The sequence below is a fragment of the Microcoleus sp. B6-A1 genome, assembly GCF_036705085.1.
In the GTDB taxonomy this organism is placed as follows: domain Bacteria; phylum Cyanobacteriota; class Cyanobacteriia; order Cyanobacteriales; family Microcoleaceae; genus Microcoleus.
The window spans coordinates 1-57671 of the sequence record NZ_JAUBTU010000026.1 but is presented as its reverse complement, the minus strand read 5'-3'; the positions used below and the strand labels follow the sequence as shown (position 1 = coordinate 57671).

At 45.7% G+C, this 57671-nt stretch carries 52 protein-coding genes and 1 other RNA gene; 35 read left to right on the top strand and 18 right to left on the bottom strand.

Features of this window, described 5'->3' with window-relative positions:
- Positions 1 to 184: 184 nt before the first annotated feature.
- Positions 185 to 1756 carry a CHAT domain-containing protein gene (locus QUB11_RS12025; protein ID WP_445300767.1) on the bottom strand — a complete coding sequence of 524 codons (1572 nt, stop codon included), beginning with the start codon at positions 1754 to 1756 and terminating at the stop codon, positions 185 to 187.
- Positions 1757 to 1954: 198 nt separating this feature from the next.
- On the opposite strand from QUB11_RS12025, the gene QUB11_RS12020 reads away from it, so the two are divergent.
- The 6 genes from QUB11_RS12020 (at position 1955) to QUB11_RS11995 (ending at position 7315) form a co-directional block, all read left to right on the top strand.
- Positions 1955 to 2137, top strand: coding sequence for a hypothetical protein (locus QUB11_RS12020; protein WP_333203170.1), 183 nt, complete (start codon positions 1955 to 1957; stop codon positions 2135 to 2137).
- 457 nt (positions 2138 to 2594) lie between these two features.
- The gene (locus tag QUB11_RS12015) at positions 2595 to 4547 is read left to right on the top strand and encodes an FAD-dependent oxidoreductase (RefSeq protein ID WP_333203207.1); all 1953 of its coding nucleotides are present in this window, start codon (positions 2595 to 2597) and stop codon (positions 4545 to 4547) included.
- Between the two features lie 306 nt (positions 4548 to 4853).
- Entirely contained in the window at positions 4854 to 5540 is a 687-nt protein-coding gene (locus tag QUB11_RS12010) for a methyltransferase domain-containing protein (protein ID WP_333203168.1), read from the top strand.
- On the top strand, positions 5540 to 6610 hold the full coding sequence (locus tag QUB11_RS12005) for an aromatic ring-hydroxylating dioxygenase subunit alpha (protein WP_333203166.1): 1071 nt from the start codon (positions 5540 to 5542) through the stop codon (positions 6608 to 6610). The genes QUB11_RS12010 and QUB11_RS12005 overlap by 1 nt, the downstream gene beginning before the upstream one ends.
- Positions 6611 to 6663: 53 nt before the next feature.
- Positions 6664 to 7008 carry a type II toxin-antitoxin system RelE/ParE family toxin gene (locus QUB11_RS12000; protein ID WP_333203164.1) on the top strand — a complete coding sequence of 115 codons (345 nt, stop codon included), beginning with the start codon at positions 6664 to 6666 and terminating at the stop codon, positions 7006 to 7008.
- Positions 6980 to 7315 (top strand): transcriptional regulator, encoded by a 336-nt coding sequence (locus QUB11_RS11995; RefSeq protein WP_333203162.1) that lies wholly within the window; start codon positions 6980 to 6982, stop codon positions 7313 to 7315. The genes QUB11_RS12000 and QUB11_RS11995 overlap by 29 nt, the downstream gene beginning before the upstream one ends.
- Positions 7316 to 7390: 75 nt before the next feature.
- On the opposite strand, the gene QUB11_RS11990 is transcribed toward QUB11_RS11995, so the two are convergent.
- Complete coding sequence (locus tag QUB11_RS11990; protein WP_333203160.1) at positions 7391 to 7864, bottom strand: hypothetical protein; 474 nt, start codon at positions 7862 to 7864, stop codon at positions 7391 to 7393.
- Positions 7865 to 8018: 154 nt separating this feature from the next.
- On the opposite strand from QUB11_RS11990, the gene QUB11_RS11985 reads away from it, so the two are divergent.
- Both QUB11_RS11985 and QUB11_RS11980 read left to right on the top strand, forming a co-directional pair.
- Entirely contained in the window at positions 8019 to 8366 is a 348-nt protein-coding gene (locus tag QUB11_RS11985; RefSeq protein WP_333203158.1) for a type II toxin-antitoxin system RelE/ParE family toxin, read from the top strand.
- Complete coding sequence (locus QUB11_RS11980; RefSeq protein ID WP_333203156.1) at positions 8335 to 8721, top strand: transcriptional regulator; 387 nt, start codon at positions 8335 to 8337, stop codon at positions 8719 to 8721. Before QUB11_RS11985 ends, QUB11_RS11980 begins: the two co-directional genes overlap by 32 nt.
- A 234-nt stretch (positions 8722 to 8955) precedes the next feature.
- On the opposite strand, the gene coaBC is transcribed toward QUB11_RS11980, so the two are convergent.
- From coaBC to QUB11_RS11955, 5 genes are all read right to left on the bottom strand, one after another.
- Positions 8956 to 10155, bottom strand: a complete 1200-nt coding sequence (gene coaBC / locus QUB11_RS11975) for a bifunctional phosphopantothenoylcysteine decarboxylase/phosphopantothenate--cysteine ligase CoaBC (RefSeq protein ID WP_333203154.1) — start codon at positions 10153 to 10155, stop codon at positions 8956 to 8958.
- 255 nt (positions 10156 to 10410) lie between these two features.
- On the bottom strand, positions 10411 to 10623 hold the full coding sequence (gene isiD / locus QUB11_RS11970) for a protein IsiD (RefSeq protein WP_006632739.1): 213 nt from the start codon (positions 10621 to 10623) through the stop codon (positions 10411 to 10413).
- A gap of 45 nt (positions 10624 to 10668) precedes the next feature.
- A complete protein-coding gene (locus tag QUB11_RS11965) occupies positions 10669 to 11292 on the bottom strand; it encodes an alpha/beta hydrolase (RefSeq protein ID WP_333203152.1) in 624 nt (207 codons plus the stop codon).
- Positions 11293 to 11918: 626 nt separating this feature from the next.
- Positions 11919 to 14009, bottom strand: a complete 2091-nt coding sequence (locus tag QUB11_RS11960) for a CHASE domain-containing protein (RefSeq protein WP_333203150.1) — start codon at positions 14007 to 14009, stop codon at positions 11919 to 11921.
- A gap of 378 nt (positions 14010 to 14387) precedes the next feature.
- Entirely contained in the window at positions 14388 to 16298 is a 1911-nt protein-coding gene (locus QUB11_RS11955; protein ID WP_333203147.1) for an ATP-binding protein, read from the bottom strand.
- 410 nt (positions 16299 to 16708) lie between these two features.
- On the opposite strand from QUB11_RS11955, the gene QUB11_RS11950 reads away from it, so the two are divergent.
- Together QUB11_RS11950 and QUB11_RS11945 are read left to right on the top strand one after the other, a co-directional pair.
- Positions 16709 to 16906 carry a hypothetical protein gene (locus QUB11_RS11950; RefSeq protein ID WP_006632734.1) on the top strand — a complete coding sequence of 66 codons (198 nt, stop codon included), beginning with the start codon at positions 16709 to 16711 and terminating at the stop codon, positions 16904 to 16906.
- Between the two features lie 349 nt (positions 16907 to 17255).
- Entirely contained in the window at positions 17256 to 18101 is an 846-nt protein-coding gene (locus QUB11_RS11945; protein ID WP_333203145.1) for a cyanophycinase, read from the top strand.
- Positions 18102 to 18262: 161 nt separating this feature from the next.
- On the opposite strand, the gene QUB11_RS11940 is transcribed toward QUB11_RS11945, so the two are convergent.
- A complete protein-coding gene (locus QUB11_RS11940) occupies positions 18263 to 18511 on the bottom strand; it encodes a hypothetical protein (RefSeq protein WP_333145102.1) in 249 nt (82 codons plus the stop codon).
- An 842-nt stretch (positions 18512 to 19353) separates the two neighbouring features.
- On the opposite strand from QUB11_RS11940, the gene QUB11_RS11935 reads away from it, so the two are divergent.
- The 3 genes from QUB11_RS11935 to QUB11_RS11925 all read left to right on the top strand — a co-directional run bounded on the left by QUB11_RS11935 (position 19354) and on the right by QUB11_RS11925 (position 22186).
- Positions 19354 to 21006: an alpha-amylase family glycosyl hydrolase gene (locus QUB11_RS11935; protein ID WP_333203143.1), complete on the top strand. Its 1653-nt coding sequence runs from the start codon at positions 19354 to 19356 to the stop codon at positions 21004 to 21006.
- Positions 21007 to 21283: 277 nt separating this feature from the next.
- Positions 21284 to 21661 carry a BON domain-containing protein gene (locus tag QUB11_RS11930; protein WP_333203141.1) on the top strand — a complete coding sequence of 126 codons (378 nt, stop codon included), beginning with the start codon at positions 21284 to 21286 and terminating at the stop codon, positions 21659 to 21661.
- A gap of 108 nt (positions 21662 to 21769) precedes the next feature.
- On the top strand, positions 21770 to 22186 hold the full coding sequence (locus QUB11_RS11925; RefSeq protein ID WP_333203139.1) for a DUF2294 domain-containing protein: 417 nt from the start codon (positions 21770 to 21772) through the stop codon (positions 22184 to 22186).
- Here the strand turns inward: QUB11_RS11925 and QUB11_RS11920 are convergent.
- Together QUB11_RS11920 and QUB11_RS11915 are read right to left on the bottom strand one after the other, a co-directional pair.
- Entirely contained in the window at positions 22155 to 22586 is a 432-nt protein-coding gene (locus QUB11_RS11920) for a response regulator (protein WP_333203137.1), read from the bottom strand. The genes QUB11_RS11925 and QUB11_RS11920 overlap by 32 nt on opposite strands.
- A 1-nt stretch (position 22587) precedes the next feature.
- Positions 22588 to 22788, bottom strand: a complete 201-nt coding sequence (locus QUB11_RS11915; protein WP_333203135.1) for a hypothetical protein — start codon at positions 22786 to 22788, stop codon at positions 22588 to 22590.
- A gap of 369 nt (positions 22789 to 23157) precedes the next feature.
- Between QUB11_RS11915 and QUB11_RS11910 the strand changes: the two genes are divergently transcribed.
- Positions 23158 to 23961, top strand: a complete 804-nt coding sequence (locus QUB11_RS11910) for a DUF2267 domain-containing protein (protein ID WP_333203133.1) — start codon at positions 23158 to 23160, stop codon at positions 23959 to 23961.
- 401 nt (positions 23962 to 24362) lie between these two features.
- Complete coding sequence (locus QUB11_RS11905) at positions 24363 to 26996, top strand: EAL domain-containing protein (protein WP_333390641.1); 2634 nt, start codon at positions 24363 to 24365, stop codon at positions 26994 to 26996.
- Between the two features lie 36 nt (positions 26997 to 27032).
- Here QUB11_RS11905 and QUB11_RS11900 read toward each other — a convergent pair whose 3' ends face one another.
- Positions 27033 to 28685, bottom strand: coding sequence for an alpha-amylase family glycosyl hydrolase (locus QUB11_RS11900; RefSeq protein ID WP_333390638.1), 1653 nt, complete (start codon positions 28683 to 28685; stop codon positions 27033 to 27035).
- Positions 28686 to 29170: 485 nt separating this feature from the next.
- Positions 29171 to 29890, bottom strand: a complete 720-nt coding sequence (locus tag QUB11_RS11895; RefSeq protein ID WP_333057024.1) for a response regulator transcription factor — start codon at positions 29888 to 29890, stop codon at positions 29171 to 29173.
- A 398-nt stretch (positions 29891 to 30288) separates the two neighbouring features.
- Here QUB11_RS11895 and QUB11_RS11890 point away from each other — a divergent pair, with 398 nt between their 5' ends.
- The gene (locus QUB11_RS11890; protein WP_333390636.1) at positions 30289 to 32157 is read left to right on the top strand and encodes a PAS domain-containing sensor histidine kinase; all 1869 of its coding nucleotides are present in this window, start codon (positions 30289 to 30291) and stop codon (positions 32155 to 32157) included.
- A 251-nt stretch (positions 32158 to 32408) separates the two neighbouring features.
- Here QUB11_RS11890 and QUB11_RS11885 read toward each other — a convergent pair whose 3' ends face one another.
- Positions 32409 to 32936 (bottom strand): orange carotenoid protein N-terminal domain-containing protein, encoded by a 528-nt coding sequence (locus QUB11_RS11885; protein ID WP_333390633.1) that lies wholly within the window; start codon positions 32934 to 32936, stop codon positions 32409 to 32411.
- Positions 32937 to 33264: 328 nt separating this feature from the next.
- Here QUB11_RS11885 and QUB11_RS11880 point away from each other — a divergent pair, with 328 nt between their 5' ends.
- Positions 33265 to 33633 (top strand): hypothetical protein, encoded by a 369-nt coding sequence (locus tag QUB11_RS11880; RefSeq protein ID WP_333390631.1) that lies wholly within the window; start codon positions 33265 to 33267, stop codon positions 33631 to 33633.
- Between the two features lie 190 nt (positions 33634 to 33823).
- Here QUB11_RS11880 and QUB11_RS11875 read toward each other — a convergent pair whose 3' ends face one another.
- Both QUB11_RS11875 and QUB11_RS11870 read right to left on the bottom strand, forming a co-directional pair.
- Positions 33824 to 34987 (bottom strand): glycerate kinase, encoded by a 1164-nt coding sequence (locus QUB11_RS11875; protein ID WP_333390628.1) that lies wholly within the window; start codon positions 34985 to 34987, stop codon positions 33824 to 33826.
- Between the two features lie 96 nt (positions 34988 to 35083).
- Positions 35084 to 35416 (bottom strand): DUF565 domain-containing protein, encoded by a 333-nt coding sequence (locus QUB11_RS11870; RefSeq protein ID WP_333390625.1) that lies wholly within the window; start codon positions 35414 to 35416, stop codon positions 35084 to 35086.
- A 362-nt stretch (positions 35417 to 35778) separates the two neighbouring features.
- Between QUB11_RS11870 and QUB11_RS11865 the strand changes: the two genes are divergently transcribed.
- From QUB11_RS11865 to nuoK, 13 genes are all read left to right on the top strand, one after another.
- Entirely contained in the window at positions 35779 to 36357 is a 579-nt protein-coding gene (locus QUB11_RS11865) for a hypothetical protein (protein ID WP_333390622.1), read from the top strand.
- A gap of 413 nt (positions 36358 to 36770) precedes the next feature.
- Positions 36771 to 38777 carry a glycosyltransferase family 39 protein gene (locus QUB11_RS11860; protein ID WP_333390647.1) on the top strand — a complete coding sequence of 669 codons (2007 nt, stop codon included), beginning with the start codon at positions 36771 to 36773 and terminating at the stop codon, positions 38775 to 38777.
- Between the two features lie 43 nt (positions 38778 to 38820).
- The gene (locus QUB11_RS11855) at positions 38821 to 39348 is read left to right on the top strand and encodes a GNAT family N-acetyltransferase (protein ID WP_333203118.1); all 528 of its coding nucleotides are present in this window, start codon (positions 38821 to 38823) and stop codon (positions 39346 to 39348) included.
- A gap of 137 nt (positions 39349 to 39485) precedes the next feature.
- A complete protein-coding gene (locus QUB11_RS11850; protein WP_333390619.1) occupies positions 39486 to 39728 on the top strand; it encodes a hypothetical protein in 243 nt (80 codons plus the stop codon).
- Positions 39715 to 40167, top strand: coding sequence for an HNH endonuclease signature motif containing protein (locus QUB11_RS11845; protein ID WP_333390616.1), 453 nt, complete (start codon positions 39715 to 39717; stop codon positions 40165 to 40167). The genes QUB11_RS11850 and QUB11_RS11845 overlap by 14 nt, the downstream gene beginning before the upstream one ends.
- Positions 40168 to 40209: 42 nt before the next feature.
- Positions 40210 to 41874: an AAA family ATPase gene (locus tag QUB11_RS11840; protein WP_333390614.1), complete on the top strand. Its 1665-nt coding sequence runs from the start codon at positions 40210 to 40212 to the stop codon at positions 41872 to 41874.
- A gap of 14 nt (positions 41875 to 41888) precedes the next feature.
- Complete coding sequence (locus tag QUB11_RS11835; protein ID WP_333390611.1) at positions 41889 to 42125, top strand: type II toxin-antitoxin system Phd/YefM family antitoxin; 237 nt, start codon at positions 41889 to 41891, stop codon at positions 42123 to 42125.
- A 60-nt stretch (positions 42126 to 42185) separates the two neighbouring features.
- Entirely contained in the window at positions 42186 to 43961 is a 1776-nt protein-coding gene (locus QUB11_RS11830) for a protein kinase domain-containing protein (protein ID WP_333390607.1), read from the top strand.
- A gap of 239 nt (positions 43962 to 44200) precedes the next feature.
- Positions 44201 to 44597, top strand: a transfer-messenger RNA (tmRNA) gene (ssrA, locus tag QUB11_RS11825).
- Between the two features lie 636 nt (positions 44598 to 45233).
- On the top strand, positions 45234 to 46352 hold the full coding sequence (gene nuoH / locus QUB11_RS11820; RefSeq protein WP_333225610.1) for an NADH-quinone oxidoreductase subunit NuoH: 1119 nt from the start codon (positions 45234 to 45236) through the stop codon (positions 46350 to 46352).
- Between the two features lie 103 nt (positions 46353 to 46455).
- Positions 46456 to 47031 carry an NAD(P)H-quinone oxidoreductase subunit I gene (ndhI, locus tag QUB11_RS11815; RefSeq protein WP_333042046.1) on the top strand — a complete coding sequence of 192 codons (576 nt, stop codon included), beginning with the start codon at positions 46456 to 46458 and terminating at the stop codon, positions 47029 to 47031.
- A gap of 116 nt (positions 47032 to 47147) precedes the next feature.
- The gene (locus QUB11_RS11810) at positions 47148 to 47771 is read left to right on the top strand and encodes an NADH-quinone oxidoreductase subunit J (RefSeq protein WP_333070831.1); all 624 of its coding nucleotides are present in this window, start codon (positions 47148 to 47150) and stop codon (positions 47769 to 47771) included.
- 193 nt (positions 47772 to 47964) lie between these two features.
- Complete coding sequence (gene nuoK, locus QUB11_RS11805; RefSeq protein ID WP_228042566.1) at positions 47965 to 48270, top strand: NADH-quinone oxidoreductase subunit NuoK; 306 nt, start codon at positions 47965 to 47967, stop codon at positions 48268 to 48270.
- A 105-nt stretch (positions 48271 to 48375) separates the two neighbouring features.
- Here the strand turns inward: nuoK and folB are convergent, their stop codons facing one another.
- The 3 genes from folB to QUB11_RS11790 form a co-directional block, all read right to left on the bottom strand.
- Positions 48376 to 48732 carry a dihydroneopterin aldolase gene (folB, locus tag QUB11_RS11800; protein ID WP_333390605.1) on the bottom strand — a complete coding sequence of 119 codons (357 nt, stop codon included), beginning with the start codon at positions 48730 to 48732 and terminating at the stop codon, positions 48376 to 48378.
- A 155-nt stretch (positions 48733 to 48887) separates the two neighbouring features.
- Positions 48888 to 50255: a serine/threonine-protein kinase gene (locus QUB11_RS11795; protein WP_333390602.1), complete on the bottom strand. Its 1368-nt coding sequence runs from the start codon at positions 50253 to 50255 to the stop codon at positions 48888 to 48890.
- Positions 50256 to 50737: 482 nt separating this feature from the next.
- A complete protein-coding gene (locus QUB11_RS11790) occupies positions 50738 to 52021 on the bottom strand; it encodes a glutamate-5-semialdehyde dehydrogenase (protein WP_333203103.1) in 1284 nt (427 codons plus the stop codon).
- Between the two features lie 618 nt (positions 52022 to 52639).
- Here QUB11_RS11790 and QUB11_RS11785 point away from each other — a divergent pair.
- The 5 genes from QUB11_RS11785 (at position 52640) to QUB11_RS11765 (ending at position 57637) form a co-directional block, all read left to right on the top strand.
- Positions 52640 to 52891 (top strand): hypothetical protein, encoded by a 252-nt coding sequence (locus tag QUB11_RS11785; protein ID WP_333256935.1) that lies wholly within the window; start codon positions 52640 to 52642, stop codon positions 52889 to 52891.
- Positions 52892 to 53409: 518 nt separating this feature from the next.
- Positions 53410 to 54255 (top strand): SMP-30/gluconolactonase/LRE family protein, encoded by an 846-nt coding sequence (locus tag QUB11_RS11780; protein ID WP_333203099.1) that lies wholly within the window; start codon positions 53410 to 53412, stop codon positions 54253 to 54255.
- 159 nt (positions 54256 to 54414) lie between these two features.
- Entirely contained in the window at positions 54415 to 56142 is a 1728-nt protein-coding gene (locus QUB11_RS11775; protein WP_333203097.1) for a hypothetical protein, read from the top strand.
- A gap of 166 nt (positions 56143 to 56308) precedes the next feature.
- Positions 56309 to 56905 (top strand): Uma2 family endonuclease, encoded by a 597-nt coding sequence (locus QUB11_RS11770; RefSeq protein ID WP_333203095.1) that lies wholly within the window; start codon positions 56309 to 56311, stop codon positions 56903 to 56905.
- Positions 56906 to 57190: 285 nt separating this feature from the next.
- Positions 57191 to 57637 carry a DUF1565 domain-containing protein gene (locus QUB11_RS11765; RefSeq protein WP_333203093.1) on the top strand — a complete coding sequence of 149 codons (447 nt, stop codon included), beginning with the start codon at positions 57191 to 57193 and terminating at the stop codon, positions 57635 to 57637.
- Positions 57638 to 57671: the final 34 nt, after the last annotated feature.

Sequence of the window (57671 nt, the reverse complement as noted above, 5' to 3'; positions counted from 1 at the left end):
ATAGGCGATAAGTCCAGGCGCATCTAAGTCGGGACTTATATCAATTCCGGTTGCATCGGAATTAATATCACCCGAAATCAGGATACGGCGAGTGCCTAAGTCCCTACAATAAATCTGGCGTAGGGAAACGGCACTGCCGTGTCCTCGCTGATCATTCCGGCGCAGCCGCCGGAATTGATATAACTTACCAAGGACTGCCGATAATGCTGAATGCTGCCCAATAATACGGATGGGATAAATCTTTGCTGTCGAGTTTGGGGATGGACGGGGGCAAGGGAGTGTCGCCTCGCGCACTTCGCAGTTGACCGCCTTCGATCGTCACTTTGCCTTCGATCGCGGCAATTTGTGCTTGCCTGAGAGCTTCAGCTTTAATGATTGGAGGGTCGTTTGGCCTGCGGATTTTTAACTGCTGGTAAAACTCTGTCATCAAGGCGAGAGTCCCCGCATCGCTGACGTACCACAGGCTGGCGAGGGCTGATTTTGCTCCTGATTGCAGCGCTAAGCCGGCAAATCCGAGTTCTGCTTCTTTGTCTCCCAAGGCGGTTCTACAGGCGCTTAATACTAACAGTTCAAGAGGCGGATTGTTCCATTTTAAATCTCTCATTTGATCGAGGCCGAGTTGGGTGTCCCAAAATTGAATGTAGGAGTTATTTGGGGTTCCGGGGCGGAATTCGGCGTGGGTGGCGAGGTGGATGATTCCGTATTTTTGTTGCAGTCGCTGGGATTGCAAGTTTACTATGGTGAAGTCTTGGTTGAGAAAGGATTGACCGGGCCACTGTCGGGCGATCGCGCCTAGTTCTAAGGGCACTGCTGGCAGCGGTTCTTTGTTCGCCGTTTCTGCGAAATCAGATGCTCCCATTGCTAGGACTTGCACGTTTCTGATGTCGGTGTAATTGCTGTCTGTGAGTTTGAAGGCGGGGATGCGGGCGAGGCTGTATTTTTGGATCAGAAATTGCTTTCCGTCGTGCATTGCTGCTAAGGGTACGGTTCGCAAACCTTGGCCGACACAGAACAGCAAGGTTTCAATTTTTGCTGTTTGCAAATCAGTTTCTAGGGGTGCAACTATCCATTTGTAGAGTTGTTGGGCTGGTTCTAGATAGGTGGTGGTGTTTAGTTTTACGGGGTTGGTGATTTCGCTACCTAATTCTTGGACTACTGAGAGCAGTTTCTCTTGTTTGGCTTCCGGGACACTGCGGAGAATGGGCGGGCGATCGGGTAATATTAAGATTAATTCTAGTTGGTCGGTGCGGGGGATAGCGTAAATTAAAGCTGGTTTTTTCTTGGTTTGAACTGCTAGACGGGAGAGAGTTTTTGATATTGCTTCGGCCGTTTTCGCACGGGTTTCAAAGTCTTGTTCAAAGTATGTTTGATAGTCTTCTTCCCAGCTTTCTTCGATTCTGGTTACGGCTTCGGTGAGGTTTCCCCGATCGAGCAAATTTCTCATTTCTTGCCCGTTAAGCCCGCCCTGGTCTGTGTTTTGGGCAATTGTAGCGAGGTTCGCGGTACTCCAGCAGAAAAATATTGCTGTCAAACAGTAAAAAATAGCTTTTTTAATTTTTTTCTGAGTCGTGTGTTTTTGGCGTTGCTGCTGAGATTGGTAGTGCATGATTTTGGGGCGGTTAATGGCGCCGTTGGTGGCAGCAGTTGGCAAAAGTTTGGATGTGGCTGGGAATTTTGACTGTGCTGGCGATCGCCGGCCGATTATAGCATTCAAGACCAACCCCAAATATCTACCGTAGGGTGTGGATACCAGCAGCAACAGAGGCCCCACGCCAAGAAATTCGCGATTTATGTAAAAGTTTGTAAATTATGCAGGGGTTTTGCATAAACAGGACTTACGCAAAAAACTGAGATGTTGCACCATTTTCAATAATCCTTTTATGAACAGGCTTTCCGGCCTGTTCCACAAAAAATTCATCTTTTGTGGAACGGGCCGGAGAGCCCGTTCTTAAGAATGGTGCAAGATGTGAGTTTAACCGGCATTAGCTATACGGGCGTCTTTGAATTTTTGCGGCACATCCGCACTTCTCAGGTTGAATCGAGTTTTGCCTTGGTATTAAGTGAGGAATACCCTGCATCGATCGCCGATATATTGAGTTACCTGAGTAGATATATTCTCTGTATTTACTTATTTTAAAATAGTTAGGTTTTTTCGCGCCAACTTACTTAAAGCTCGACTGATTAATTGTTTGGCATCGGATATCTACGCGGTTATTTATTACAATTCGTCGAGACTGCCTTTGGCCTAAGATTTTGCCGAAAACCTCCTAGTTTTTTAGAATCATTGGCGGCGGTTGCCAAGAGTTGATCAACATAAATAAAAACACTTAATTATTTAGAAAATTTTACTCTATGCGGGCGATCGCTTTTTCCTTGTTGATTCTTGCTTCTCTCCTAGATAACTGAAGCCTTCTTCCTTCTGCTATACATTGTGTGCGATCGAACTTGGCACGGTGCGTTAGCGAAGCACTCGTTGCAGGATCGCGATCCGATTGGGGGATGTGTCTTAGTATTTCTTCACATATCCTGATTTCGGTCTATGATATATGCCTTATGGCGTATTTGTGTTTAAAGCCCGTTACCGCGTACCGCTGATGAGTCAATCAACCAATTCACCGCTATCCCAACCAGTTTCTCGAAGAACCGCCCTCAAATTCCTCGGAGTCGGTGCCGCAGGCGGGCTGCTGGGCTACTCTCGATTTTCCAAGCCAGAGCCCGCCGTTTTTGTGCAAGATTCTCTTGACTTGCCGCGAATGCTGAATAACCGCAAAACCGTTGCAGTTGTGGGGGCAGGCTTGGCAGGGCTCGCCTGTGCTTACGAGCTATCCCAGCGAGGTTTCGCCGTAACATTGCTCGACAAATCGCCCCAACTCGGCGGCAAAATTGCTAGCTGGCCGATACAAGTCGGGAACGAAACTTTTATGATGGAACACGGTTTCCACGGTTTTTTTCCGCAATACTACAACCTCAAAAGTGTTGTCGAAGAACTAGAAATTACCGATAACTTTGTATCTTTAGAATCCTACGCCGTTGTGTTTCGAGACGGCAAATACAAACCCGAAGTTTTCCGTCCCAACCATTCAGCTTTTCCCTGGAATATAGTTGACTTGGGGATATCTTCTCCCAATCGGCTCAAGTGGGGAATCAATCTTACAAAACCCGCTCACTGGCAAGTATTTCGAGAAATCGGCGGTTTTCAAACTCAAAAAAGTTTTGCTCGCCTCGACAATATATCAGTAGCCGACTGGGTAAAAGGTGAATTTCCGCGCGGGCTTTATGACTTGTATTTTCTGCCTTTTGCCAAATCCAGCCTCAACGCTCCAGACGAATTGAGCGCGGGAGAATTAATGCAATTTTTCCACTTTTACTTTTTCGGAAATCCAGAGGGTTTGGCATTCAACGGTACGCGGCAAGATATGGGCACGAGTTTGGTGCAGCCTATTGCCAGAGCCATTGAAAGCAAAGGCGGCAAAGTATTGACAGATGTCGCAGTCAGTGAAATACGCTGGGAAAACGGCAAGATTGATTCTCTGAGTTATCAGTCAGGAGACGTGCAAAGTAAAATACCTTTTTGGGTGAAGCGAAACAGGCTGTTAACTGACAGCAACTCTACCGAATATTTCGGCGCTGGGGACAGCGTATTTGCCGCCGCGCCGTCGGGAAAAGAGGCAATTTCTCTGAGCTGCACTCACCAAGGCTGCACAGTTCAGAAACAAAACGACGGTCAATTTCACTGTCCTTGTCACGGGGCAGTTTTTGATGCCGAAGGGCGAGTTGTGAGCGGGCCTGCTCAGCGGGATTTACCTCGATTTAAGGTAGTAGATGAAAAAGCAGATGAAATACAGTTAGTAGCAGCGGTTAAGCAATCGCAGCCGCAAAATTTGGCGGAAACATTGAAGGCTGATTACTATGTTTTTGCGGCAGATGTTCCGGGGATGCAGCATTTGTTTAGTTTGGCCAGCGGTGAGGTAAATCCGCAGGTGCAGAGCCGGATAGAGAGCTTAAAAATAGCAGATCCGTTTGCGGTGGGCCGTTTTTGGTTCGATCGCGAATTTCCGTGGGAACACAGCAATTTCAGTTCGCTTTCCGGCTACAAACTGACTGACAGCATTACGCTTTACCACCGAATTCAGGATCAGTTCATCGAGTGGAATCAGAAAACTGGCGGTAGTGTTGTGGAACTGCACGCTTATTGTTACAAGGAGAAAGAATTTCCGAATCAGGAAGTTTTGCTGGCGACTTTTGAGCAAGAATTGTACGAAATTGTACCGGAATTAAAAGAGGCAAATATGCTGCACCGGGAATTGGTAAATCAAAAGAATTTCTCTGGCTATCCGCCAGGTAGTTATGCGGAACGCCCGGAGACTTGCTGCGCTGTACCTAATCTTTTGTTTGCGGGAGATTGGGTGAAAATGCCGTTTCCGTGCGGTTTAATGGAAAGGGCAGTGAGCAGCGGTTTGTTGGCAGCTAATGCTATTTTATATCAAGAGGGTTTGCAGAGGCGATCGCTCTTGACGGTGAATCCCGAAGGCGTGTTAAAAATCTAAGGTTTGCAGTGGGGCGGGCTTTATAAATCGTCAATCATCGGCTGGTATCCTCGGTGAAACCCGCCCCCAGCCCTACCATTTTAGATTTTAGATTTTAGATTTTAGATTTGAAGAAATGGGAATGACTGATCCAATAAGGGTTTAGAGGTTTCCTACAGTTGCATTCTTTTTTTAAGATTAGTTACGGTTTGCGGGGGTGGTTTCGCTGAGGGGAAAAGGCAGAGCTTGCGAACCAAAAAAATATCTGCGTTAAGCGGGGTGGATATGCGGTTAAAATATTATTGAATGAGTATAAAGCAATAATAAATGCTAAATAGTAACTGCAAAATTCGCAATAAATCTGTAACTTTTGATGCTTTTGCAACAGAATACGATTTCGTGGCCTCGTTGCAAAACCAGAACGATTTCTTTACTAACAACCTATCGGCCAGCAAAGGTGCAGCATTAGATATTGGCTGCGGTTCTGGAATTCTTGCTTTTGAATTAGCCCAGTATTACGATAATGTTGTCGCCGTCGATTTGTCAACAAAAATGCTGGCGATCGCCAGTCAAAAACGCTCAGCCCCCAATATCGAATACATCCAAATGGATGCCAGTCAATTAGCGCTCGATCGCCAATTTGATTTAATAGTTAGTGCTGCTACTTTTCACCACCTGCCCAACCTCCCCGCCGCCCTCGATGCAATCAAAAAAATGTTAAAGCCCCACGGAAAAATCGTTTTTTTAGATAATATTTCGGAAGTCGAAACACCTGCTACAATAGGCTACATATTAGGTGCTGCGAGAGATTTTAGACCCGACTGTTCCACCTACGGATTTCGCAATGCTTTAAGATTATTAAAATTTCGATTGTCGCCTGGGTGGTTGAAGCATTTAGCTAGCGATAGGTATTTGTCAGAACGGAGATTTAGAAAAATTTACGGTCGTTGCTTTCCGGGCTGTTATTTTGTAAAATTGGGTTGTTTTATGGGCGTAATTTGGGAACATTTGTAATGCAAAACAACGCGATAAAATCGGAATCTGCAAGGGGACAAAAAACTCACATCCGCCAGTTGGGCATTAATCTCGATCGCTGGTATGCGATCGCCCGCAGTACCGAGGTGGAAACTGGGCCCGTCGCTGCGAAAATCTGGAATCGGGCGATCGTACTTTTCCGCGACAGTGCAGGCAGAATCAACGCTTTAGAAGATAGATGTCCACACCGACAAGTTAAACTCAGCCACGGTCAAGTTAAAGGCGATTTAATCGAATGTGCTTACCACGGATGGCGGTTAAATGCAAGGGGAGAATGCGCCGAAGTCGATTATTTAGCAGAAAATCAAAAGCTACCTAACTGCAAAATTCGCTCCTATCCAGTCCAGGAAAAAAACGGTTTTATCTGGCTGTTTCCCGGCGACGAAACCCAAGCCGAAAAAACTAATTTACTGGATGTGCCAGAGTGGGAACATCTCAATTATATTGCCACTGTTTCAGTCATCGACTGTCAGGCACACTATTCATTTTTAATTGAAAACTTGATGGATATGTACCACGGGCACTTGCACGATGATTGGCAAGCTTGGGCCAATCCAGTCTTAGATAGTTTAGAAGAAAACGAGCATCAAGTAACTGCTCGCTATCAGGCCCAAAGTTATTACAAAATAGATAAAATTTGGTCAATTTCTCAGTTATTTTTTAAATCTTTGCGCCGACTGCACCCGGAACCGCTGGAGGTGAGCTATGTTTACCCGCATTGGGTTTCAACTTTGGGGAGCGACTTTAAGATTTACTGCTTGGTTTGTCCGGTGAGCGAGACAGCAACTCGCGCTTATTTAATTCATTTTACCTCATTAAATGCGTTTTGGCGGCTGCACAAATTGCCTGTTTGGTTTCGCAAGTTTATCAAAGATAGTTGTTTCGGTGCGGCTCAAAAGTTATTAGATGGTTTGGTGCGGCAGGATGTGTTAATGATTGAAGAAGAACAGCAGGCTTTTTTGGATAATTCAGAAAGAAAAAGTTATGAATTAAATCGGGCTTTAGCCAGCGTGCAAAAGTTGATGAGAAGTCAGGCAGAAAATGGATAATTCAGGATCAGATGGAGATCTGCACAGGCTAATATGTATATTTCACAAAAATCATGGAAGTACAACCGAGGGAAATTCGGCGTTATATTATAAGTGATGGCAGAGTTCCTTTTGCCGAGTGGATAGATTCCCTGCGCGATCGCAATACGAGAGCTAAAATTAACAATAGGCTAAGACGAGTAAGTCTTGGCAACCTGGGAGATTATCGCTCAGTAGGAGGAGGGGTTTTTGAACTTAGAATTGACTGGGGCCCCGGCTACCGCGTCTACTTCGGACAAATCGGATTAACAATTGTGCTTCTCCTCTGCGGGGGCGATAAAAGCACTCAAGATAGAGACATTCTCAAGGCTAAGGAGTATTGGGCAGAATATGAAGAACGTGATAGCGCAAACCAGTGATAGCTGGCTCAACGCACTAATTGAATCTCTCAAAAACCCCGCCGAAGCTGCGGCTTACCTTAGTGTGGCTTTAGAAGCAGAATCACCGGATTCTCAAATGCTGCGGGCGGAAATTCAAGACGTAATTGATGCACGTTTGCTGGCGAACAATCTTTCAAAGCAAGCTAAAGTACATCACGAGAAACTCGATAAAATGCTTTCGGAAAGTGGCGCTTCTGAAATTTACACTTTGATCGCGTTATTGGATGCGTTAGGATTTAGGCTAACAGTTACTTTAAAAGAAGATGAATTGGCGATGGGGGAATGAAACCCCTCGCCATTCATCTGCGTTAATCTGCGTCCATCTGCGGTCAAAAAAATCTAAATTCCGTCAGAACCAACTTTACTTTTTAGGTTGCTGCTTCTGGTAAACGCTGATAACTTTATCGGCATAAGTAGCAGTTGCGCCACTTTTACAAGCTGCGGAGTCCCCTGTCATCCACCAGCAAGCGGCGCGGCGTACAGCGGTTAATTCATTGTTGCTGCTAGCTTTGTATTCGTCGCGCAGCAAATCGCCCACGATACAGGTAACAATTGATTTGGCTTTTGTCGCGTCAGCCTCAAATTGTTGGGGTGTTAAATCTTGTTTGGTACAGAATTTGGCCCAGCGGGAAATATTGTTCGGTAAAACTTGCCACTGACTGTACATTCCGTCATTTGCGGCTTGTGGGGGGGCGGCTTGTCGCAGCGCTTCTACAAGGGCGGAAACTTGCGCGTCGGTGACTGCTTGTGCTGCTGCTGGAAGTGCTTGCAATCCGAGGCTAATTATCAGGCTGCCGAATAGTAGATTGGTTTTTGCGATCGATTTAAAATTCATTCACAATGCCCTGTTTGATTTAAACTTTGTTTCCTCAAACAAGGTTTACTATTTTGTCGCTCGAATACCTCTGTCTTAAGTATGATTTATTTGCCCACTTAATGCACTGTCATCGCACTTACGATAGAAATTGCCGAGCAAGTGCGATAAAATTATGGAAGTACAACCCAGGGAAATTACAAGTTACGGTACATCAGATGGCAAATTTCCTTTCGACGAATGGCTTGATTCCGTCCGCGATCGGAAAGTCAGAGTTAGAATCAAGTCTAGGCTTGACCGAGTTCAACAAGGCAATCTCGGAGATATCAAGTCAGTAGGAGAAGGAGTTTTTGAGCTCAGAATTAATTATGGCCCGGGCTACCGCGTCTACTTCGGACAAGTTGGGTTGACAGTGGTGGTCATCCTGGTAGCCGGAGATAAAAGCACTCAAGAACAAGATATTCGACAAGCCATAGCATACTGGAAAGATTATGAAAGACGTGAAAGCACCGACAAGTCATAGCTACCGCGAGTACCTAATTGAATCTCTCAAAGAGGCTGAAGAAGCTGCTGGTTACATCGGGGCTATTTTGGAAGAAAAAGACCCTGAACCCGCACTTTTGAGAAATGCCATCAGAAATGTGATTGAGGCTAAAATCAGGATGAATGCTCTTTCGGAGTCAGCAAAAGAGCATCACGAAAAACTCGATAAGATGCTGACTGAAAGCGGCGGTTCGGAAATTTACAGTTTAGTAGAATTGCTCGAAGCATTAGGATTTAAACTAGAAATTACTGTCGCAGATACTGAGTTGTCGGCTGACTCGGAATCAACTGATTTTGGGGAATCAGAATTATCGCCCGAACCAGCTAATTTCTAGCAGATTGTACCCTTATTTCGATCGCAGTAAAGGTTAATCTAGATTATTGGTTGTGTGGGGGCGGGTTTATATAAATTGTTTGCGGGTATTAAATATTATTGGTGAACCCGCCCCTACAGACATTTGTAGGGGCGGGTTTTACCAACCATTTATGTTAGAAACCTACCATCTCAAAAACCCGCCCCGCCCAGCGACAAATCCGCAATTGGTAATATCATCGCAGTTCGATCGCCCTCACCCTTCCCTCACAAAATCTAACAATCGGTGAGCCATTTCTAGCTTGCTGCAAGGTGCTATTTCTACTTGCTTGCCGGCGGCATTAATTAATATTGCTTGATTGGTATTGCTGCCGAAACCAGCACCTATTTGATCGATCGGGTTTGCGGCAATTACATCGAGTTTCTTCGCCCGCAATTTCTCCAAAGCAGGCTTGACAATATCCCCAGTTTGTGCTGCAAACCCGATTAATTTTTGATGCGGCTGTTTCAATTTTCCCAACTCTGCCACAATATCCGCTACCGGTGCCAACGGTAAACAATTCGGGAGCGATCGCTTCGGCAATTTCTCACTACTGTACTCAGCCGGCTTCACATCTGCTACCGCCGCCGCCATCACTGTCAAATCCGCCTCGTGAAAGCATTGCAGCATCGCCTGCCGCATTTCTTCTGCACTCGCAACTGCGATCGCCCGCACACCTGACAGCGGCAATTCGCCAGTTATACTGTGTACCAGCGTCACTGTAGCGCCGCGGTGCTGTGCAGCTTGCGCCAAAGCTATGCCCATTTTGCCGCTGGAAGGATTGCCGATAAACCGCACCGGATCGAGGTGTTCCCGCGTTCCTCCCGCACTGATCAACACCCGAAGCCCCGCTAAATCTCGATCGCCCTTCGCATACAACAGCGATTCAATATGAGGCAAAATCTCATCAGGTTCTGCCATCCGGCCGACACCCGCGCGATCGCACGCCAGCATTCCCGCCCCCGGATTCGCAGCATGATAGCGCCGATAACTCAACACTTCCCGCCAATTCCGCTGCACCGCCGGCTGTTCCCACATATCCGTATTCATCGCCGGTGCCAGCAAAATTGGGCAATTAGAAGCTAAGACAGTATTAGTCAGCAAATTATCAGCAAAACCCCCCGCCAACTTAGCCAAAGTATTAGCTGTCAGGGGAGCAATTACAAAAACTTCCGCCCATTCTCCCAGTTGAATATGCAGGGGGCGCCCGTGACTTGGTTGCCAAAAATCTTTGTCAGTAAAAGCAGGATGGCGGCAGAGAGTAGCAAAAGTCAAAGGCGTTACAAACTCATCGGCCGCATCAGTAAGAATAGCTTTAACTTCCGCTCCAGCTTTCGCTAAAGTTGAAACTACTTCGCAAACTTTGTAAGCCGCAATCCCGCCACTAACGCCGATTAAAATTCGTCTGCCCTTCATGTCATACCATTTTAGATTTTAGATTTTAGATTTTAGATTTTAAATTGGGAATGACTGATGAATACCAGGGTTGAGAGCTGGCCTACATTCACATTCTTTTTGGAAACGGGTGTCATTTTTTCATAAAAAAGAATCAAGAAAGAAATTAAGATAAAAACAGACTCAAATCTCTAATTCATCTGTTTAATCTGCAACCAAATATGCTGCTAACTTCTTCCTCAATTCCGTCGAAATTTTTGAGCTAGATTTTTCAGTCTATGCTTCGTCGTAGGCTTCCATATCCAGAAGGTGGAGATAAGGTTCAACCAGCTCCGGCCGCTGAAAAGCAAGCGATCGCAACAAATGCCAATCATTCAATCCCTCAAAAGGATCTGTATAATCGTCAACTTCCAAACGGACAGCCAATTCTGCCACGTCCTGAGAAGTAAGTACAGCTATATCGCGCGATGCTTTGGTTAAAGTTTTCATTTTTTTCCCCTGCCCGAGACTTCCGCCATACTATATACTAAACCTTTAATCAGATTTCGACACAGTTTCTACAACAAAACTTCGCATTACCTCTATAACTTCCGGCAGAATCTCGTGTCCCATGTTAAATTCTCGATACTGCACCGCAGCTCCCCAAGCCGTCAAACTCTCGCGCGATCGCACAGCAGCACTAATGGGCACAATAGTATCTTGAGTACCGTGTACGATTAAAACAGGTGGCAAAGCACTCCCAGCAACTGGCGAAATCTGGTGTAAATAACCGCTCAGACAAATTAAACCGGCTACGGGCAAAGTCAATCCCACATCTAGAGTCATCGCTCCACCTTGAGAAAAGCCGCCTAAAATTGTGCGAGACAAAGGCACGCCCGTGCTGCTTTCCAAAGACAGCAAAAATTCCCTCAGCAATTGCCGGCTTTCTACCAATCCCTGAGCGTCTTTGCTTTGAAGGTTATACCACGCTTTGCCACTCGTTACCTGGGGATGGGGAAAGGGGGCATCGGGAAACATAAACTGATAATCCGGCAAATTGAAAAAGGGTGCTAAGGAAGTCAAATCGCGAGCATTAGCACCCCATCCATGCAAAGCGACAACCAAAGCGACAGGTTTGCGATCGGTTTTTGGCGGAATGCTAATAAATTGTAAAGACATCGTAGTTAATAATTGGTAATCTGGCATCGCTACAATTATAAATTGTCACGACGGCTAAAACCCCAGATATTTGTTTTCGGCAGTATTCCAGTGGGAATTAGCACGCGCTTGCTAATAACTATAATAGTTGACTGTTGACTGTTAACTGTTAACTGTTAACTGTTAACAGTTGACTGTTAACCGTTGAAAGTAGAGTGCGACATCGCACCTTTCCAAAGTAGAGTGCGGATAGTTCACCTTTTCTAAACAGGAATTAGGGAGCATCTCCTATTTGTAAAAACACTTCTTCTGGCTCCTTCCTTCTGCCTCCTTTCTTCTTCCTCTTTCCTCCTGCCTCCTGCCTCCTGCCTTCTGCCCCCTGCCCCCTCCTGCCTTCTGCCCCCTGCCCCCTCCGGCCTCCTATCTCCTGCCTCCTGTCTCCAATTTATAGCTGGGCTGCTTTCATTGAGATGCTCCCAGAAAGACTCCGCTAGAAGCGAGATTTGTTCCGCTAATTCCAATTGACCGAAAGCATCCAGGATACAAGCCCCCAGATTAATCTATGAAGAAATAAAAAACTTATATCCGATGAAACTTGCCGAACGTATTTATCCGTGGGGTCGCCTCTAAAATCTAAAATCTAAAATCTAAAATCGATTGACACCTACCGCAGGTAAAACCTTAGAAACAGATTGCTTAGACTGTTGTCGCACCGGCACCTCAATCCAGAATTCAGTTCCCTCTCCCGGAGCCGATACGCACCTGAGCGAACCTTGGTGTTTGTCCACTATTTGATAGCCGATCGACAATCCCAAGCCAGTACCTTTGCCTACAGGCTTGGTAGTAAAAAACGGATCAAACAAACGTTTTTTGACATTCTCCGTCATCCCCGTTCCGTTGTCAGCGATTCGCACGCATACACAATTAGAACTTAAAAGTTCAGTGCGAATCCTAATCTTAGGTAAAAAAGCCGAATCATAGGAAGTTTTACCATTAGGTAAAAATTTACTTTTTTCTTCATCTAAAACATCAATGGCATTGCTCAAAACATTCATAAATACCTGATTCAATTGTCCCGCCCAGCACTCCACTAAGGGCAAATTTCCGTATTCTTTGATGACTTGAATGCCCGGAAAACCAGGTTGGGGTTTCAGCCGACTATCCAAAATCATCAAGGTGCTGTCAATGCCTTGGTGAATGTCAACAGACTTCATTTCAGCTTCATCTAAACGTGAAAAATTCCGCAGAGAAAGGACGATTTGGCGGATGCGTTCTGCTCCCATATTCATAGATTTTAGGATTTTAGGCAAGTCTTCACTGATAAACTCCAAATCAATCTCTTGGAGTTTCGCTTGCACTTCGGGCGTTGGGTTCGGATATTGCTGCTGGTATATTTCCACAAGTTCCAGTAAGTTTCGCGTATATGCACCTGTATGGATCAGGTTGCCAGAGATGAAGTTGACAGGATTGTTAATTTCGTGGGCAACTCCAGCCACTAACTGCCCCAAGCTGGACATTTTTTCAGTTTGGATTAGTTTAAATTGAGCTGCCTGCAAATTTTTTAGTGCTGTTTCTAGTTCAGCGGTGCGCTGTTTTAGTTGAATTGTACGATCGTACACTTGCTGTTCTACTTTTGCAGTACGTTCTAGAGACATCAACAGGTAAATCGTCAAGCTGCCAGTCATCAATAGCCCGATCGCGCCAATTGCCAGCGAACCCTGATGCGTCCTCATACTGTTGTACCCCTTTCCAGGCAAAACTAACAGTTTCCACTGGCGGTCTGCTACGTTAAATAAGCGAGTGCAAGCACTAGGATTTTGACAGATTTTTCCCCGCAAATTAGTTAACTCTGGCTTTTCGTGTTTTGGGTTATCTATCAACTGCTTAGCTTGTGAGTCGTAGCGCACCAGAAAGCGTTCTTTCTCTATAGCAGAGTTGTCATAGAGGTAAAAATTAATCTTGTCTAAATTCAGCGATTCTAAAGAAGAATCGACCATACTGGTGATCTGAAACAGACCCGCAATAACTCCCATGAGGTTTTGGCGGCCGTTGACCGAGTTATCAGCAGAAGTTGTGCGGCGGGGTACTGGTAGAAATACTTGCAATCCCGGTTGATTGTTGCTGACTAATCTAATCCGCGCGGAAGCCGCTATTTTCCCGGTATTCACCGATTTCTCTAAAGCTGTTTTGCGCTCGGGGCTGGAGGCAACATCAAAACCGATCACTTTGTTATCTTCTTCTAATGCTTCTCTGTAAATAATTGGAAAGTATTCCGATCGCACTTTTGCTTTGACCTGCTTTTTGTCAGGAGTTCGCTCGTAAATTTGAAATGCCGGAAAACCTTCGGCTCGAATTCTCCGTTCGTAAGCTGCTTTTTGGGCCATCGGCACGCGCCGAATCCAGTTAACAGAATGTATAGCAGTATTTCGGGCGAGTGCAGGTTGAGTGAATTGCTTAAAATCTTGTCTTGTAACTTCAGTAGATGCGCTGTAGAATGCTTCAAGTGAGTACAGAAATTCTAAATTTTTGTTGATGCTTTGCTGCAATGCCACATTCAGGCGATCGGCTTGCTGATGAAATTCAGCTTGCATTCGTTGGTTTTCCGAATGCCACACGACGGCTGCTGCTGCCAATGACAAACTCGTACCGGTGCAAAGAGTCAGCACTGCTGGAATGTAGCGACGGTGCGACAGTAAACTTTCGGTCAGCGAATTAAACCAATTGCTCGCAACATTCATATTCCCACACCTTCTGCCACCGGAGTGCAATTCGTTTAAGGACTTGTGAATTTCCTTGATAGCACGATCGACAGCGCACAAACCAGATTGTCTAAAAACTTATGATAGCAGGAATATGACTTACCCCGATCAACCGAATTTCTACGAAAATATTGATTTGGGAACGAGAAACCTGGGAAGAAACCGGGTTTTTTACCAATAGTGCATCCACGGCTGAGGAATTGAAACCAATTGTAACTAAGTGTAACGAAGCGAGCTCCAATCTGCGCGCTCCCCAAGTTCCTGCCCCGGAAGCACCCGCGAACGAGAAAAAGCCTTTATCGGGTGGGGCGGGTACTCAATACCCGCCCTATAAAGCCAACTTAAATGTGGAATAGCTTACAAAACAGTCCCTATTTCCTTCAAATAAACCCGTGTAAACGGTTCATCATCCCCCAGAGTATACTGTTCGATCAACCCTTGGCGGCGAATAGAAATACTATTTCCTTCCCTCACCACAACAGTATCATCATCCGTGCTTTCTCTGACCAACATCATCTCTGTTTCCCCCGGATTGTCCAGCACCACCATATTGCTCCCCCGATAAAACATTCCCTCAGCTTCCAAAATATTTCCGGGATATTCAGCAATTAACAAATCGAGCTTGGGATTCCGCAGCAAACTTTGCACGTTAAGATTGTAATTGTTATTCAAAACTTTCTCAGAACGGTTGACAAAAAGTCCCCCACGACAAACAGCACCGATCGTCCAATCGGGATGCTGCAATAGAATGTGGTCGATTGTTTCTTGCAGATCGTGCACCGAAATTCGGTTGAAAGTAATAATCGGAATTCTGGCGGATTTTCCCGAGTCAAAGAAAGTTTCGATAATATGCGAAGGCACATCAACACCCTCCCCGACAGCCGGGTTTAGGTGCATAAAAATTCCCGGCGCGGCATTGATTTCGAGAATCCCAAAATTGCCTGTTTTCCAAGATTTGGCGAGAGTTTCTGTTACCACATCAACCCCCAAACAAGCTAACCGAAAATGTAGGGCGATATCTTGAGCCAAAACAATGTTATCCGGGTGAATATTGCGGGTAGCGTCGATGCTGACGCCGCCTGCGGAAAGATTAGCGACTTTGCGGAGATACACAATGCGATCGCGCTCTAGGACACTATCCAATGACAGCCCTTGTTCTGCCAGATACATCTCCATCGCTTCGTCGGACTGAATTTTGCTCAGGGCCGAAGTTGGCGTATCCAAACGTTGGGATTTGCGGTTTTCACGGCGGATCAATTCGCGAATTGTTGAGTCGCCATCACCTGTTACCCAAGCAGGTCGGCGTTCAGTTGCCGACACAAATTTGCCATCAACGCACAACATCCTAAAATCCGATCCTTTGATGCTGTTTTCCACAATTATTCGCACCGGCTCTGTTTCGGGAATTGCCTTAACAGCTCTTTTAAAAGCGGCCTGCAATTCCTCACCATCTCGGACATCTGCTGTGACGCCAATTCCTTTATGACCGACTACTGGTTTGACAGCAACTGGATAGCCAATGTCTTTAGCAACTGCCAGAGCTCCGCTTTCTGTGGAGACGATATCGCCTTTGGGGACAGGAAATCCTAATGTAGCGAGAAAAGCTTTACAATCGTCTTTGCGCGTGGTAAAATCTGAGTCTAAATGGCTGTCAGAATCAAAAGTAGTTGCAGAGCCGCGAACAAGTTTTTTGCCGTACCCGTATTGCATCAATCCTTCATCCCACAAATAAAATACGGGAATGCCTTTTTGAGATGCCGATCGCATTAATGAATAAACTGTCGGGCCTCCGTAAACTGACTGCCGGAACATATTTTGCAGCGCGTCTATGTGTGATTCCAAGGGAAAGTCTTGATTTTGATTGATGGCTTCAAACCAATCCCAAACAGCGTAAACTACGGCTCTGGCGCTGCGGGCGTGAACTGCTTCTATGCTGATTCTGTGAAAGTGAGAAAACGGCTTGATGTTCCAGTGTTGGAAGTGCAAACCCATGTCGAGTTTTGCTACTTCTGAGGCGGTACGAGCGAACAGTTGGGCATGGTTGGAGAAAGTTTCGTGCAGCAGTTGCGGGTAGCGATCGCCAATAATTTCCTGGTAATGTGCGATCGGCAAAGGTTCGCTCGCGCCCGTCACCGCTAAATCAAAAACTAAAGCCGCGGTGTCTAAATAAGGGTTTGGCCCCATATAGTGTTTGAAATTGAAAACATCAAAAATATCGGTTTTTCGAGCATTGATGCGTGCTGTTTCTGTGCTTTTTTCTTGCAGCATTTTCTAACCTCCTTTGAGCTAATTTTTTACGTTAGCTTTATAGTCGGTGCATGGGATACTACCTGCGGGCATAGATATTATTGCACTGCTCAGTTGAGACAAATACTCCGGCCAATTCTGCCTCAGCATTGCGAGAGTGGGGGGAGTGGGGGAGTGGGGGAGTGGGAAAGTAGGGGAGATGGGAGAGGGGGAGAGTGGGAAAATATTCCTTCTTCCTTCAACATCTGACTAAGCATTCATGACTAAGTATTGATGACTAAGTATTGATGACTAAGGCTAGATAACTAAGCACTTATGACTAATGACTACTTCTTTCCCCCCTCCCAAAAAAAAGCTATAACTTTTGAGAGGTACACTCTGTACTTATAATTGTTTATGACAGTGAAAGAAAATTTAAGAGGCAGCAAATTATGAAGATCGCACAAACTGCTCTCAGGGACAAAGTTCACCACTTAGCTGAGGAAGCCTTTCACCGGAAGCTAATTTCTGGCTACGGCGATGGTCAAAACAGCAACGAATATCAGATTGTCTGGAACGGCAAACCCAGGCACCTCCCTTTAGAACGGGCGAGTACCATATTGAGCAATTTGATCGAGCGATCGCACTAACGGGCGATCGGGCTAATTGAGGACTTACGCTCATCAATCCGATTTCTACGAGCAATCAGAGGAGGATTAGCGAAGAAGCGGATCAGAAACCGGATTGATCACCGCGCGCGCGTGGGCCCTGTAATTTAAGCTCATTGGTTGACCCCCCCTATCTCCTGTTAGGGGGGGTAAGTTTGTTTTGTCTGTCGATCATCAAGGATGAGTAAACTCCCATATCACCCTTGCTGTGTGCGTCCTGCAGGGGTAGAAGTCTGAGAGGTTTTTGGTATCTATATATACCTTTTGGCGGTTTTCGGAAAAAGGAATTTTGTGTTTTAGTGAAGTTTAATAAATTAAAAGTGGAGATAATATGGCGAGCAACGAAATTCAGGGGAAGTTGCTAATTATTGGTGGCGCGGAAGACAAAGAGGGGGACTGCAAAATTCTGCGGGAATTCTTGCGCTGCGCCGGAGGAACTAAAGCCCGCATTGTAGTGATGACGGCTGCAACAAGCCTGCCGGGAGAAGTAGGAGATAATTACATCCGAGTGTTTGAGCGACTTGGCGCTCAAGATGTGCGAGTTGTTGACACCCAGAAACCGGAAGATGCCAACAATCCAGATTATTTAGAAGCGATCGAACAAGCGACCGGCATATTCTTTACCGGCGGAGATCAAGCGCGGATTATTAGCTGCTTGAAAGACACAAAACTCGACGCAGCGATGCACAAACGCTACTCTGAAGGGATTATCATTGGCGGCACCAGTGCCGGCGCGGCAATGATGCCAGACATGATGATTATTGAAGGAGACTCCGAGACAAATCCCCGCGTTGATGTGGTAGCAATGGGCCCTGGAATGGGTTTCCTCCCCGATGTTGTCATCGACCAGCATTTCGCCCAACGAGGTCGTCTGGGACGCTTAGTTTCGGCACTCTTGCTGCAACCGGCCGTGTTGGGATTTGGTATTGACGAAAATACAGCTATTTTAGTCCACGGTGACGAGTTGGAAGTCATTGGCGAAAGCGCTGTAACTGTCATCGACGAGTCGGAAAAACTCCACGACAATGTAGATGGACTTTTGAAGGATGAGGCTTTGGCGATTTGCGGCGCCAAGTTGCACATCCTCCCCCACGGATACCGGTTTAACTTGAGAACTCGCCAGCCGGTGCTCCATAACCTAGCAATTACAGCAGACAGGGAAACGGCGATCGCCTAATTTACTTGCAACTGGCAAACATCTTAAAATTATCTAAGGTGAGCACTGCAAACCTTACCCATTCTAGCAAGTAGGATGGTTAAAAACCCAGTTGCTCTCTCCACAAGTAATAAAAAGAAGAGGATTTTTCCTCTTCTTTTATTGCTGCGGTTTCGGGTTTTTTAAGCACTTTTCTGTTCGCCAAAAATCGACTGCTGCCCTTCTGCAGTCGATATTAAATTCCACCCTTGAGTTCTCAGCTTCTGATATGTTGCCCATCCCTTAGAACCGCCCGGTTCCCGGTAGTCGGATACAGCGAACTGCGGAAAAGCTGTATAAGGCCGCCACCCCTGACGGGCATCGGTGCGTAAGTGCAATATCTTTTCTCCATTGCGTCCCAATCTGGGCAACCAACACATTTGTTTTAGCATTTTTAACACTCCAGAGTTTTACAGTAACGGTAATTCGCCAACATCCCACATTAAACTTTTAGAGCCTTAGAGCCACTGCTCGGAATATCTAACGGGTAACAGGGACGAATGAGATTTTCACCAATTACCAATTACTGAGGTAGCAGCAGTCGTTAAAGCTGATGAAAGGTTCTACAAAGTTTACCCGTCACAAACTATAAAACAAGTAATCCCAAGACATAAGCAAAAATAATCATTGCTATTCTCGGCTCAAACTTGGCTTAAAGTCGCGGGAAAACCCAGTTGAATAAAGGATTCATGGTTCGGGTTTCCCTTGCCCTATAATTACACGCTCATCCTCGCTCTTTCCGCATAAAATGACATCTTTCTACGGTATTATTCCTGTAGCGTAAAAAATGTTTCTTTAGTTACAAATGTTAAATTTTCACCACGATTTATCTAGTTATCAAAAGTTAAATTACTTTTCATACAATACTTCGGACAGTTTTTGATAGCCAACCGTAGAATAAGGGTTTCAAGGCTCTAAGGCAAGTTCGCTATCAACGGAAAATCAAGGCTTTCAGACTACGAACTCAAAACAGTCCGCACTATTGTTCATAAACAGCGCTTAATAATTTTTAGTTACTTTCACTACATTTTTGATTAAAATCAGGTTTCCGGGTGCCTAGGGGTGTACCTTACTCAATCGCTAGGGTTCGCACTACTAAATCTTCCGGCTGCGCCCCCAAGTACCTTACAAAATAAGAGTTAGAGGTTTAACTCTTAAGAACGATGGCGACAGATTTACCCAATTGTAAAAATCAATACTAATCAAACTTATAAGTTCTGAAAACAAGGTATTCATGGCCGCTGCAATTGAATTCAAACTCTTCGCTCCCAACAACAAAGCAGCTACACTGCTCGGCTCGTTTTCCCAATGGGAAGAAGTTGTCTTAGAAAAAGATGACAAAGGTTATTTCCGCACTAACATTAAGTTAGAAGACGGTAAGTATCAATACAAATTCCGAGTTCAGTCGCAAAGTCCATGTTTTGAACCGGACGAATGGGTAGAAGTCAATGACCCCTACGCGACTGAAATTGACCGCACTACTAATACAAGTACAGTTCGCATCAAAGCAGGCGCGCGAATTATTGATACCTATGTTTGGCAGCACGACGACAAAAAACTCCCCGAAAATGAAGAATTAGTCGTTTACGAACTGCACGTTGCTGATTTTTCCGCCCCAGATGGTTCCGACAGTTGCAGTAAATTCCAGCATGTGAGGGAGAAATTAGATTATCTGTGCGATTTGGGGATAAATGCGATCGAACTAATGCCAGTTAATGAATATCCGGGCGATTATAGCTGGGGCTACAAAGTCCGCGATTTCTTTGCCGTAGAGTCCAGTTACGGCGCAACCGCAGATTTGAAGCAATTGATTGACGAGTGCCACGGACGGGGCATTCGGGTGATTCTGGACGGGATTTATAACCACTGCGATGAAGAATGTCCCTTATTGCTAATCGATCGCAATTATTGGTACTACCGCGACAAACACTATCCCGAAGATCCCGCTAACTACTGGGGCCCGGAGTTTAACTACGAAAATTTCGACCCAAAACTCGGCATTCGTCCCGCTTGGAAATTCATCGGCGATGTCGTTAATTTCTGGATTCAAGAATATCATATCGACGGCATTCGCTACGATGCTGTGCGGCAGTTGGACAATCGAGATTTCCTGCACTGGATAACTCGTGAAGCGAAAAAAACCGCCGGTAACAAGCCATTTTACAACATAGCAGAACACATTCCCGAACTTCCCGAACTCGTCGCTGCAGACGGGCCGATGGACGGGTGCTGGCACGAAAGTTTTCGCATTTTTGCCATAGAAAATCTGGCGGGGAAGACTTTCGATATCGAAAAGCTCAAGCAAGTTCTAGAACCCAAACAACAAGGCTATCAAAACACAACTAATGTGATCAATTATTTAGCCAGTCACGACCGTGACCACTTGCTGGCCGAAGCCAGCTTTCGGGATATCGCTCAAGAAGCGGCTTTTAAACGCGCTAAATTGGGAGCGGTTTTGTTAGTGACAGCAGTAGGAATACCGATGCTGTGGATGGGCGAAGAGTTTGGACAATCCACTGGGCAAACTCCCAACCAGCCGAATAAACTGCAATGGTCTTTGTTGAAAAATCAGCCAAATCATGAGTTGTTGGAATACTACAAACACGTGATTCGGCTGCGGGAAAAAATTCCGGCACTTTATACCGAAAACATTGAATTTATCCACGAAAATCCCGAATCCAAAGTGCTGGCTTACTATCGCTGGAGCGATGAGGGAACGCGAGCAGTAGTTGTCGCTAATTTTTCGGATACTTATCTATCTGATTACTGCATTCCTAAGTTTCCGGCGGGAACTTGGCACGAGTGGATGTCTAACAAAATAGTAGAAGTTGGGGAAGAAGGGTTTAAGTTTGATTTGCCGGAATGGTCAGCGCAAGTATTTGTCTGAGAGTGGGAGAATTATGTCTCCAGGCAGATGATCGGCACAGTTGTACAACAGTAAATTGTATTTAGGATGGGCGCACCCAACTCAACAAACCGGGTTTTTCTACCTAGGTGGATGGCTGTAACGATACTTTTTTGTAAAAAAACTCGGTTTCTGCATCCAAGAGTGCGATCGTAATTCCTGGTATTGAGAATAACAATTACAGGGCGACTTGCCAACCGTGAATTAACAAGTCAATTAACACGTCAATTAACACAAACTTTGTCGGAGGACAAACTCTATGGGCTGGCTAAAAAGATTGTTTGGTTTAGAAAAACTTGAAAATCAAGAAACTGTTGACGCTCCTGCTTACCAAGCACCTGTAGCTCAATCTCAAGCTCAAGCTCAACCTGCTGCGAGCGCTCAGACAATCCCGCCGGAACGCATGGGCTTGAATGGAGAATACGATCAAAGCGGTTTAGCTAAACGGGTGGCTCAAGCTTTCGATGCAAATCCAGATGTTGCGGATATTGAGACTGTTTATGTGGCTCAACTTGGCACTACGGTGGTTCTCAAAGGTACAGTTCCCAGTCAGGAAATTGTCAACAAGTTGGTGACAATTGCTAAAGGTGTTAAGGGTGCCACTGGGGTGCAAACTAATGAAGTTACTGTCGGCTAACGCGACGGTTATTTCTAACAGTTAGCAGTTAGCAATTAACAGTTAACTTAACTGCTAACTGTTAACTGCTCACAGTCTTTTTTATCTCTCATGGTTTTAATAAAAAATATGACAGGGGAAACCTTAGAACCTACTCGGGGGAAATTAGAACGGACTCTTTCGCAGGGAATTCAAGCTTTGTACCGCTCTCAACTCGGACATCCAACGAGTCAGGCGCTCTGCAATCTTTTGGATAACAAATTGATAATTGTTGTCGAAAATGGGCTTACTCAACCCGAAAAATTACTGGCTCAGAACGGTCAGCAAGATTTGGCGTTGCAGGTGCGGACACAATTAGAATCTGTTCTCGAATCGCCACTGAAAGAATTAATCGAAAAGGTTTTGGGCGTGGGAGTCACTGATTTGCTCCGCGATGCGACCTTGGAGACAGGCCGCACTGGTACGATCGCAATTTTGGACTCTGCACCTCAAGTTCGTGATTCTAATTATAAATCTAAAACTCAACCAAAACCATTTGAGAGCTGACATGCTGACGGATAACACTTTCTAAATCTTTGATGTTAAAAGGTTTGGAAAGGTATTCCACGCAGCCGGCTTGGAGAATTCGAGCGCGGTCTTCTGGTTTTGCTAGTGCTGTGACAGCAACAATCGGAATATGTCTGATCTCGGGGTTTTGTTGGACGCGCTTTACTACTTCCATACCGTCTATATCCGGCAGGCAAATGTCGAGTACGATTAGGTCTGGAAGTCGATCGACTGCTGCTGAAAGAGCTGCGTACCCGTCAACTGCTCCCACGCACTCGCAGCCGAATAAATCGAGTATTTGTGTCAGCAGTTCTAAGTTGTCTGGATTGTCGTCTACAGCCAACACTAAAGGACGCTTCTCAACCGGGGGTTGACCGCTAATCACAGACGAGGATTCCAATTTATTGTTCCAATGAGGGTAGTTCATAAATGCCGATCGAAACGATCAAAAAAATTGTCCCCGAGGCATTCTTCAAGTGGCGCTGCGGCACTTGAAACAGATTGGCTCGTATTTGTAGCTCTCCCATGACCATTTTTTGGTCTAACCCGATACAATATGGCTGCAAGCTGCGGGCAAAAATACCGCAGTTGATTAACCCCATAGCATCTGCTTAATTCTACCTCTCCGAGCGCCAATTACCAACTGAGGCCGTCTTGGTGCCTCAGCATTGGTAAAAATACGCAATAAATACGAAAAATCTTACCAAGAAAGCATCCTCGCTTAATAGCATTGAATAGTGGCGACAGCTTTTTAGGATATTAACCACATTAAACATGGCTTCCCATACAGGGATCTACCTAAAGGAAGATTCTCACCGATACTTAATTTTAATAACTTCCACCTGCTGAGAGATACTTGATTACTCTACTTTAGACTTCAATGTTTTTAAGTAGTAATCATCACAATTTAAGCCAGTAAAAAAATTCAGTTTTTACATGAGCTTTACCGGATATTAACCTAGGAGGTTTTAATGACAATTCCAATCAGAGACGACCTGACTTACATTTTGCTCAAAAAGATTGGCAGCGGCAACGGCAGGGGAGAGTCGGAAATTAGGAATGCAGCGGAAGAATATGTCGGTCACCCGGTGGCCGAAGCGGAATTGCTCGGTCATTTGGACTACCTCAACCAAAGGGAATTTATCAAAGCGGACTTTAGTGGCGAGCCTTATGGAGGAGCTGAGTTATTGCCGCCTTTAGTGGCATTTCAACAAGCTGATTTAACAGAAAAAGGTCGCAAACTGTTACACAAAATGGAGACGAATCCTCCGACCTCGCTCCACCAGGAAGGATCGGCAGTTCCTATCGCTTCAAAGGATATGCCGTTTTTGGAAAAAGTGATGGTAAACGGTAACATGGAGGATATTTTTGATGCCCGCGACATTACCGAAGTAGTGTACCGGGTCATGCGCGACGTGATGACAAAAGACGCCATCGAGCACGTGGAATCTGAATTGCACAAAGAAGTTTTGCCTACGGATGACAAAACCCTGCAACAAGAAATAGCAGACCTCTGGAAAGATACAAATCCGCTGGTGGGATTGCTGAGCCGGATACGTCAGCCTTTGACCGGCCCGCCTGCACCTGCGGGGATCGATGGCAATTTGTTTGCACGCAGGGTGGAACTAGAAGGCGCACTTCCTTCGGGTGTAAAACCGGAAACTGCGATCGCCGCTGTATTTTCGGCAACGAAGGATGAGCTGTCCGAGGAGCGAATTCAGGAAATAGCTGGCTTTTTGCCGGACAGAATTCGGGGAATTTGGGAGTCGGCTTAAAAAGACCTTTTAAGGTATAAATACTTACCAGCCGGGTTGAGCAACCAGTATTCTCCCTCCAGAGGGCAGAATACTGGTTGGTCAACCCGGTTTCTCTATACCTTTTATCTTGTAGCTCTGCAATTGCTTTGTAGTGAGGACGAAAGTCCGATCGCACTCGATCGGACTTTCGTCCTCACTAATTTTCTGATTGCTCTTTCCTTGCCTTGTAAGTGCTGTGAAAAACCCGGTTTATCACTGAAATTTGTCTAAAAAGTGGAAATATCCCCAGAAACAGAGTTTCGCGCTCTTGGGTTGGGTCAAGCCCCTAGACGGAACGAAAGTATTGTAATGTATAATACAGGGCAAGTTAAGACTGTGGCTCGCAAAAATGCTGTCAACAGCCCGGGAGATCAAAAGGCATGACCCGCACCAAAGTTACACAAATGTCACGATCGACTTTAGAACAAGAGATTTTACTCAATCGAATTACCAATCGCATCCGCAACTCTTTAGAACTCCAAGAGATTTTGACGACAACTGCCCGAGAAATCCGCAGCTTTTTAGAGAGCGATCGAGTAAAAGTTTATCGCTTTGAGACCGACGGTAGCGGTGAGGTAATTGCTGAGTCCATCAACGGCGACAAGTTGCCCTCGATGCTGGGTTTGCGCTTTCCAGCAGGCGACATTCCCCAGAGTGCTCGGGAAATGTTTCTCAAAGCGCGGCAGCGAGTGATTGTAGATGTGGAATTGCAGCATCAAACAATTAATCGGTTAGATTGTCCCGAAACCGGCAAAACTTTAGCAGTTGAAGATATTAGCTATCGTCCTGTAGACCCCTGTCACGCTGAATATCTGAAGGCTATGGGGGCACGTTCTTCTCTGACGGTGCCGATTTTGCATCAAAATCACCTTTGGGGACTGTTGGTGTCTCATCACAGCCAACCGAAACGGTTTAGCGATCGAGAATTGAAAATGGTGCAGTTGCTTGTGGATCAACTTTCAATTGCGATCGCCCAATCTTTTCTGCTGAGTCAAGCTAGACAGCAAGCGCGCGACGAAGCCGTTATCAACCAAATTACCAGTTTGCTGCATTCTCCTCTGGAACTAAACGAAATTCGGAAAGCAGTTCTCGAACAAACTGTCAAGCATTTGCGTGGTTCAGGAGGGCGACTCTACCTTGCAGCCGAGTTTGGCGATCGGCCCGCTTTGCTTTATACCTGTGGCCAGCAGCCCACGGACATCGACCTTGAACTCAGCCCGTTTTGGCAGCAGATTATGTGGAGGGCAAACCAAGACGATCGAGCACAAACTGCTAATCATAAAAGCCAATTAGGTATTTTTGAAAATCTCTATTCCCAGCATTACAGTTCAATTGACAGCAATATTTCTAGTTTTCTCGTACCGCACTTGTACGCCATTTCCGATATTTCTAAAGAACCTCAACTTAAATCTGTATCTGCCAATTTAGTCGCAGCTTCCATTCGTTCATTTTTGGCAGTACCGCTGCAATATCGTCAACAGTGCATCGGCTGTCTCACAGTTTTTCGCAGCCCTATAGAAACAGAAATTTTGTGGGCGGGCCGTTGCATTTCGGACGCCCGGAACGATCGTCCCCGACAGTCCTTTGCAGCTTGGAAAGAAATCAAAACAGGCGAAGCTCAAAAGTGGACCAGCGAGGAACAGAAGCTAGCACAATCTTTAGGAACTCACCTTTACATGGCTGCAATGCAGAGGCGCGTCGAGGCGATGATCCGACATCAAGCTTCTCACGATCCATTAACGGGTTTACCTAATAGATTACTGTTTAATGAAAGGCTGTCTTTAGCTTTAGCTAGCGCTCACCAAAATGGAGAAATGCTGGCAGTAATCTTTCTAGATTTAGATAGATTTAAAAATGTTAACGATACTCTCGGTCATCCCGTGGGCGATTTGTTGCTGCAAAGTGTATCTCGGCGTTTGACTAACTGTTTGCGCGTCGGGGATTCGATGGCTCGTTGGGGCGGAGATGAATTTACTGTGCTGCTATACAATATCAACACCCCGGAGGAAGCAACTAAGATTTGCCAGTTAATTATCCAGAGTTTAAGCAGTCCTTTTGATTTTGAGGGTCTGGAACTTTATATTAAGGCTAGCTTGGGAATTGCTTTGGCTCCTTACGACGGAGAAGATGCAGAAACTTTGCTGAAAAATGCTGATGCTGCGATGTACAAAGCTAAACAGAAAGGTCGCAATAATTATCAGTTTTACACGCAGGCGATCGGCAGTAAAGTCTCCGAGGATCTTAACTTAGAAAATCATCTTTACAAAGCTCTAAAAAAATCTGAGTTTGTCCTGTACTATCAACCGCAAATAAATTTAAATACTGGCAAAATAGTGGGCATGGAAGCTCTGATTCGCTGGCAGCATCCCGAACGCGGTTTGATTTCTCCCGATCGATTTATTCCCTTAGCTGAGGAAACAGGATTAATCTGCCAAATTGACGAATGGGTGATGCGGACTGCTTGCTTGCAAAATCGAGCGTGGCAGTTACTGGGATTGCCGCCGATGCGGATAGCAGTGAATTTATCAGCCCGCCAGTTTCTGCAACCTCACACTGTACAAAGCATCGCTGAAATTTTATCAGAAACCAAGTTAAATCCCGAATATTTAGAAATAGAAATTACCGAGAGCATTGCCATGACAGATGTGAGCTTTACGGTGTCGGTATTGCAGCAGTTGCAGGACATGGGAATTCACATTTCTCTGGACGATTTTGGCACTGGTTATTCTTCGCTGTGGTCTCTGAAAAACTTTCCCCTCAATAATTTAAAAATAGACAAATCTTTCGTGGCCGATTTGGTGACCGGCAGCAGCGGTGCTACTATTGTGAAACTGGCGATCGCCTTGGGACAGGGCCTGAATTTACAGGTGATTGCTGAGGGAGTGGAAACAGCAGAACAGTTGGCGTTTTTGCACTCCCATAAGTGCGATATGGGTCAGGGTTACTTCTTTAGCAAACCAATACCGGCGGCGGCTATAACCCAATTGTGCCTAGAAAATCAATCTGGGAAATAATATCGATTCCGGTGCAACCGGAATCGATATGACAGCTTACTGCCAAACAAACACTTTGGCTTCGTATTCCGGCAAGTCAATCATAATATTGTCATCGCCAGATTCAATATCATAATTCCCCGTCCATTCGTGCCAAGTTCCGTTTGCCGGGAAGTGGGGAACGCTGTAACCTGCGAGATAATTTTCCGACATATTTGCCACTACTACAACTCTCGAACCTTCATCGTTCCAGCGAGTGTAAGCAAAAACTTTCGAGTCGGGGTCTTCGTGGAAAAATTCGATGTTTTCTGTGTAAAGTGCTTGGTTATTTTTACGCAGGTGAATCAAGCCTTTGTAGTATTCCCACAAACCTTTATTCAGGTCATTTCCTAGCAGCGTCCAGTCAATTTTAGCTTGCTCAATTGTTTTGCCTTTATATTCGCCAAATTCTTCGCCCATCCAAATCAGGGGCACGCCAACTGCTGTCATTAACAGCACGGTTCCCAACTTCGCCCGCTTGAAGGCGGCTTCATCCAAAATTCCCCGATCGCCCAATTCGGCAAAAATGCGATCGTGATCGTGATTACTCAAATAATTAACTACATTCGTAGCACCCAAGAAACCTTGCCGCTTGCAGTCGATTACCTCTTTGAGACGTTCTAAATCAAAATTGTCGCCGCAGAGTTGTGGAATTATCGAGTGATAGAAACTGTCGTGCCAGCAGCCGTCCATCGGCCCGTCTAGATTGGTGATGCTGGGATTTTCGGGAATGTATTCGGCAACGGTATAAAACGGTTTGGGGCCGGCGGCATTTTTGGCTTCTTGAACTACCCAGTGCATGAAATCGTAGTTAGCAATTTGTCGCGCCGCGTCGAAACGAATGCCGTCGAGATGATATTCTTGAATCCAGAAGCGGACTGTATCGCCAGCAAATTGGCGCGCCGGGAAAGTTCCTAAGTTTTCGTCATAGAATTCGTAGTTAAATTCCGGGCCCCAATTGTTGTCAGGATCGCGGGGTTCGTGGTGGTACCAATAATCGTGATCGATTTGAGTGAGGGGGCTCGATGCTTCCGAGTGGTTGTAAATCCCGTCCATGATGATGCGAATACCGCGCCCGTGACACTCGTCTATCAGGTTTTTGAGTTCTTCTGTGGTTCCGTAGCTGGACTCGGCAGCGAAGAAGTAGCGGGGGTTGTAGCCCCAACTGTAGTCGCCTGGGTATTCTTTGAGGGGCATGAGTTCGATCGCGTTGATGCCGAGTTCGACTAGGTAATCGAGTTTTTCGACGACGTGCTTGTACTGGCCGCGGGCGAAGGGATCATCTTCGCCACCGGAAAAGTCGGCAATGTGCATTTCGTAAATCACTAATTCCCGATCGGCCGGTAGCGGTTTATCGTCGTGTTTCCAGACGTAGGTATCGACAATGCGATCGCCATCTTTGATCCGAACAATGCCGTTTTGACTTGGATCGTCGATATCAGTGGCGTAGGGATCGACCACATCTACCCACTGATCTGCTTCCAGAAACCAGCTTTTCGACTGAACGCGAAATTTGTATTGATAAACGCCATCCTCCAACTCAACTCGCGTGCGGAAATAACCCTCTTCGTCCTTTTCCATCGGGATTTCTTCCCAATTAGAAAAAGAGCCAATCACGGCAGCTCCTTTGTTGTAGGGAGCAAATAACTTGAATTCAATTGGGGCGGCCATAATACCTCTTTCTAAAATATTTCAGTAGCAGTTGATACTTTTAATTTCGCAAATTTAAGCGAACTCAGCATCACTCTGCGGATATAATTTCTTTAAGGCTTAACTATTCCTAAAAGTATCGTAATCTCGCCTCTGCCTGCGCCTTTTATGAAGTGATATCGCGCAATATTGGCAGTGCGAGCGAAATTTATCTAACTGGGGATAGCTCAACAATAAGTATTAGTAATAGGCTAGTTTTTTAGCATCTATCTTAAGATAGATTTACTTCTTAAAATATTTTACAAAATATCTGTACTGGGATAGATGCGGCTTTAAAGTTTACCCTTTTTTTAACAATAAACAATTGCTCGGCTGGTGCACACTGCCTACCCTAATTTTTGGGTAACAATTAGTCAGTCGGTGTGCACTGCACACCCTTAATCAGTGACCGTAAGGTGCGCCCAGCGCACCCTACTTTTAACTTGATTTTGCCTGACGATAAGGCTTCATCCAACCAAGCCAGAACGCAGGGCGAGAACGGCTGCCTGAGTTCGGTCATCAGCGCACAACTTGTTCAAAATATTGCGGACGTGAGTCTTGACTGTACCGACAGTAATGTACAGCTTTTCGGCGATTGCAGCATTGCTGTAACCCTGCACGATCAATTCCAAAACCTCTAATTCCCGTTCGGTTAAAGGGTAAGTCTCAATGATGTGACTAAACTCGGGTTCGGCAGCCTTAATTGTGACTCTTTTGCCCTCAGCCTTCGGTTCTTCCGGCGCGGGTTCCTGAGTGCGAGCTTGTTTCAGGACGATACGGGCGATCGCCGGATCGATCCAAGAGTTACCTTCGTGAGTTACTTTTACTACATCTAATAACTGATCGAAGCTAATATCTTTCATGCAGTAAGAATCAGCTCCGGCGGCAAAAGCTGCCAGAACTTCTTCTTCATTGTCCTGAAAAGTCAGAATCAAAATTTTTGTATCTGGATCGGACTCCGCTACGGATTTTTTGAACTTTTGTGTAAGTTCAATGCCGTCAAAATCCGGCAAGCCAATGTCTACAATTGCCACGTCAGGTTTTGAAGACTGAAGCAGTTTCAAGCCCTCTGTAGCGTTAGCTGCATCGCCAACAACTTCTATCGTGTCACGCTGTTGTAAAGCTGTGCGGATGCCGACTCTTGTCAGGTCATGGTCTTCTACCAAAGCAACGCGAATTTTACTCATCTTTCTTCCAATAGTCCGCTAAATTTTTAAAATATCGTCAACTGACTCAGCTAAACTGAGTAAATTTGAGAATGTGTCCTGATTTAGGGTTTTACAGGTCGCACATCATTTTAAAGCATACTCATGCAGCCGCCAAGAATGCAAGTTAATTTTTAAGTTATTTTGCCGCGATGCCTGCACGAGCCTTCCTCGGGACAGGTAAGCTCTCAATGTTTCAATAGTTTAACTGAATTATCTCATTGTCCGCCCGTTGATAGAGGTAAAGATACCACTACCCCGATAGATTTAAAGTATAAAAAATTTTGATGCACTTGGGCCCTCAAAATCAATAAAGCTAGCAGCACGAGTCTTTAATCGGTGTTAGGGCTCTAGTCCAACGCTTATTTATATAACCTGTTATGACTCAGTATCACGGCAATAAGTCTTTTCAGTCGGAGTTTTCCGACTCTGAAATCTTACACAAAGTATCTGAAATAACATCCCCCCAACCGCAGGTTGGCGATGGCGAAACTCAGGACGATCGCCTGTGGTCGGCAATTCCTCACATAGTTTGGGAAACAAAGGCCGACGGCTGGGCGACTTATTTCTGTCAGCGCTGGGAGGAGTACACCGGCGTACCAGCCGCAGCAGCTTTGGGTTTCGGCTATCTGGCGCAGGTCCACCCAGAAGACCGCCCTCGTCTATTGGCGAGATCGCACACTTCTAAGTTCGCGCAGCCAAGTTACGAAATTATATTTCGTCTGCGGACGCGAGAGGGCATTTACCGCTGGAATGTGGCGAGAGCAAGGCCCGCTAATCTAGACAGTCAGGAAGTTATGGAGTGGGTGGGAACCTACACCGAAATCGACGCCATCCAAAAAACTCCAGCCGAACCCCAAGCAGAACCAGAATTTTTGCCCCATCAAGTGCCCTCGGAAGACGATTTCACAGCAAAAAATTTGTGTGAAGCCCGGACGGTAAGGGAGGGGGAACACGAGTTGCACGCGATCGATCGATTTACAAATCTGTTGAGCCAGCGCGCGGGTAGCTTGTGCCAGTTGTTGCAAGGCATTGCGGATGCGACTGTAGAGGCGATCACAGGAGCGGAATTTTGCCTAGTTGCTCTGCTGGAGTGCGATTGCAGCGGCCTCAAAGTCAGCGCTGTCGGGGGCACGGACAACTTTGCTGAGGGTCAAACCCCGCACGTGCAAAACAAGCTGCTGTGGAAAGCATTTGCGACGGGAGAGTCTGTACTGTGGCGCTCGGAGTGCCACAAAGGCTTGCTGCCTGCGGCGGCTTGTGCAGCGGCGATCGAGTCGGCGCCAAGCGGGCGTTTGGGTGTGTTGGCCATAGGCAACGGCAAAGACAGCAGGGCGATTGACGGGCATACTCAGCAACTGCTGGCGGTGATGGGAAAACAAGCTGCGATCGCAATTAATAACGCACTGGCGATCGAAAAACTAAAAAAGCAGGAAGAGCTTTTAGACTTGCAAAACGAGCTGCTAATTCGTCAGCAGGAAGAACTGGAAAATCAGGGGCGACGCCTTCAACAGCAAAAATTGCAACTGCTAGAAGCAGCCAAGTTAAAATCGCAATTTTTGGGCATCATGTCCCACGAATTGCGAACTCCCATGAATTCGATTATCGGCTTTTCCCAATTGCTGCTGCGCCAGCACAAACAACTGCTGAGTGCCCAGCAAACAGAGATGGTGGGGCGCATTTTACATAACGGCAAAAATCTGCTACTGCTGATTAACGATATTCTCGACCTCTCCAAAATCGAGAGTGGCCGCACAGAATTAAAAATTGAAAAATTTCATTTAGCCCATTTAGTAATGGATGTCGCCTTGGAATTCGGACATCAAGCCACCGATAAGAACGTGGCAATGTCCGTCAGCGTGTGCTTGGAGGATCAGTTTATAGTTAACGACAAGTTGCGCCTGCGGCAAATTTTGGTCAATCTCGTTTCCAACGCGGTTAAATTCACACATGAGGGCAGCATTTACATTGAGGTGCGGGAATTAAATTGCGATCGGCTAATTATCACCGTTCGGGATACAGGAATCGGCATCTGTGAAAAGGATCTTCCCCACATTTTCGACAAGTTCCACCAAGGCGACCAAACCACAACTCGCCAATATCCCGGCACCGGTTTAGGACTAGCTATTTGTGCTTCTTTAGTCAAGATGATCAAGGGTACAATTACTGCCGAAAGTCAACCCAAAAAAGGTTCGACATTTCGGATGGAATTCCCGCGAAAAATTTATCCTAAAAAACTTATTGGCTGAGTGAAAACCTTTTTATATTTATCAGAATGGCCGATGTTAACTGATCCTACAAAAAGTTTCGTCCCTCTCTAAGACACGAAAGAATAAATAGGACTAAGAGCAAAAAAAGTTTTACCTACTAATTATAGCGGTAGGGTGCGCCTCGGCGCACCCTACATATAGAGGTTTTGGGTAATTCCTTTATTCTTGAGTCCCTCTCTGCTAGGAGGAGAGTTTGTGTAGGATAGGTTGCAACAGCAGACTTTTATGTCTTAAAGACTAGAAGTTTTCCCTACTTCCGCCTGAGTAGCAATTGGTTTAACATCGGTGTAGCCCATATTATTAGCTACGTCGCGCAGCACCGAAATTTGTTGTTCAAACTCAAGACCTTCAAATTGACCCAACACGCCATTGACAGCCTCAGTTGCCTCATATCCTTCGGGGATATCGACAATTGTTTCCCCCATACCAATAGCCCAAGCATACCAAACCACCAACTGATTGTTAGCAGTTAAAGCTCCGTAAGCGTGAGAATACGGCGTGTCGTCGCGGTTGACAATACCGCGCATTATATTCAGTTGTTGATCATGGGAAAGCTTGTAAAAATCATCGAGAAGCATGGGAGCTAATTGTGGGTCGGCGGCGGCGGGAGCGGCTGGTGTAACTGAATCTCCCATTTTTTCATAAACAAAGTAGAGCAGCGCCAGTTTTTCATCTGTACCCAACCCGTTGATTGTCTGAACGATGTTTTTAGTGTCGTTGGAGAGAGAGTGAGGATTGGTGGCGGCGGGTGAGTTCATAAATAAAATTCCTTAAAAAATGTTTCCAGAATATATAAGTATCAAGATTTCTAAGTGCAAGTCACCATCCCCTAGAGGTAATACGATTTGAGATTTGAGATTTGAGATTTGAGATTAAACAATGGGGAATGGGTGAGTATGTATGGGTTTGGAGCTTGCCTAAAGTTGCATTCTTTTCGGAAAGTGGTGTAATGTTAACACACCACCCTAGGATAAATCATCCTTAAGATAGAAGCCAACGATACATCTGCGGGTAGATGAAAAAGCCGGGGAGTAAAGTAATAATTGATACAGTGAATTGTTAAATAAAACTAGCAAGGAGTCGGCTATGTCTGAAATCAATACAGAAGTCAATAACATTGAAAACTTTGACGCTCAGCAGATCACTGAAAGCGCGGAAGCTGGAGAACAAAAGTTGCCGACCGTTGATGTATCAGCAGACTACGAAGCTTCAAAAGAATTCAGCGTTAGTGATATCGATCGCACGGGTGCCGGCGCTCAAGCTGCCGCCGCTGCAACTGCACCTAAATTTCCTATTCCCGCTCCTCAAGATAATATTGCAAAGCCGGCAGATACAAGCGGTAATCCCGCTGATTTTCGTTCGATGGCTCACGACATTACGCCTGCAGGTACACCGGGCGAAGTTACCGACGATTTGATCCAGAAAGCGATCGATCTTGGTACTCCCGGCAGTTAATTTAGAAATTCTCCATCCTCGATGCAAAAGCTCTGTATTGTAGGGTGCTTAAGCCGCGCCTTACCCCTATAATTCGCGCGTCAAACCACTTTTTGCATAAGCCCTGAATTGTCAAGTGAGTGCACGATAAGCTGCAATACAGTAGGGACACAACAATGTTGTGTCCTTAAATCTTTAATTTTTAGTGTCCCTAATCGCTTAATTTTAAGTCGATCGCCCGACTGATTTTGCCAACAGTGCGATCGCTCAAAACTTCAATTACCAAATCCACTCGATCGCCCTCCTCCACCATCGACTTAATAAATAACTCGGGATGCAGCGCTTTCCAGAAATATTCGACAAACCGATTAATTTCGGCTTCTGACATTCCCGACTTCCCCGCCGCCATCATTTCCCGTTCCGCCTGATTGCGCCACACTTGAGAAATGCGATAATCTTGGGGATACAAAACCATCAACCGATCTAATCGGTTCCACAGCGGCAGATAGTCGTGCAGCTTCGCATTCATATCACGCGCAAACTGACAGTCGCCCTCTGTGGAAATCGGAAACGGTGTCCCCGCCAAAAACTCGCTTAATTTGGCATCAACTACCGGATTCACACCGACAAACCAACCTTCAAAAAGTACAATATCCGCACCGGAAATAATTTCGGGTTGACTTCTATCTCCCGCACCTCCGTAGGCAGATTTGTCAAACCGGGGAATTTCTACTATATTTTTAATTATATCCGGTTTTAGGGCATCAGATTTGGGATTGTCAACTGCTGCTAAATTGCGAGTTTGAGAACCGCGCAACTTGTCTAAAACTGCGATTCCCAAGTCAATATCATGAGTGCCGGGGGGGCCGCGCCAAATTAAACGCGGGTCAGCTTTTTGGAGTTGTTGGCGATCGGCATAAGTCTTATAAATATCGTCTAAAGAAAGGCTGACAGTAGAATATCCCAATTTTCCCAGAATCAGCCTCAAAACTTGGCATAAAGTAGTTTTTCCCGTTCCTTGCCCTCCTAAAATTCCTTGAATTAAAGGACGCTTTAAACTTTGTTGGGCAGTCGATAATTGCATTGCCAGCGGCAGCCAAAGATTCCACAAAGTTTCGAGGAAAATAGTTGACTTTAGGGGGAAAGTATGCAGTTCGTCAAGAATAGAAAAGAATAAATCGGTTTTGCAGCGGACAACATCGGCTACATTGTCGGAAGTAATGCCAAAAGCGCGCGTTAGCGAAGCCCTCGAAGAGGATCGCAAATCATCCGCCAGTTCCCACAAAGCCAGGTGATAGAAGTCGGGAGCTTTTGGGCGATCGCCGGCTTGCCACCGATGTAAAATTTCAACAGGGGTTACAGTCGATCGATCCATATCCTACAAACTCTCTATGCGGGGGCGGGTTTTGTACAAATACTATCGACAACTGACAAATATTTCATCCTAAACCTGCGCCGATTCAAAAAGTTTTTAAGAGCCTAGTTTGAAAGCCTCCACAAATAAATTGTAAGTCACGCCAATTTTCAGAGCATTGAGCATCTCCACCCAAAAAGAACGGGCTACAGGCCGCGGGCCGCCGTAAACGAGCCAGCTAACGAACTCCGTCAACAACACCAACAGCCCGGCCGCGATAATATCCCAATCCGCAGATTGTCCGGCGATCGTCGAAATAGCTGTCCCCAAAAAAGTGCCGAACAGCAGGCTAATTATCAGGAGGGAAATCCGCCGCCAAGGATTGCTCAGCCAGCCTCCAAAGCGATCGCCCAGAACATCAATTAATCTGTTAATTCGGGTATTCTGCATAAAAGTTATACAATTTGAGATTCGAGATTTGAGATTTGAGATGGGGAATTACTGATTACTATTGGGGTTTGGAGTACGCGCCTATAGTGGCACTCTTTTTTTCAACTGGTATGAAAAGCTATACCGATGAGTAAACAAAGGCCCCTCCCGACCAACTCCAAATCCTTACCGGGGTCAGTATGTCGCCATCTAAAATCTCAAATTTAACATCTAAGATGGTATTGAGCGATCGGCGACTTATAGCCGAGAACGGTCAATAAATTTAAGTGTAACTGTATCTTGTGGCACAGCAGCCCCTGGTTTTACATTAAAAATAGTTAAGACTCATTGCGGGTGCAGTCTATCCTTTAAGCCTAAAATTTATGAATCTTAAAATTTACCAGATTGTAATTGGAGTGTCGATCGTCCTAATTACAGGAATGTTTCTAGGACGTTTTGAAATCACTATCTCCAACGGTTCAAATCAGTCGAGCGATTGGCCCTCACAAGCCACCGCACTCCCCCCCATACCCCCCGTTTCCCCAGTCGCGACAGCTTCTACAGAAACCGCCAGCGATCCCAAACCCGACTCCACACCAACCCCCCCAGATGCAGAGGAGGAATTGCTTTCCTCAATCCCTGTAGATGCTAAAGCCGCCGGCAGTCTGCGCGTCAGCAACCGCAGCGAACACCCAGTGCGAGTGGCCCTCCTGTCGAAACGGCAAGCCGAGAAATCCTACGGCAAACCCGCGCACTGGGATTTTGCCCCCGGAGAAGGTGGCGACAAGGGACTGATGCTATCGCTGCCGGAGGGCAAGTTACAAGTCAAACGGGGAGACATTTTAGTGGTTTTTGCTCAGGATGGTTCTCGCCACTACTGGGGGCCTTACGTCGCCGGGGAGACACCCTCGCCCGCTTGGAACAGCACAGCCGGAGAATGGCAATTAATTTTGCAGCCGTGAACACTTAGCTGCAGGTGCCGAGATTTTGGTCGAGAAAGCCGGTTGATCCGGTCTTGTTGAGAATGGTGTGGCGATGTGAGGTTAAACTCACATCGCCGCACCATTCTCGCTTAACAGGCTTTTCGGCCTGTTCCACAAAGAGTGAATTTTATTGTGGGGAGTAGGGGTTGGGCAGGAGAGCCCGCCCATGAAAGCCTTGTGGAGAATGGTGCAACATCTCAGTTGAACTGATATCTTGCACCATTCTCGCTTAACAGGCTTTTCGGCCTGTTCCACAAGAAAATTTATATTTTGTGGAACAGGCCGAAAAGCCTGTTCATAAAAGCCTTGTTGAGAATGGTGTAACATCTGAGTTTAACCAGATTCGATCGACTTGGGAGTTTCGAGAATGCGAATCTTTCGGTAGACTCTCTATGCGAGCTAAAATTTTAAATCTAAAATCGCAGGAAGTTTGCGTGAAGGAAGTTATTAAAAATTTGTCAGAGTTTAGGAAGCGCCCGTTAGCGTTAGCGAAGCGATCCGAAGGAAAGCCTTCCCCTACGGGGGCTACGCCAACGAAGAGGATCGCACCTTTGCTGCTATCGATTTTATGGCTGTGCGCGATCGCCTGGGTAGGTTTCTTGTGGAATCTCGGCAACATCGGTTTAGTTGACGAAACCGAACCGTTGTTTGCCGAAGCCGCCCGTCAAATGACGGTGACAGGGGATTGGATCACTCCTTATTTCAACGGCGAAACGAGGTTTGATAAGCCGCCGTTGATTTACTGGCTGATGGCGGTGGCTTACCGCACTCTGGGCGTTAACGAATGGGCCGTGCGTCTTCCCTCGGCCTTGTGCGCGATCGGTCTGACTTGCCTTGGATTTTATACCCTATCGAAATCGAAGGAAGAAGGAAGTTCGGCAGCGGATTCTGTAACGGATTTAACGGATGTCAGGAATAAGGAAGAAGAAACAGAGAATAACCACTCAAAACTCAAAACTGGCCGTCTCCCTCTCTTTCTTTCTACTCCCTGGATTGGTGCTGCCCTAATAGCTTTAAATCCCCAAACTATTGCCTGGGGACGGACTGGCGTTTCAGATATGCTATTAGTTAGTTGTATGTGTTCGGCACTATTCGCATTTTTTCTCGGTTACACTCTAGAAGAACAGAGAGAACAAGCAGAATTTTCCACTGTTTCCGCTTCCCGATTTCCTAATAAGTGGTATCTGACTTTTTACGTACTAATTGCCTTAGCAATTCTGGCTAAGGGGCCTGTGGGAATTGTCTTGCCAGCGCTGGTTGTTGGCTGCTTCGGGCTTTATTTGGGAAATTTTCGGCAACTTTGGCGCGAAATGCGTCCGGTGTCGGGAATCTTGATTATTCTGGCGATCGCCTTGCCTTGGTACATTTTGGTTATTTTAGCCAACGGTCAAACTTATATTGACAGCTTTTTTGGCTATCACAATTTCCAGCGTTTTACTGGAGTAGTCAACAAGCACTCGGCGCCTTGGTATTTTTACTTTTTTGTAGTGCTAGTTGGTTTTGCACCTTGGTCGATTTATTTGCCGGTGGCGATCGCCCGTACCCGTTTTTGGCAGCGCAGTTACTGGCGTCGTCAACCGCGATCGGCTCAGTTGAGTTTATTTGCCATCTTTTGGTTCGGGTGCATCTTTGGCTTTTTCACGATCGCCGTGACAAAATTGCCCAGTTATGTATTGCCTTTAATCCCCGCCGCTGCGATTTTGGTAACGCTGCTGTGGAGCGATATTATTGCAGGCAACGAACCAGAAAATAGGCGGGCAAAGTTAGAAAAAAAACCTAATTCTTTACCGCGAGGGCTGTTAGTTACATACATTTTCAATGTCATATTTTTACTGATTATAGCCGGAGCAACTTTCTACTGCTACAACTGGCTCGGAGACGACCCGGCTATGCCCAATTTTCCCCAAGCAATTCAGCAGTCGGGATTGCTGATTGTAGGCGGTACGATTTGGATAATTACAGCGGTGGCGATCGGACTTTTACTTTGGCAGCGGCAACAGCGCTGGATTTTGGTTGCTAACTTCATCGGGTTAGTAGCATTTATCATCTTTGGTCTTACTCCCGCCTACAAATTGGTCGATATCAACCGCCAGTTACCTCTGAGACAGTTAGCGCAGGTTGCGGTTCAACAAAAACTGCCGGGGGAAGAGTTTATTATGGTTGGTTTCTGGAAACCCAGTCTGGTTTTTTATACCCAAGAGCCGGTGACTTACTACCGAGCTGTCAGAAGGGCGATCGACTACATTAAGGAATCTAAAAACCCAACTTCTCCCTCTATTTTGTTGCTGGGATATCCAGAGAAATTTGTGGAATTAGGAGTGCAGCCAAATCAATATCAATTGTTGGACAGTCGGGGGGCTTACCAACTCGCCAGGGTTCCGAGAACAGCGTTTCGATAGTGCCTACAGTGTGATTTCATACTTGGTTAAACAAGCTCGAAAAATGATGAAAACTAAGAATCTTCAACTACTTGCCGTCGAAAGGATTCACATAGAAGCTTTCTTACGCAATAAAAGCGAGCTTGCAGCAATTTTAAATGTCATAGTACCTAATAGCTGGCCTCATTTCCCGGAAGCATTTTCCCTCCCTGCTGACGAATCTTGCGAATCCAATCCGCCTCCAACTGACTGGCGCAACTACTTCTTTATTCATCCAAAAAATGAAGTGCTTGTCGGCAATGGAGGTTTCAAAGGCTCACCTGATGAGTCGGGAACTATAGAGATAGGTTATGAAATTGCTTCCGAATATTGGAATCGTGGATTTGCAACTGAGGTGGCACAAGAAATGATCGATTATGCTTTTGCTCACGAGGAGGTGAAAGCAGTCATCGCCCACACTTTAGCTGAAAAAAATGTCTCGAATAGGGTGTTGCAAAAAGTTGGAATGAAGTTCATTGCAGAGGTGGACGATCCTGAAGAAGGCAAGATATGGCGATGGCAAATAAGCAGGGATGAATATCATCCGACTTGAACTGTAACGCCGTTTGGCTGTTTAAGTCACTGGTTGCGGCGGTAATTTGAAGGTCCTCGGTTGGAGCATTAAATCTGCCAGATTGAATAAAAGCTATAATCTAGTCACTACCTAAACCCCGAAGCTCGGAGCCTACAATGGTTTCAATTCTCAACAAACCCTCCTCGTTAATCCATGAGATTTGCATTGAAAAAGTCGATCGGTGGAAGTTGTTCAAATTTAGTGAATCGCTCCAACAGCGCATGGAACAATTGTTAGAGAAGAAAAAGGCAGATCAACTAATGGCAGAAGAGATAGCGGAACTCGACGCCATTGGGGAATTAGATCGTATCTTTACCCATATCAATGCAATGATGGCGGCTCAAGATGTCAATCAGTGATCCGACGAGACAGGCGGTTCGAGAAAGAGCGAGCTATTTATGTGAATACTGTCATTCCCCAGAACGTCTGAGCGCGAATCGCTTTACCATCGATCATGTTATTCCACGGTCTCTAGAAGGTTCCGATGACATTAGCAACCTGGCCTTAGCCTGTCGTCGTTGCAATGAGCGACGCTACAATTTTGTAGCGGGATTTGATTCAGACACCCAAGAGATCGTTCCTCTTTTCAATCCTCGCCGTCAAAAATGGGCTGAGCATTTTGTATGGATAGACGGTGGGGTAGTGATTCAGGGTGTTACGCCAACAGGACGAGCCACTTGCACCCGTCTCGATCTGAACGATATGCGCTATCCAGAGGAAGATTCTATTCGAGCAACCAGGCGATTTTGGATACAAACTGGGTTGCATCCTTCACCTAGCGATCCGTGTCAAACTTAACGTAGTAATTTTTGTGAGACGATTAAAGCAGATGCAACAACAATGATAAAGACTATCAAACTAAAATTTGGCAAAGCACCAAATCAACCGTCAGTAGAAATAGATACTACGCCTGTAACCGTATTCGTAGGACCAAACAACTCTGGAAAGAGTAAGGTTCTTTCTGAGATATATTACCTATGTACAAACGGTCAGCTAAACTCAATGGATGTCATTTTGAGTGAAATTGAGTTTAATTCATTTACATCCGATATGGCAAAAAAAAAGGTAGAAAAAATCACTCTCAGACCTCAGTCTAATGAACCGCTAATGCCTGAGCATATTATAGTTGGCAAGGGAGCAAACAGAAATCTGATAAATGAGCAGGCACTTTTTTCGGCACTTCAAAATACAAAGAGCCAACTTCCTGTCTTTTGTAGATTCTATCTTGCATTTAATACGTTGATTCTGGATGGCAGAAATCGTATTAACCTCGTAAATCAGCAGCCTGCTGGCGATCTTCAACAACATCCTGACAGTAGCTTTCAGGTTTTATTTCGAGACGATGATAAAAGAAAAAAAGTCAGGCGAATTATTCATGAAGCCTTTGGATTACACTTTGTTGTAGATCCCACTCACTTAGGACATTTGAGGCTCCGTTTATCATCTCGTCCTCCAAGTACAGACATAGAAGAACGTGGTATTCATGATGAGGCTTTACAGTTTCATTCGAGTGCCACTCTTGTTGAACAAGCCAGTGATGGTGTAAAAGCTTTTACGGGAATAATCACAGAAATTATCGCTGGCGATCCTGCTGTTCTTTTAATTGACGAACCTGAAGCATTTTTGCATCCTTCTTTAGCATTTAATTTAGGGAAGGAAATTGCTCTTACTAGCTCCGAATCTGAGAAACGGATTTTTGTATCGACGCATAGCCCATACTTTGTCATGGGCTGCATACAATCAGGTGCGCCAGTTAATATAGTTAGATTGACTTACCGTGGAGGAATTCCTACTGCACGGGTTCTTGCCAACAAAGACATTTTGCCGCTGATGAGAAATCCTCTATTACGCTCAACAAACGTGATTAGCGGATTATTTTACGAATTTGTTGTAGTTACAGAGTCCGATGCCGATCGTGCTTTTTATCAAGAAATTAATGAACGTCTACTGCGGTATCAGCCAGAACTTGGGATTGCCAACTGCTTATTTATCAATGCTCAAAACAAGCAAACAGTTAAGACAATAATTAAACCATTACGGGAACTGGGCATCCCAGCCGTTGGTGTCGTCGATATCGACATTCTGAAAGATGGGGGACAAGTTTGGACGGGTTTCTTAGAAAGTAGTTTTGTCCCCGAATTAGAGCATCAGTCCTTGGCTAACTTGCGTAACGCTATTAAACAAAAATTTGATGGGAAAAATATGAAGCGTGATGGCGGTGTAGAGATCCTCTCTGACGGCGATAAGGAAGCAGCCAATAATCTATTTGATAAACTTGCTGAGTATGGAATTTTTGCTGTCAGGGGAGGAGAGTTAGAATCTTGGCTTCCTAATCTTGGTGCAACTGGACATGGGCCAGGTTGGTTGATTGCTGTTTTTGAAAAAATGGGAGAAGATCCAGAATCACTCGATTATCTTAAGCCATCAAACGATGACGTATGGTTATTTATTGGCGAAATCAAGAAATGGTTTACCAATCCGACCAGAAAAGGTATACCTTTGTAATCCTGTGGAAGATTATGATCCCAATCAATGAAGCCCAGAAGCAGTTGCAGCAGTCGATCGCTCCCATGAGTCAGTCACATCAACAGATCGCGATCGCAGGACAGACTAGCAATACAGTATTATTATCTGAATCTGACTCCGCATCTGTTGAGGAAACACTGTATCTTCTATCAGTGCCGGGGATGCGGGAATCGATTCGGGAAGGAATGGCAACGCCGATCGCACTTCTCGATCGCCCTTTAGACTGGTAACTTAGCCCACCATACGTGCCATAATCAGCCATATTATCTGGTACGCGATCGCCTGAACCTATGGATGCGCTAATCGGCAAAACTTTACAGGGTGGAAAGTACACCCTCGAACAAGAATTGGGCCGCGGCGGCTTTGGAATAACTTTCAGGGCAAATCACCGCTATTTAGGACAGCCTGTAGTCATTAAAACCCTCAACGAATCTCTGCGGCAGCAACCCAATTTTGCTGAGTTCGATCGCAAGTTTCAAGACGAAGCGAGGCGGTTGGCTTCCTGCGTTCATCCCAATATTGTCCGCGTCAGCGATTTCTTTGTCGAAGACGGGCAGCCTTACATGGTGATGGACTACATCGCCGGTCAGAATTTGGCAGATGTAGTCGGTTCAAATAATCCGCTGCCAGAAAATCTTGCAATTCTCTACATCACTCAAATTGGGGCTGCATTGAAGGCGGTTCATCAAAAGGGTTTGCTGCACCGAGATATCAAACCACAAAACATTATTTTGCGCCAAGGTACTCAGGAAGTCGTGCTGATTGACTTTGGCATTGCCCGCGAGTTTACTCCTGGTGCAACCCAAAGTCACACTAATATGGTGTCCGACGGCTACGCGCCCCCAGAACAGTATTTCGCCCAAGGAAAATATACGCCCGCCACAGATGTTTACGGTATGGCGGCGACGCTTTACACTTTACTGACAGCACAGGTGCCGGTGGCTGCAATTTTGCGTACCAGTCAGCCGATGCCTTCACCCCGCGACTTGCGGCCTCAGCTAAGTGCGGCTGTCAGTTCTGCAGTGATGCGGGGGATGACGGTAGAAGCTCAAAATCGCCCTGCTACCGTGGATGAGTGGCTGTCGCTGCTGCATGGGCAGGGGGGTGCAGCGTCGCCGAGCACCGGGCCGACGGTGGCGGTGATGCCGGGACACGGGCCTCAGTCGCCTGTGGGTTCCAGAACAGCGCCTGCTGTAGTGCCTTCAGGGAACAACAACCGCCAGGTTTGGTGGATTTTGGGGTTCGTGGCGATCGCACTTATTGTGGCAGGTTTAGTCGGTATTGCTAGGGTTTTCCTCAACCGGCCGTCTTCGGAACCCGCACCGGTGGCCCAGGACGATCGCACTTCGGCCCCTGCAGATCCAGACGCGCGCTCAAACCCCGCACCAATCCCCGCGCCGACACCAACGCCTTTCTCGCCGACTCCCAGAGAAACTCCGCAGGCTGCTGAAACTCCGCCGCCCGATGCTGAAAATCCAGCGCCTGCTGCTGAAACTCCAGCGCCTGCTGCTGAAACTCCAACACCCGCCCCAGCAACAACACCAGCGCCTTCTCCCGAAGCTGCCGAACCCACACCAACAGAAAAACTTGTTGACAAAGAGTTGCCGCCCGATCGATCGCCCGCACCCAGCGAACAACCGGGAACCAGTTATCAGAAGACTCCCACAATCCCTGGATTTGCCGTTGGTACGCCGGAAAGTCAGATTTTAGATGAATTGGGAGAACCGACTGACTCTCAAGCGCGGGGCTATTGGCCAAATACTCGCACCGCACTTTATGAAATATTGCCGAACCGAATTACTCTCGGCTACATTTACGATCGCGATTCGGGCCAGCTAGTACAAACAGAGGGTTCTTTTGCTCAGTCTGTGGACGCTTTGGTAGTGCGAACCGCCTTAAACGGGATGGTGGGCGGCGCTAGCCGGGAGATTTTGCAAGGCTTGGGCGACGTGCAGCAGCGCCGGAGTAATCGGTTTACGTTTAGGAAGGGTTCGCTGGAAGGGACGATCGAACGCAATGAGCGCGATCGGATTTACATCGGCGTCTGGGACGAAAATTTGCATTAAACTAGGCAGCGCTGACATTTTGCACCCTTCACCCTTGTCCATAAACCTGGGCGGGCAAGATGCCCACCCCACAGGAAAACTCAACTCTTGTGGAACAGGCATCTTGCCTGTTCAAGAAAATGGCGCAAGATGTAAATATTCTTGACTCAGCTTTGTGCCCAAATCGAAAATCCAAAATCGAAAATCCCAGATCGACTTGACGCAACACGAAATATTGTCTATGATAAAAGAACACACGAGGGGCTGTAATGGTTTCGACAGGGTGGCGAAAGCTGCTCCGTGATGCAGGTCGAGAGGGAGTCTACTCTCGTTAATATCGGCTCAAAAAAAATAGTAAATGCGAACAACATCGTTCCTTTCGCTCGTGTAAACAAAACTGTTGCTGTAGCCTAAAAACTTCTTAAGCCCAGTTTAGAGCGTCTGCCACCTCACTCCGTTAAAGGTAGCAGAACAACCCCCAACGGATGCCCTAGCTAAACGTTTCTAGTCGGCTAGCTAGGAAAGCAATCACTAGAAAATCCTCCCATTTAGGATAAAGATGGTTCCCGCCCCGAGGATCAGAGGGGATAAACCTGTGAACGATCGGAAGGTAAATACCCGCTTTGGACGGCAGTTCGATTCTGCCCAGTTCCATAAAATAAGTGACGTAAAATCAATGGTTTAAACCATTTGAAAGGCACTTTAAAGCATTAAAAGGGCGCAGAGTTAACTCTGGGCCCTTTTGTTTGGCCTATATCTGGCTTATAGCTGAGTCTAGATCCCCCTCGCATCCCAGGGCTGTTTCATTCTCAGGAAAATCATGGTTTTGTAGGGATAGCCCCCGTGCCTACCCCCCCACCGACGATCGAAGGGGCGTTTCAGGCATCGGGGCAACCACGGGGGGTTTGCCCCGGAGCGAGAATGAAACAGCCCTGCCTCGCATCCCCATAATTAATTAAAGGGAGTCGGGGGGATCGAGGTTTGAGAGACGAGAGTGCATAAATCCAGATTGATTTCTTACTCAAAATCGATCGGGCACTCAACAGTCAACAGCCAACAGTCAACAGTCAACAGTCAACAGTCAACCCTCAACCATAAGTTACCAACCCATTAGCTACGCTGCGGGCTCATATAATTAGAACTTCACCTTGTCTGTGCGTTCTTGGAGCCTGTCGGGCGATATACTATTAGGCGGTAAAGCATTAAAAATCTTTACAAAGACCCCGATTTCTAAGCCTACTCCTACAAAGGACGGGTTAAAAATTATATGCTGATCGCTCAAAAGCTGGAAAAATGAACCCAGGAATTGACTTACAAGGAAGTTTTGTAGAAGCCCTGATGAATTTGGGCTTACCAGCGGACATCGCCCAAGTGCTTTGGCTACCCCTGCCGATGTTGCTGATGATTGTCGCTGCCGTTTTTGGGGTACTCACTAGCGTCTGGCTGGAACGGAAAATTTCCGCCGCCGCTCAACAGCGGGTAGGCCCGGAATTCATCGGCCCTCTGGGAGTGCTAGCACCCGTTGCTGACGGTCTGAAGTTGGTATTCAAAGAAGACATCGTACCCGCAAAAGCTGACGCGCTACTATTTACCCTAGGCCCGGTAATTGTGGTGATTCCAGTTTTTCTCTCCTACTTAATCGTGCCGTTCGGAGAGCATATGCTGATCGCCGATATGGGGACAGCGATATTTCTGTGGATTGCCCTGTCTAGCATTCAGCCGATCGGCTTGCTGATGTCCGGCTATGCTTCCAACAACAAATACGCCCTCCTCGGCGGACTCAGAGCCGCGGCTCAATCCCTCAGCTACGAAATTCCCCTAGCTTTGGCAGTATTGGCAGTCGTGATGATGTCCAACAGCCTCAGTACGATCGACATCGTACACCAGCAAGCCGGCTACGGCATTCTCGGTTGGAATATCTGGCGGCAACCAGCAGGTTTCCTGATTTTCTGGATCGCAGCACTAGCAGAATGCGAACGGTTGCCCTTTGACCTCCCGGAAGCAGAAGAAGAATTGGTAGCAGGATATCAGACTGAGTACACAGGCATGAAATTTGCTTTGTACTACATCGCTTCCTACGTTAACCTCGTCCTTTCTTGCCTGCTAGTAGCAGTTTTGTACCTCGGCGGCTGGGAATGCCCGATTCCTGTCGGAGTGTTGACAAATGCCCTGGGATTGAGCGAGACGACTCCTTGGTTGCAGGTAATTACTGGCTTGCTCGGCATTACGATGACCATGTTGAAAGCCTACTTTTTCCTGTTTCTGGCAGTTCTGCTCCGCTGGACTCTGCCGCGAGTGCGGATCGACCAATTGCTAGATTTGGGATGGAAGTTTTTACTTCCCGTTGCTCTAGTTAATTTGCTATTGACCGCAGCTTTGAAACTTGCCTTTCCCTTTGCTTTTGGCGGTTAATTAATAATAGGTAAAGGGCAACAGCTAAACCAAAATAGCTGTTAACCAATTACCTATTATTAATTATCAATTACCAAAAACTCAAGTACAGAGAGAGAACACCATGCTAAAATTCCTCAATCAAGTAGGCGAATACGCCAAAGAGACTCTTCAAGCTGCTAAGTATATCGGTCAAGGGCTATCTGTTACTTTTGACCACATGAGACGCCGCCCGATTACGGTGCAGTATCCTTACGAGAAACTAATTCCTTCGGAGCGTTTCCGGGGTAGAATTCACTTTGAATTTGACAAGTGCATCTCCTGCGAAGTCTGCGTTCGGGTGTGTCCGATCAATTTGCCTGTAGTGGATTGGGAATTTAACAAAGAAACTAAGAAGAAGCAACTCAAGCACTACAGTATCGATTTCGGTGTTTGTATCTTCTGCGGCAACTGCGTAGAATATTGTCCGACTAATTGTTTGTCGATGACAGAAGAGTATGAGTTAGCCACCTACGAACGTCATGAATTGAATTTTGACAACGTGGCCCTCGGACGTTTGCCCTACAAGGTTACAGACGATCCGATGGTGACACCGATGCGGGAATTCGCTTATTTGCCGAAAGGTGCGATCGACCCCCATGAAGTTTCCTACACCGATCGCCGCGCCGGTCTGCGTCCCGAGGAAATTATCGAAAAGTAAGTAATTAGTCATTAGTCAGCAGTCATCAGTCATTAGTGAAATAACCAATTATTAATGACTGCTAACTAATGAGTAAAAACGAACAATAGAAAACTAATAATTGAGGATAAAAAATTGTGAATCTAGCTGAAGGGGTTCAAATTGTTTCATTTGGCATACTGTCGGTAATGATGATTGCAGGAGCACTAGGAGTAGTGCTGTTCTCAAATATCGTTTACTCAGCATTTTTGCTGTGCGGCGTATTTACCAGCATTGCCGGCTTGTACCTGTTGCTGAATGCCGACTTTGTAGCAGCAGCGCAGGTATTGATTTATGTTGGCGCTGTTAACGTCTTGATTTTGTTTGCCATTATGTTGGTGAACAAGCGCGAAGATTTCCGCACAATTCCCAACGCTTGGGTGCGTCAAGTAGCAACAGCAGTAGTTTGCGTAGGCTTGTTTGCACTGTTGGGTACGATGGTGGTGTCTACTCCTTGGGCTATTGTCGCGACGACAGGAGCACCGGCCGAAAGTTCGATCGTGACAATCGCCAAACATTTCTTTACCGACTTTTTGCTGCCTTTCGAGTTAGCATCAGTGTTTTTGTTGATGGCAATGGTAGGGGCAATTGTGTTGGCGCGCCGTGATTTTTTCCCGGATGAACTGTCAAAGAAGCTATCCGAAACACCTGCTTTGAGTTTGCCGGAAAGACCTCGCGAATTAGTTTCGGCCGGAGATGTGTCTTCGCCAGAATCTAAGTAAAAGTAGTGAGTCTAAATGATTCGTACAATTAAGGTAGGGGCAATTTCCCCGTGGTTGCCCAGATCGGAGGTAGGTACGGAGCATTACCCCTACTGTATGAATGATTTAGACACCGTATAGTAGGGTGTTCACTGCACCTATCTCTCTGTCTTGTAGTAATGTTGATTGAGAAAGACTCAAAAAATTTATGCAACTGCAACTCCAGTATTTCCTGTTATTAGCCGCCGCACTTTTCTGTATTGGTATTTACGGTTTGATTACCAGCAGAAATGCAGTGCGCGTGTTGATGTCGATCGAGTTGATGCTGAATGCTGTCAATCTCAATTTGATGGGTTTCTCCAATTATCTCGACCCCGTACAAATTAAGGGCCAAGTATTTACCGTGTTTGTAGTTACGGTAGCGGCGGCTGAAGCGGCCGTGGGTTTGGCCATTGTTTTGGCGATTTATCGCAACCGCAATACCGTAGACATGGAAGAATTTAACTTGCTCAAGTGGTAATTAATCAATAGTCATCAGTCATCAGTCATCAGTCATTAGTGACAAACTAATGCAGATTAAAGACTGATGACTAAGGACTAAGGACTAAGGACTAAGGACTAAGGACTAATGACTTCTAGTAATTTCTAGAGTAATTCTGCCACCGAAATCAGGGATGGGGGCAGCAGGTTTCGAGAGTTGTAGTTTAACTTTTTCGACTAACGGTAGTTGTAAAAGCGCTTGAGCAATAGTATCTGCTAGGCGTTCGATTAATAAAAATTTCGACTCTTTGACTAGCTTTTGAATCAGAGTAATTGCGCTGCGGTAATCAAGAGTATGTTGAATATCATCACTTTTTCCAGCTTGCGATAAATCCAGCCAGAGAGTAACATCCACTTCAAACCACTGGCCCAAAACTTGCTCTTCCGGCAGATAGCCCGTATACCCGTAGCAGCGAATTCCTGTAAGTTGAATAGAATCCATTTTGTAATAAACTAAAAGTGCGTTGCCTATACCAACTTGTATTAAACCAGATAAAGTTATCTGTCTCTTCCCTCTCTTTCCTTGCCCCCTCTTCCTCTTCCCTCTGCGCCCTCTGCGCCCTCTGCGGTTCAATCACTCTTATTCTATCTTAAATTTCACAACTCTCCTCCTTTCTCCAACTTGTCCAATAAATCCTCAGCAACTTCATACCATTTCCGCCTAATTTCAGCATCTTCTGGCTTTTCTGTCAAGCTGCGCCCTTGTAATTCTGGATATTTATTGTAATATAATTCATCAACTTTTTGATAGAATATATCTTGCTCAATGTTGAGATTTTTGCGCCGTTTACCAATCTTTTCTTGACGAATTATTTCGGATTCCTCTAAGGATGTATCGGGAGGCGGTTGGCGCGAAGAAAATTTAGGTAAATCAGGCAACTTGGGCAATGTGAAACCAGATTTGACTACACTAAAAGCTAAAATTCCTGGCACCAAAACGACAGTTAAACTCCCTAGGGTTTTCCAAGGAATTAACTTGAATGTGCTGTTGTTATTAACAATTTGAGGAGTTTGGTGAACAGGAGTATGATTGCTGGTAGCAGTTTGAGTGCTATTTTTGAACGGGCGGCCAACAAAGTTCATTGTCACCATTTGGGAAATTATACTGCCAATGTGAGAGAGTTTTGGATCTTTGAGTGCTTCGCGGACTGCTTTTGCAGATTGGTAGCGATCGCCCGGTTGTTCTGCTAACATCCGATCCAATACCGTGGATAAATTTGGGCTGACACTGACGTGCGATCGCCAATCCCAAGTTTTATTATTAATATCGTACAATTTTTGAGGCTTTTTGCCACTTAGCAAGACTAAAGCCGTGACGGCTAAAGCGTACAAATCGCTAGCAGCAGAAACTTTCCCCAGCCGCATTTGTTCGGCTGGCGAATAACCCTGTTTGCCGATCGCCGTATCCGATTGTCCGTTAAACTGAAGTACGGCATTGGCTGCGATTTGCTTAACAGAACCAAAATCAATTAAAAAGGGTAGTTTGTCAGCATCATGCTGAATAATATTATCCGGGGAAATATCGCGGTGAATTAAATTTTTTGAGTGGATGTATTCTAAAACTGGTAAAAGCTGAAATAGCAGTTGAGTAACTTCGGCTTCGGTAAAATTTTTACCTTGTTGCTGACGCGATATCAATATTTCTTCGTAGGTTTGACCTTTGATATAATCTTGGACTAAAAATAAAGATGGATTCCCGCCCAAATCCGTTCGCAGGAGCTCTCGAAAACGGGGGATTTGGGGGTGTTGGAGGTGGTAAAGCATACTCGCTTCGCGATCGAACAATTCGGCCGCTTTCGGGCTGTGAACCACCGGAGAAAACTCTTTGAGCACGCAATGTTCGTTGTAGCGGTTGATATCTTCGGCGAGGTAAGTGCGGCCAAAGCCGCCCCGGCCTAATTCGCGGAGAATGCGGTAGCGTTTTTCGAGAGTCGAACCGGGGGCGAGGAGGGAGGAGTTAGACATAAACCACGGCAAATTGTTCGATTTGGGGAGTCGCCGAGCACAGTATAGCTTATTGTAGCTAAGTTTGTTTGAATTTCAGGGCGATCGCTTTTTTTGCGATGGATGAAGGAGAAGAGACACTTTGGTTAAGATTCAGTAGCTACAGGCTATCGTAGGCGTGAGTTTTACCAACCATCTATGTTAGAAACCAAAAATATAATAAACCCGCCCCCACCCTTTGGTTAAGATTCATTATCTACAGGATATCGTAGGGGCGGGTTTTACCAAGCATCTATGTTAGAAACCAACAATATAGTAAACCCGCCCCCACCTAACGACAAATCCAAATCTACATTTTTGGCATTCGATCGAACATCAGGTTAATCTGGATTATCTGCTGTGTGGGGCGGGTTTATATAAATTGTTCGTGAACATCAAATATTGTTGGTAAAACCCGCCCCTACAGGCTTTTTTATTGTCTGGTTTGATCGCCTATCGAGAATTTACAAATCTCGATGTGTAAATTCCTTAGCATCTTTCCCCACATAACTCGCGGCAACATGGCCATCCCCAACAACTCGATACTTATAGGTAATCAACCCCTCTAAACCGACAGGCCCGCGAGGCGGCATTTGCTGGGTGCTAATCCCCACTTCTGCACCGAAACCGTAGCGAAAACCGTCGGCAAATCGAGTCGAACAATTGTGATAAACTCCGGCCGCATCGACTCCATTTAAAAAAGTTTCGGCGACTTCGCTGTCTTCGGTGACAATGACATCTGTATGTCTGGAACCATATGTATTGATATGGTTAATTGCCTCTTCCACAGAATCTACTATTTTGATTGACAAAATCAAATCGCTGTATTCTGTAGACCAATCCGCTTCATTTGCTTCGGCAATATTTTCGAGGATGGCGCGAGTTTTTTCGTCTCCCCGCAGTTCGACTTTTTTCTGCTGCAAAGCTGCTGCAACAGCGGGCAGGAATTTGGGGGCGATCGCACTGTGAACTAACAAAGTTTCAATCGCATTGCAGGCGGCTGGATACTGAGTTTTTGCATCTACAGAAATCTCTACTGCTTTCTGAATATCCGCCGCTTTATCGGCGTACAAATGACAAATGCCGTCGGCGTGCCCCAACACGGGAATTCGGGTATTTTCCTGCACGAACCGCACGAAGGAATTAGAACCTCTGGGAATAATCAAATCTACATATTCATCCATTTTGAGCAGTTCGATTGTTTCTTCCCGCGTGGTGAGCAACTGCACGACTTCTGGATTAACCGCAGTTTCTGCTAATGCTTGATGTATCACTTTTGTCAATATTTCGCAGGAACGAACAGCTTCTTTGCCACCTTTGAGAATGACGCCATTTCCAGATTTTATTGCCAAGGATACTATCTGAATTAACGCCTCTGGGCGCGCTTCAAAAATAATTCCTAAAACGCCCAAAGGACAGGTGATGCGCTTCAGAATTAATCCTGTATCCAATTCACGGTGAATTTGCACGACACCGATCGGATCTGGGAGTTTCGCAACATCTCGCACGCCAGCGATCGCACTTTTCAACTTGCTCTCATCCAACTTTAGGCGATCGTACAGCGGTTTGGCAATTCCATCCGCCTCAGCCGCCTTGCAGTCAGCCGCATTCGCCGCCAAAATATCCGGCGCCGCAGCTTCTAAAGCTTTCGCAATAGCTTCAATAGCTTGATTTTTAGCCTCAGCGGACAAAACTGCCAATTTTCTAGCAGATACGCGCGTTTTTTGGGCAATTTCAATAATAGACATGGCAGTAACTTTTAAATAGTTTTGAGTTTTGGGTTTTGGATTTTGAGTTTTGAATTGAATTCGCACAAATAAATTTCGGAGTGGTTTTCAGTCTTAACAATTTTAGAGGAAATTCTCTATTTTTGTTGAGACCCCTTACAGCCATTCGCATTAACAGGTTAAAACAGTGAAGTATAGATAAAATCTCACGATCATTGCCATTTGTCAATAACCTTTGGAGATTATTATGTCATCTCATGCTCCTTTACGCAAGGCAGGGCGATCGCGCAAAGCCGGCGTTAAACTGATACAGAGATGCGGGTTAAGCTGTGTTGCATTTAGATTGCCTATGGTATTAGAGAGGGAGAGGGGGAGAAGGGGAGAGAGAGCATCTCAATGAAAGCCGCCCTCCGCTAGAAATTCGAGTTAGGAGTCAGGAGTCAGGAGCCAGGAGAAAAGAGGAAGAAGGAAGAAGGAAGAAGGAAGGAGCCAGAAGAAGTGTTTTTACAAATATGAGATGCTCCCAGGGGAGAGAGGGAGAGGATTTGACGATTTTTGATCGGGACTCGAAATATACAATTTAAATGCACAACAGCTTATACCTTCTCTTCTGATTTGAAATTGCTAGACCGAACGGGAATGATTTATCTGCGCTATGCTTCTCGTTTTGGGCCAATTGGTAATTTTATGTTTGGCATGAAACGGGTTAAAAGTTTGATTGGGATGGATGTTAGGACTTTGGGTTGGTTCCGCCTGGGTGTTGCACCTTGGATGAATTTGATTCAGCTTGAAAGCGATAGCGGTACGGTGGTTAACAGTTATCACCGCTTCAGGTCTTTTGTGAGGAGTATCGGTGCGATAGTTCTTGGTATTGCGGCGCTATTTGTTTGATTTTCCGCTTAACAGTTGACAGGTAAAACGTTTTAAGTTAAATATTATTAAGCTCGCATTTTCGAGCTTCTTTTTTTTGTTACATACGGTACTATCGAATTTAATACCGCTCTCAATTATCTTTTTTTGGGCTTAAAATAGTGAGTTTACGAACTGCTTTAGATGTGTTAGCTAAGGGGCGTGATATAGCAATCTTTGCAGGAGTGGTAAATTTTTGATCCCACCCCAACCCTCCCCTTATCAAGGGGAGGGAGTAAGAAATTCACAAATGATTTAGGATGCCTATAGGGCTCTTGTAGCAGCAAAAAAAGAATAAAGGAAGAAGTAAAAAACGAGATAGGTAATCTTATGGTGGGAAGGAAGTAATTCAGTTATGAGCAAACATGACAGTCAAAATTGCTACAATCAGTTTTTTGTTGATAGTATTAAGTTTAGCAGTCAGCAACCCCAGCCAGAAACTTAGGGGTAACTTAACAAATTTGACCGCCCAAACGGAAAACCAGGACAAAAAAAATACCATGCAACGTATTCTCGATGACAGCGCAAAATTAGAAAAACTAGCTGGCAATTTCCAATTTATAGAAGGCCCAATTTGGCATCCAGACGGCTTTTTGCTGTTCAGCGATATTCCCGCAAATATTATCTATAAATTCGCATCAAATCAGCAAGTTGAGGTATTTCGCAGCCCTTCGGGAAAAGCCAACGGCAATACTTTAGACAAAGAAAACCGCCTACTTACTGGCGAACACGAAAATCGCCGCGTATCCCGCACAGAAAAAGACGGCAAAGTTATCACACTGGCGGATAGATACGAGGGAAAAAGGCTCAACAGTCCGAACGATTTGGTTGTTAAATCCGATGGTAGCATTTATTTTACCGATCCGTCCTACGGTGTTAGTAAAGACCAGGAAGAATTGGGCTTTTACGGTGTTTACCGACTGGCACCCGACGGAAAATTAACTCTGCTGGTTAAGGATTTGGTGCTGCCGAATGGCATCGCTTTTTCACCCGACGAGCAAAAACTTTATGTCAACAATTCGGAAGCGGGATACATTGCTGTTTTCGATATAAAACCGGACGGAACTGTTACCAACCAGCAGCGTTTTGCGGAGTTAAAAGATGCTAGTCAAGGCGGAGTTCCCGACGGTTTAAAAGTTGATGTAGAGGGGAATGTTTACAGCACCGGGCCGGGGGGAGTGTGGATTTTCTCGCCGGATGGTAAGCTTTTGGGGAAGATTTCTGTACCTGAGACGGCGACTAATTTGGCTTGGGGAGAAAGCGATCGCAAAACGCTTTATATTACGGGAAGTACAAGTCTGTATCGGATTCGCCTTAAAATTGCCGGTGTGCGGGCTGGAAAATAATCTAAAATAGGGCGAAGTTGAAAATAAAGCGGTTTGTCGTGAGGACTTTATTCCTTACGGCAAACACTTTTTATTAGGGGTAATTGACCTGGCATAATATAATCCTACTTGTCAAAATCAGTCATTCCCAATTCTAAAATCTCCAATCTAAAATCTAAAATGGTATTAATAGCTCGGTTGCACAAATTTCTAACTGCTACAGTCGATCGCACATCCCGATCGCACACCATATTTTGGTTGACTCTGAGCTTGACATTTGCCGCCATCTATGCTATTTTAGGACTCAAGCAAGCCTTTAGCGGTGAGTATATCGTGCAAGACGATGCGAGGCAGCACGTTTTCTGGATGATGCGGTTTGTCGATCCTGAATTATTCCCCAACGATTTCATTGCTAATTACTTTCAATCTGTCGCCCCCGCAGGATACAGCACGCTCTACAAATTAGCCGCAACAATTGGCATTCATCCGCTATTTCTTCACAAAATATTGCCGCTATTTCTCGGCTTAATCTCCACTTATTACTGTTTTGGCCTGTGTCTAGAAATGCTGCCAGTGCCGATGACTGGATTTATTGCATCTTTGCTGTTAAATCAGCATATGTGGATGACTGATGATTTGGCTTCCACAACGCCAAGAGCTTTTATATATCCGATATTTCTGGCTTTTTTATATTATTTGTCGCGCAGTTCCTTGCTGCCTTGTTTGGGAGCGATCGCCCTGATCGGACTATTCTATCCTCCTTACGCCTTGGTTGCTGCTGGAATTTTAGTTTTGCGGCTGCTATGCTGGGAAAATGGCGGTTTGCGCTTGTCGGGCGATCGCACAAATTACCTATTTTGCAGTACAGGTTTGGGAGTAATCTTTTTAGTAATGCTGCCCTATGCCTTAGATAACTCTGAATTTGGCCCAACTTATACCGCAGCAGAAGCCAAGCAAATGGGCGAATTTGCACCAGACGGCAGAAGTCCTTTGTTTCATCCAAACCCCAAAGATTATTGGTTGACAGGGCGGGGCAGCGGGATGTTTCCCAAGTCGCTGTTTACGCCTGTAACTCACTGTGTCGGATTGTTATTTCCGCTACTGCTGTTTTTGCGATCGGTTTTTCCCTTAGCAAATCAGATTCAACGCCAAATCTGGCTTTTGCTTCAGCTATTTTTAGCATCCTCGGCGATGTTTTTTGCTGCTCATGCTACCCTTTTAAAGCTGTATCAACCAGGTCGCTATACAGCCTACAGCTTGCGATTTATTGTTGTTTTGATAACTGCGATTTCCCTAACTTTAATTATCGATGGAGTCGGTCATTTGGCATTAAAAAGCGCAACAACCTTTGATGTAAAAAATCTAGTTGCACTAATTACGACAGCGACAATCGCTATCGCCGTTGTCCTTTATCCCTGCTTGGTCAAAAAATTTCCCACCGTCGGGTATGTCGAAGGTAAAATGCCGGATTTGTACAAATTTTTTGAGCAACAACCTAAAGATACCCTGATTGCTTCAATCGCGGCAGAGACGGATTATTTGCCAACATTTAGTCAGCGTTCGGTTTTAGTGGCAAAGGAATATGCAGTGCCTTATCAGAAAGGCTACTACAGCAAATATCAGCAGCGAGTTAACGATTTAATTCGCGCTCAATACACTCCCGATCGAGCTGTCTTGCAAAACTTCATTAACAGCTATGGAGTTGATTTTTGGATGCTCGATCGCCATGCTTTGAGTCTTCAGTATGTAAAGGATGATGGCTGGCTAAATCAATTTGATTCTATACCGGAGGCGAGGCTTTCTATCGAACAAGGGAAAATTCCCGCCTTAGCTTCAGCAATGGCAAGCTGTGCTGTTTTTCAGAATGAAATTGTAGTGGTGTTGGATGCGTCTTGTATTGTGAAATAGGCTGGAAGTTAAGACGAGGCAGAGCCTTGGGATATGTGTTCTTAGGAAGAGCCTGGGAACTAGAAATAACTGTTCGGATTCCTCAGCTACATTTGCTGCATGGATATTCTGTAGGAGCGATCGCCCAATGCGTTATAATGCCGATAAGAGATAATGGTGCGGGTCAATGACACAAATTCTCGATCGCGAAATTCTCGATGGGCGAGTGGTGCTCAACGGCACTTGGGAGCAATTCAAATTAATCCAGAAGGTTTCGGAAGCTTCCCCTGGCATAAAGTTGTCTTTTTTCGCAGGGGCGATCGAGATTCTGATGCCGGGATTCCAACACGAAAATTTTTCGGAAATCATTGGTTACTTGGTGACCACTTTTCTGCTGCAACAAGGTATTAAGTTTTACCCTTCTGGTTCAATGACGCAGGAGAAGACGCCAGAAGCTTCTACTCAAGCAGACAAATCGTTTTGTTTGGGAGAACCTAAGTTGATTCCCGATTTGTCGATCGAGGTGGTTTATACTAGCGGTGGACTGAGCAAGTTGCCAAAATATCGGGCTTTGGGCGTGCCTGAAATCTGGTTTTGGGAAGATGGCACGCTGCGGCTGTATCATCTCCGCGCAGATGGCTACGAGCAAGTAATTCAGAGTCAACTGTCAGGATTGGAAACGCTGGATATCGATTTACTAAGACGCTGCATTTTAATGGGTGAAACTGATTTGGCTGAAGCGGTTAAGGTTTTTGGGCCGGGAATCTCGACTGTCTGCGAATGAAATAGACATCTCCAATAATTATTGTGGAACAGGCATCTTGCCTGTTCAAAGCTTGCTTTTTTGGAGATGTTTAATAGAAAATCCAGATACCTGACTTCTTTAATAAATCGGATATTTGCTGTTGCTGGTAAGGAGAAATATAGTCCTTTGTAGGGCAATTCCCCTATGGTTGTCATCCCCTGTGGGTGTCTTCCTGATAAAAGCTGAATATGTATCCGGGGTCAAGTTCGCAGACAATGAAAATTCCACAAAAGCTCGATCGCCAATTATCTCTTGGGCAAAAACATGACAACACTTTACGTCAACCCGCAAACAGGCAGCGATTCCGCAGTCGGCAGCCAATCAGCCCCATTCAAAACTATAGCCCGCGCGATCGGCCGCGCTGCATCAGGAACTACGATTCAGTTAGCACCGGGAACTTATAGCGCAGCTAGCGGCGAACAATTCCCCTTGGAAATTCCATCGGGAGTAAAAGTTATTGGCAATGAAACTAACAAAGGTAGAGGCATTCTGATTCAAGGAAGTGGCAAATTTGTCAGTCCCACCGCTGCCGGCCAAAATATCACGATACTGCTAGCAACTAATTCCCAATTGCGCGGAGTAACTGTCACCAATCTCGATAGTCGCGGCACGGGAGTCTGGATTGAGTCAACTTCTCCGACTGTGGCTAACTGCACTTTCACACTTTGTAACCCACATTCCGCACCCCCAACTGGCACATACGCGGATTGAGGAAGTAAAAGTGAATCATCGGAGATAATAATGA

Excerpts from the sequence above, each read along its gene's own strand:
- QUB11_RS12020 (WP_333203170.1), top strand. The coding sequence starts at position 1,955 with ATGGTGCAAGATGTGAGTTTAACCGGCATTAGCTATACGGGCGTCTTT.
- QUB11_RS12015 (WP_333203207.1), top strand. The coding sequence starts at position 2,595 with ATGAGTCAATCAACCAATTCACCGCTATCCCAACCAGTTTCTCGAAGA.
- QUB11_RS12010 (WP_333203168.1), top strand. The coding sequence starts at position 4,854 with ATGCTAAATAGTAACTGCAAAATTCGCAATAAATCTGTAACTTTTGAT.
- QUB11_RS12005 (WP_333203166.1), top strand. The coding sequence starts at position 5,540 with ATGCAAAACAACGCGATAAAATCGGAATCTGCAAGGGGACAAAAAACT.
- QUB11_RS12000 (WP_333203164.1), top strand. The coding sequence starts at position 6,664 with ATGGAAGTACAACCGAGGGAAATTCGGCGTTATATTATAAGTGATGGC.
- QUB11_RS11995 (WP_333203162.1), top strand. The coding sequence starts at position 6,980 with ATGAAGAACGTGATAGCGCAAACCAGTGATAGCTGGCTCAACGCACTA.
- QUB11_RS11990 (WP_333203160.1), bottom strand. The coding sequence starts at position 7,864 with ATGAATTTTAAATCGATCGCAAAAACCAATCTACTATTCGGCAGCCTG.
- QUB11_RS11985 (WP_333203158.1), top strand. The coding sequence starts at position 8,019 with ATGGAAGTACAACCCAGGGAAATTACAAGTTACGGTACATCAGATGGC.
- QUB11_RS11980 (WP_333203156.1), top strand. The coding sequence starts at position 8,335 with ATGAAAGACGTGAAAGCACCGACAAGTCATAGCTACCGCGAGTACCTA.
- coaBC (WP_333203154.1), bottom strand. The coding sequence starts at position 10,155 with ATGAAGGGCAGACGAATTTTAATCGGCGTTAGTGGCGGGATTGCGGCT.
- isiD (WP_006632739.1), bottom strand. The coding sequence starts at position 10,623 with ATGAAAACTTTAACCAAAGCATCGCGCGATATAGCTGTACTTACTTCT.
- QUB11_RS11965 (WP_333203152.1), bottom strand. The coding sequence starts at position 11,292 with ATGTCTTTACAATTTATTAGCATTCCGCCAAAAACCGATCGCAAACCT.
- QUB11_RS11960 (WP_333203150.1), bottom strand. The coding sequence starts at position 14,009 with ATGAATGTTGCGAGCAATTGGTTTAATTCGCTGACCGAAAGTTTACTG.
- QUB11_RS11955 (WP_333203147.1), bottom strand. The coding sequence starts at position 16,298 with ATGCTGCAAGAAAAAAGCACAGAAACAGCACGCATCAATGCTCGAAAA.
- QUB11_RS11950 (WP_006632734.1), top strand. The coding sequence starts at position 16,709 with ATGAAGATCGCACAAACTGCTCTCAGGGACAAAGTTCACCACTTAGCT.
- QUB11_RS11945 (WP_333203145.1), top strand. The coding sequence starts at position 17,256 with ATGGCGAGCAACGAAATTCAGGGGAAGTTGCTAATTATTGGTGGCGCG.
- QUB11_RS11940 (WP_333145102.1), bottom strand. The coding sequence starts at position 18,511 with ATGCTAAAACAAATGTGTTGGTTGCCCAGATTGGGACGCAATGGAGAA.
- QUB11_RS11935 (WP_333203143.1), top strand. The coding sequence starts at position 19,354 with ATGGCCGCTGCAATTGAATTCAAACTCTTCGCTCCCAACAACAAAGCA.
- QUB11_RS11930 (WP_333203141.1), top strand. The coding sequence starts at position 21,284 with ATGGGCTGGCTAAAAAGATTGTTTGGTTTAGAAAAACTTGAAAATCAA.
- QUB11_RS11925 (WP_333203139.1), top strand. The coding sequence starts at position 21,770 with ATGACAGGGGAAACCTTAGAACCTACTCGGGGGAAATTAGAACGGACT.
- QUB11_RS11915 (WP_333203135.1), bottom strand. The coding sequence starts at position 22,788 with ATGGGGTTAATCAACTGCGGTATTTTTGCCCGCAGCTTGCAGCCATAT.
- QUB11_RS11910 (WP_333203133.1), top strand. The coding sequence starts at position 23,158 with ATGACAATTCCAATCAGAGACGACCTGACTTACATTTTGCTCAAAAAG.
- QUB11_RS11905 (WP_333390641.1), top strand. The coding sequence starts at position 24,363 with ATGACCCGCACCAAAGTTACACAAATGTCACGATCGACTTTAGAACAA.
- QUB11_RS11900 (WP_333390638.1), bottom strand. The coding sequence starts at position 28,685 with ATGGCCGCCCCAATTGAATTCAAGTTATTTGCTCCCTACAACAAAGGA.
- QUB11_RS11895 (WP_333057024.1), bottom strand. The coding sequence starts at position 29,890 with ATGAGTAAAATTCGCGTTGCTTTGGTAGAAGACCATGACCTGACAAGA.
- QUB11_RS11890 (WP_333390636.1), top strand. The coding sequence starts at position 30,289 with ATGACTCAGTATCACGGCAATAAGTCTTTTCAGTCGGAGTTTTCCGAC.
- QUB11_RS11885 (WP_333390633.1), bottom strand. The coding sequence starts at position 32,936 with ATGAACTCACCCGCCGCCACCAATCCTCACTCTCTCTCCAACGACACT.
- QUB11_RS11880 (WP_333390631.1), top strand. The coding sequence starts at position 33,265 with ATGTCTGAAATCAATACAGAAGTCAATAACATTGAAAACTTTGACGCT.
- QUB11_RS11875 (WP_333390628.1), bottom strand. The coding sequence starts at position 34,987 with ATGGATCGATCGACTGTAACCCCTGTTGAAATTTTACATCGGTGGCAA.
- QUB11_RS11870 (WP_333390625.1), bottom strand. The coding sequence starts at position 35,416 with ATGCAGAATACCCGAATTAACAGATTAATTGATGTTCTGGGCGATCGC.
- QUB11_RS11865 (WP_333390622.1), top strand. The coding sequence starts at position 35,779 with ATGAATCTTAAAATTTACCAGATTGTAATTGGAGTGTCGATCGTCCTA.
- QUB11_RS11860 (WP_333390647.1), top strand. The coding sequence starts at position 36,771 with ATGCGAGCTAAAATTTTAAATCTAAAATCGCAGGAAGTTTGCGTGAAG.
- QUB11_RS11855 (WP_333203118.1), top strand. The coding sequence starts at position 38,821 with ATGATGAAAACTAAGAATCTTCAACTACTTGCCGTCGAAAGGATTCAC.
- QUB11_RS11850 (WP_333390619.1), top strand. The coding sequence starts at position 39,486 with ATGGTTTCAATTCTCAACAAACCCTCCTCGTTAATCCATGAGATTTGC.
- QUB11_RS11845 (WP_333390616.1), top strand. The coding sequence starts at position 39,715 with ATGTCAATCAGTGATCCGACGAGACAGGCGGTTCGAGAAAGAGCGAGC.
- QUB11_RS11840 (WP_333390614.1), top strand. The coding sequence starts at position 40,210 with ATGATAAAGACTATCAAACTAAAATTTGGCAAAGCACCAAATCAACCG.
- QUB11_RS11835 (WP_333390611.1), top strand. The coding sequence starts at position 41,889 with ATGATCCCAATCAATGAAGCCCAGAAGCAGTTGCAGCAGTCGATCGCT.
- QUB11_RS11830 (WP_333390607.1), top strand. The coding sequence starts at position 42,186 with ATGGATGCGCTAATCGGCAAAACTTTACAGGGTGGAAAGTACACCCTC.
- nuoH (WP_333225610.1), top strand. The coding sequence starts at position 45,234 with ATGAACCCAGGAATTGACTTACAAGGAAGTTTTGTAGAAGCCCTGATG.
- ndhI (WP_333042046.1), top strand. The coding sequence starts at position 46,456 with ATGCTAAAATTCCTCAATCAAGTAGGCGAATACGCCAAAGAGACTCTT.
- folB (WP_333390605.1), bottom strand. The coding sequence starts at position 48,732 with ATGGATTCTATTCAACTTACAGGAATTCGCTGCTACGGGTATACGGGC.
- QUB11_RS11795 (WP_333390602.1), bottom strand. The coding sequence starts at position 50,255 with ATGTCTAACTCCTCCCTCCTCGCCCCCGGTTCGACTCTCGAAAAACGC.
- QUB11_RS11790 (WP_333203103.1), bottom strand. The coding sequence starts at position 52,021 with ATGTCTATTATTGAAATTGCCCAAAAAACGCGCGTATCTGCTAGAAAA.
- QUB11_RS11785 (WP_333256935.1), top strand. The coding sequence starts at position 52,640 with ATGATTTATCTGCGCTATGCTTCTCGTTTTGGGCCAATTGGTAATTTT.
- QUB11_RS11780 (WP_333203099.1), top strand. The coding sequence starts at position 53,410 with ATGCAACGTATTCTCGATGACAGCGCAAAATTAGAAAAACTAGCTGGC.
- QUB11_RS11775 (WP_333203097.1), top strand. The coding sequence starts at position 54,415 with ATGGTATTAATAGCTCGGTTGCACAAATTTCTAACTGCTACAGTCGAT.
- QUB11_RS11770 (WP_333203095.1), top strand. The coding sequence starts at position 56,309 with ATGACACAAATTCTCGATCGCGAAATTCTCGATGGGCGAGTGGTGCTC.
- QUB11_RS11765 (WP_333203093.1), top strand. The coding sequence starts at position 57,191 with ATGACAACACTTTACGTCAACCCGCAAACAGGCAGCGATTCCGCAGTC.